Genomic DNA, 56,743 nt, shown 5'->3' on the forward strand with positions numbered 1-56,743 from the left:
AGATCAAAGAAATGGCAGAGGCTTTTGGCCTAGAGCCGATCCTGGTGCCGGATCCCGCGGGTTCCCTGGACGGACACTTGGGCACCGGCTTTAGGGCGACCCCAGACGGCGGCACCACCCTTGAGCAATTGCGCCAGCTCGGGCGTTCCGGCCTCACCATAGCTGTCGGCGAGAGCATGCGCCCTGCCGCTCAGATCCTGGCCCAGCGCTTTGGCACCCCCTATCGGGTTTTCCCCCACCTGACCGGTCTCAAGGCTGTGGATCCCTTTTTGGCAACCTTGGCCGATCACAGCCAGCAGCCGGTGCCCTCTCGCTACCGCCGCCAGCGCAGCCAGGTTCAAGATGCCCTCCTGGATTGCCACTTTTTCTTCGGCAACCAGCGGATTGCCTTGGCCCTAGAAGCCGATCTGCTCTGGGGGTGGGTGGACTGGCTGCTGGATATGGGCTGTCAGATCCAGGCGGCCATCAGTCCCACACCGGATCCCCACTTGACCACCCTTCCCATTGAGGCAGTGCGGGTGGGAGATCTGGGGGATCTGGAGGAGCTGGCACCCGGGGCCGACCTGCTGGTGGGCAACTCCCACGTGGCGCGCCTGGGCAAGCGGCTGGGGATCCCAGTGCATCGAATGGGGATCCCTATCTTCGACCGGCTGGGGGCCAACCACATCTGTCAGGTGGGCTATCGCGGCACCCTATCCCAACTGTTTGCCGTCGGCAACCTGCTGATGGAGCAGGAGGAAGCCCGTCACCCCAGCCCACCCCAGGTTTCTGGGCATGGATTCTAAGGGATCCAGAGCTTCGAGCTAGATCCCCCTAGCTCCCCTAAACCCTCAAGTTCACGGTTCTAAGGAGAACGCCTATGCAAGTGGCCTTTACAACCCGCGACGGCAAGCACGTCAATGCCCACTTTGGCTGGGCCAACCAGATCGACCTCTACGAAGTCACCCCCGAAGGCTACCGATTTTGTAAGACCCTCACCTTTGGGGGCAACTTGGAGGCAGATGGCAACGAGGACAAGCTGGTGCCCAAGCTGCAGGCTTTGGCCGATGTCACCCTCATCTACGTGGCTGCCATTGGCAGCAGTGCCGCCGCCCGCCTGATCAACCGCCGCATCACCCCCATCAAAGTGCAGTCGGAAGAAGAATCCATCGAGAGCTTGTTGCAGCGCCTGGTATCCACCCTGCACAACCCTCCCCCCTGGCTGCGCAAAGTGCTCTTGGCCGAGCGCGCCCGCAAAGCCGAAGCCCCAAATCCCTCTACTTCCCCTGCGGAGGTTTAGCCATGACGGTTACCCCTCTTTCCCCCTCGACCAGCCCCATCCTGCAGGAGATCGTCCGCCAGCTGCGGGCGGCGGATCCCTACGGCACCTACCGCGCCTGGAGTGATGAGTTGCTGCTCAAGCCCTTTGTCGTCACCAAAGCCCAAAAACGCCAGATATCCCTCGAAGGGGAGGTGGATCCCGGGGTGCGGAGCCGCATTCTCATCTACTACCGCGCCATTGCCGCCCTGATTGAAAAGGAAACGGGCCTCCTAGCTCAGGTGGTGCTGGATCTCAACAGCGAAGGCTTTGGTTGGGTGCTGGTCTTCTCAGGGCGGTTGTTGTTGGTGGTCAACACCCTGCGAGACGCCCATCGCTTCGGTTTCGAGTCTCTCGAACAGCTCACTGAAAAAGCTACTGCCCTTATCGACAAAGGGATCCAACTGGCCCGAACCTACCCTGAGGTGGGCCGACTGTAGCCGCTTGTCTCCGTCCCGGCAGCCATTTTTTCTTCTTTTTCTTCAGCAATTAGGAGTGCCTTGCCCATGTTGAATGAGAGTGACGTTGAGAATGTTGTGAACGGCCTGGATTTCGAGCCCTTTGAACACCTGTCTGCCGACCAGCTCCGCAGCGAGATCAAGCGCCTAAACAGCAAAGCAGGCCAACTGAAAATGGATCTGCACGATCTGGCCGAGGGGCTACCCGACGGGTTCGAGCGACTCCCCGACTTGGCAGCCCGCACCTATGCCCTGTTTGCCCGGCTGCACACCCTCAGACAACGCTTGAAAACCCTGGAGACCTGCCGATGAGTTGGAACCACAACCGCCGTTGGAAAGACTTCCAAGCCCTAGTCAATGCCGAGGATTATTTCGCTTTTTTCGAGCTCCCCTACGATCCGCGGGTGGTCAACGTGAATCGCCTGCATATCTTACGCAAATTCGCTCAGTATCTGGCTCCTCTGGAGCACTTCCAGGGCAGCGAAGAAGAGCGATTGGAGCAAGCTCGGCAAGCGCTGGAAAAAGCGTATCAAACCTTTCTCACTTCTACCCCGCAGCAGGAGAAGCTATTCCGAGTCTTTCAAGACTACGGTTGTCCGGATCCCGTTGGCGGCTGTGCCGGCTGCAGCTCTTTGGGAGAGCGGGGCGAATGCAGCCCTGGGATCCCTGCCTAAGCTCCCTTGTTTACCCCTCGTCAACTCTCTGGAGATCTCATCATGGCTACCTACACAGTTCACTTGGTTAACCCAAAACGACGGCTCGACACCTATATCTCAGTAGATGAAGATTCAACCATCCTAGAAGCGGCTGAGGATCAAGATGTGGACTTGCCCTCTTCCTGCCGCTCCGGTAGTTGTTCCTCTTGCGTGGCCAAAGTGGTAGAAGGAGAAGTCGATCAATCGGAGCAAACCTTTCTGGATGAGGAGCAAATAGCCAAAGGATTTGTGCTGCTCTGCGTGGCCAGACCTCGCTCCAATTGTACGATTCGCACTCACCAGGAAGCTTACTTGGTTTGATAGATCGCTGCTTCCAAGCTGCTCGCAAATGGACTCGGGCAAGGCTCAAATGGCCTCTTCTAAGATTAGGGATCCCTGTATGTTGGCACCGCCCACCGTCCCTAAGATCTCAATAACCATATCTCCTCTCCAACTCATGAAGGTTGGAGAAGAAGGTCGCATCTACCAACTGCGCGGATCCGAAGCTGCTTGCGCCCAATTGCAGCAAATGGGTCTCACTGTGAGCACCTATCTCCAGGTTATCCAACGTCACCCTGAGTGGATCCTACTCCTACCCAGTGGCCAACTTTCCCTTCCTGCTCATTTAGCTAAACCCATCTGGGTTTACATGGATCCCCGTTGCACCCTAGCGCCTCCCCAAGAACCGAATAAGAAAACAATCTTAAATTTGCCAAGAGCCTTCTAAAATGTAGTCTATTTACCCAATTTTTAACTTGCAATGAGAGACACTCAAGGTAAGCACATCTCTTCATAATCTATCTTGATTTGGGAGCAAAGCTATGAACACCTGTTTGCTACACCTGGGCTCCATCCTTAAAGCTGCTGAAGAGCTTAGCCTTGTGGAAAAGCCATTTCCCAAGTTGCAACACATTCAACTCTGCACAGGGCTCAGCCCAGAAGAAATCGTGCGGGCGCTGGAGCTAGAACCCAATCCCTTGGGTTGGCATCTGGAGCCAAGCCACAACCTTGCCGATGAATCGGCGTATTGGGTGGGCGGACGACCTTGTGTCGGCTTGGTTATTGAGCGTTTCGCCTGACACTTGTTGCAGTTCGGATCCCCAAAAGGCTCTCAAGGGGGAGGAATAGCCTGCAAAGCCATCTCAAAAGTTCACTGTAAACATTAGAAGTTAAGAGAAAACAAAGCTTTCCAGAAGGTTCACCCTAGACCAAATCTCCCTGGCCTGCCGGGGATCTTTTGAGGTATCGTTCAATCCAGTTCACGAATTGAGCTTAGGAAACAGACCTTAAACTAAGGTCTCTCGCCGGGCTGCCACGGCTTTGCGAGGAAGGTCTCCATGGCCGGGTTTAGGGTTTTGCAGATGCGATAGCAGGCGTGAACAAAGGAGAGCTACAGGGAAACGCTATGGAGTTCGAGGGCTATGGCTTATCAAATCTCAGGGAATTGTATCGGTTGCAACGCTTGCGTAGATAGCTGTCCTACAAAAGCTATTGTTGTCCAGGATGGGGAATACTGGATTAATCCTCTGTTGTGCAATGACTGCGAAGGTTTCTTCCCAGAACCTCAGTGCGTTAGCCTGTGTCCCGGTTCTGCCCCGCAGCCTTATGAAGCCATGAAGGGGCGCAACCGCACGGTCACGGCCCGCATTCGCAGCAGCCCACCTCTATTTTTGAACGGCCATAGCCAGGCTTTTGCTTCGTCAATTGTGGTCTGGGAAGCTTGCAATTTCCTATCTCAATTTCAATCTCTCAATCTGCAAAAGCAGGGAGATAACCAGGTTTGCTATCAGAAATCTGTTGGCCACAACCAGGGATCTCTGACCCTAACTCTATGTTTGGACGGGATCCCACAAAGTGCTCCGATCGATGTGCGAACTGCCTGTTTGCATCTTATTTTTGCTGCCTATGCTGCCGGGTTGAATAGCCCCTGGAAGGAATCCTTTGTTTTCACCGACTCACAATTGGAGTCCTATTTGGGCTGGGATAAACGTAAAGATCTGAGCAAGATGACCCGTCTCCACCTGTTCATGACCTGGATAGAGCAGCTCTGTCGGATTCAAGTCTCCATCGATTGGCCGGATCAGGGGCGGGTGAAGGGGTTTTCGGTACCGGCTGGCCCTCTGTGGAGGCTGCTCAAGATGCATCGCCACTTTCAAAAAGATGAGCAGGGCTGCAACCATCTGGTGGGCCTGACTTGGGCGATTCAGCCCGGCGAATGGACACGGTACTTTCTCAATCGACAAGGGTGCCGCCAGGGGCAAGCCTTTTATCAGTACAGCAGCCTGCCCCTATCCCTGCTGCAGGCCGTGATGAGCCATTGGCAACACCATGAAGGAGCCATGCGCCTGCTGCTGTGGCTGTTGTTCAAAGTGAGGATGGGGCGGCAACAGCGTCTGACGGTGCCCACCCTGATGCGAGTGGCCTACGGGGAAGAGCGACTGCAGGAAGCTTATCTCAATCTCCAAGAACGCAAACGGCTGGTGCGCACCTTTGAAAGCGATCTGGAGGTTCTCAACCACTACGGCCTCAAGCCGGAGTTCGATCCCCTCACCTATCCTTCTTCCATTCAACCCCTGTGGGCTCGCCTGGAAGCTGTGCCCGAGGATGCGGACGAGGCATTGAACTTTTGGATTGAAGATGCCAACAACGGTGGCTTGCTGACGGCTGCCGGGCCGCGGGGCAAGTGGGGACTCTTGATGCAGGCTCGCATTCAACGATTTCATCTGCCCTCCGACTGGCATCGTCAAGCAGTTCAAGAAGCCAGATCCCCGACCCGAGAATCGGGATCCCGGCAGCGGCGTAGGGCAAAGTCTGCGCCTGCTGCAACAGCCTCTGATCTCCCTTGCCATCCCGAAGACCCAAAAGATTTTTCCTCAGGCAAGGCTTTGCGTGGGGCAGATATCTCAGCGGCACGCCAGCAAAAGGGAATTAGCCAGCGGGAATTGGCCCAGAGGCTGGGGCGCAGCCAGAGCTGGGTGCGGGATGTAGAGAATGGGCGGCTTCAGATCAGCCTAAACGATCGCCAGCGCCTTATCAAAGCCCTGTATTTGGATCCCAGGCAACAGCAAGTCTAGGCCAGTCACTCAATTTGCTAATCCACCACTAATCCACGGCGATGACCACATCTGAGGCTTTAATGGCAGCATACGCTTCTTTTCCAACTGCTATACCCAACCGTTCGGCAGAGTGCTTAGAAATAATGGCTGTTATTTCTATGCCTGGTGCAACTTCCAGAACAATTTCGGCATTGACCATGCCCACCTGGAAGCTTTTTACAGTTCCTTTAAAAAAGTTGCGAGTGCTGATTTGCATGACTTCTCCTTTGTTGAACACTTAAAGCAACAGGGGTGTTGACCGAACTGAACAAGAGAGGAGCTTGCCGGATGGTCATTCAACACCGGTTTCAATACTATCAGATGCTTATCGTTGCCTCTGGGGAGGAAGGGCTGCCAATAGTCTAGATTATGTATCTTAAAGATACAAACTGCAACCTCTAATGGTCAAAGTACCGAGCGATTGGTGGATTTTCCTGTTCTGAAAGTCGTCACGGGTCAAAGAAGAATGGCTATGAAACGAAGAACTGCAATGTTATTCCTGGGGATCCTGGCCGCTCTGGCTTTGAGGTGGGGGTCGGCTCCCGGCTTGGCGCAATCTCAGCCCATTTTGGTGGGGGCTGCGGTGAGCTTGCAACCGGCTTTAACGGAAATCGACCGGTTGTTCACCGCCCGCTATCCCGACATCAAGGTTGAGTACAACTTCGCCAATTCCGGCTTTCTCCAGCAACAGGTGGAGCAGGGGGCGCCTCTGGACGTGGTATTTTTCGCAGCCGCCTCTTTTATGGACGCCCTTGCCAAGCAAAACCTGCTGGTGGAGGGATCCCGGCGAGATCTTCTCAGCAACCGCATGGCTTTAATTGTGCCTGCCAATGCCAGAACCAAGGTTCAGGATTTTGCCGACTTGGTGGCGGAAGAGATCCGGGTTCTGTCCATTGGGGATCTGCAGGCCATGCCCGCCGGACGCTATGCCCAGGAAATTCTCACCGAGGCGGGGGTGTTTGAGACGCTGCGGCCCAAGATGGTGTTTGCCAGCACGGTGCGGGAAATTTTGACGGCGGTGGAGCAGGGCAATGCCGACGCCGGGATCCTGTTTACCTCGGATGCTCAGCTTTCGGATCGGGTGCGGGTGGTGGCTACGGCGGATCCCATTACGCCAATTATCTACCCGGTGGCATTGGTGCGCGATACTCCCGCCGGACAGTCTTACTTGGAGTTTTTAACCTCAGAAGAAGCAGCAGAGGTGTTTGTGAAGTACGGCTTTATCCGCCTGTGAGGGATCCCTCTGCAATTGCCCAGATGAGCGACTACGACCTGTCTCCGCTGTGGATCTCGTTGCGGATTGCCAGCTTAGCCACAGCTATCACCTTTGGGGTGGGGACGCTGGCAGCTTATGGGATGTTGCACTACCGAGGTCGGTGGCGCTCTCTCCTCGAGGCCATCTTATTGGCGCCGCTGGTGTTGCCGCCCACCATGGTGGGGTTCCTATTGTTGCTGCTATTTGGTCGGCGAACCCTTCTGGGACAACTTTTGGCCTCGCTGAACTTGTCGGTCATCTTCACCTGGTATGCCGGGGTGATCACGGCAGTGGTGGTGGCCCTGCCCCTGATGTACCGCACGGCCTTGGGAGCTTTCCAGCAGATCGACCCGACGCTGGTGGCGGCAGCCCGCACGCTGGGGGCAAGCAGGGCCAAGATTTTTACGCAGGTGCTGATCCCTTTGGCCTTACCAGGGATCCTGGCGGGGATTACCCTCAGTTTTGCCCGCGCTCTGGGGGAGTTCGGCGCCACCTTGATGCTGGCAGGCAATATCCCGGGCCGCACGCAAACCCTGTCCATGGCCATCTTCTTTGCCGTTCAGGCGGGGGATATGCGGGGGGCGGCCATCAGCTCGGCCCTGGTCTTGGGGTTGTCCTTGGGGGTGATGACGGCAGTTAACCTTTGGTTTCAGCGACGGCCCTGGCAGCGACCTCCCTCTCGTCCTCTACAGGTTCTCACCAGAAGGGATCTGGATTTCTCAACTCCGGCCCCCCGCCTCTGGGTGGACATTGACAAGAAGCTGCCCCAATTTGAGCTGCAGGCGCAACTGAGCTGCGACGGGCGGCCATTAGGACTGCTGGGGGCCTCTGGATCCGGCAAAAGCCTACTTTTGCGCTGCATTGCCGGGATCGAAACCCCGGATGGTGGGCGCATTTTGCTCAACGAGCGGGCGTTGTTTGACGCCGAACAGGGGATCCGGCTGCCCCCCGCTCAGCGACGGGTAGGGGTGATCTTCCAGAACTACGCTCTGTTTCCCCATCTCACCGTCGCCCAGAACATCGCTTTTGGGATCCCTGCGGGCTTGAGCGAAGCGGAAAAACAAGAGCGGATCCAGGCCCAGCTGCGGTTGGTCAAGCTGAAGGGCTGGGAAAACCGCTATCCCACGGAGCTCTCTGGAGGACAGCAGCAGCGGGTGGCCCTGGCGCGAGCGTTGGCTTCTGAGCCGGAGATCTTGCTGCTAGATGAGCCTTTTTCTGCTTTGGATGCCCACCTGCGCAGCCATCTGGAGCAGGAGATGGGGGAGATCTTAGCCGACTACAAGGGAGTCACGCTTTTGGTAACCCACAACATTGAGGAAGCCTTCCGCCTCTGCGGGGATCTGGCTGTAATGGAGCAGGGGCGAATCATTGCCCAGGGGGACAAGCGTCAGCTATTTGAGGCTCCCCCCTGCCTTAGTGTGGCGCAACTGACGGGTTGCAAAAACATCTCGCGGGCCAAGCTCCTGGGCCCTCAACGGGTGCTGGCCTTGGATTGGGGCTGTGAGCTGCAGGTACAGGGATCCCCAGCGGGAGAATACATCGCCATCCGCGCCCACCACCTCACCTTCAGGCCCGACGGGAAGCTGCCCAACACGTTTCCGGCTTGGCTGGTGAAGTGGAGCGAGACCCCCCACCGACTGACTCTCTTCTTTAGGCTGGGCGGTCCTCCTGCCCACCGCCAGGACTATCACCTGCAAGCTGAGGTGTGGCGGGAGCGCTGGCGCGAGGTGGAGACTTGGGGATCCCCCTGGTGGCTACAGTTGGATCCCCGGCATCTGAGGGTGTTTTGAGTCTGGGCTTAACACCCGTCAAGTGGGTTCTTCGCCCAGGCAATAGCCCCGCGGGGTAATCAGCCGGTCCCCATGGCGAAAGGTCTGAGAGTTGCCGATAAGAACCAGGGTGAGCATGTCCACCTGCTCTGGATCCAGCTCCCCCAGGGTGGTAAGGCGGAGAGTTTCGCCAGGGCGGTAGAGGTTGCGGGCCAAAGCCACAGGGGTATGGGCGGGCCGGGCCTGCAAAAAGATCTGCAGAGCCTTGAGGAAGGGATCCACCCGCTGCCGGGAGCGGGGGTTGTAAAGGGCCACCACAAAATCGGCAGCTGCAGCCGCCTGCAGGCGTTTTGCAATCACTGGCCAGGGGGTAAGCAAATCCGAGAGGGAAATGGCGCAGAAGTCGTGCATCAGCGGAGCCCCCAGCCGGGCAGCAGCCGCCTGGAAGGCAGAGATCCCCGGCAGCACCTCCAGAGAAGGGCGGATCCCATCCCAGCCAGAGCGGACCAAGCACTCCAGCACCAAGCCCGCCATGCCGTAAATGCCGGCATCCCCCGAAGAAATCACCGCCACCTTCAGCCCCTGCTGCGCCCAAGCGATGGCCTGTTTGGCCCGCTGCAGCTCTTGGGTAATGGGAGAGGCCTCCCGAATTTGGCCGGGGTGCAAAAGGGGATCCACCAGATCCAGATAAAGCTGGTAGCCAACAACCACATCGGCCTGAGTTAAAGCCATACGGGCAGCCAAAGTCAATTGACCCAGATCCCCAGGACCAGTGCCGATGAGCCAGAGGTGGCCGCTGCGAGGGGAATACTCCTGCGCCGCGCGGGCAATGGCCAGGGTACAGGCCCCTTCGGTTTTCGAGGTGAAGACCTGCTTGGGGCAGAGGAGGGTTGCTCCCCCAAAGGGCTCTACCTTCTCCGCAACACAGGATGGCCTCTCAGGAACCTTGTCACCTCTTCCCCAAGTCTGACAAGTCTGAGCTGCCAAGAGGGCAGCCGCCTCGGCTACGGAGGGAGTGCCCACCGCCTGCCGCACCGCCTCCGAAGGGTGGGGCACTGGGATCCCAGCCAAAGCCTCTGCCGAGAAAAACTCAATGGGCCAGCCATAGGCTTGGGCCAGCTCCAGAAGACCCGGCTCGTTTTGCTTCAGCTCCAAGGTGGCCAAGCCGGCAATGGCCTCAAAAGCCAGCCCCTGGGCCTGCAACAGGCGGCGCAGGGATCCCTCTAGCCAAACGCGGGTAGTGCCCCGCTCGCAGCCCACCCCCACCCAGAGCACCCGCGGATGCCAGTGCACTGTCGGGATCCCCGTGGGAGGGGAGAGGTATTCCCCAATCCAGATCTGGGCAACGGGATGGGGAGGAGAGGAGGCCACTAGGGGATGATCTGCCGGCCAAGCTTGTCGCCAAAGCCGCGTGCCGCAGGTCTGGTGAACGGCCACCGGCTCTCCCCGCGTCAAGGCGGCTGCCACCCCGTTCCAATCTCCAGCGCCCCGCCGCCAGCCGTAGGGATCCCCCAGCAAATCCAAAGGCGGGATCCCCAGCCCCTCGGAAGCAGAGGTGAGAACCGGCTGGGCTCCCAAGGTAGCGGCCACCTGCCGCGCCAGGGCATCGGCCCCCCCCACATGTCCCCCGCACAGGCTAATAGCCCAGCGACCGGCTTCGTCCACCACCACCACCGCTGGATCCCGCTGCTTGTCCTGCAAGAGGGGGGCAATGAGCCGCACCACCGACCCTGCGGCCAAGATGAAGAGACAGCCCTGCACCTGGGGCCAGGTTTGGGCAACGGCTTCTGCCAGAGATCTGGGCGCTGTGGGATCCTTGGGATCCCCGTAAGCCTGCCAGGGGGAGGGCAGCCCCTGCGGGTCAGCTTTGCTCCAGCAGCTCACCTCCTTGCCCAAGAGCGGGATCAGAGAGTTGGCCAACCGGCGGGCGCGCGGGCTGGGGGCAAACAGAGCAAGCTTCATCGAGCGTGGGCCAAGGCTAGGATTCTCCCCGGATCCTATACTGGACATAGAGCCACCCGCGAAGGGACAAGTGCCGATGGTCATCCCACCTGGACTGATGCTGCCCCTAATCCCCCTGGAGGTTTTGCTCTCCACGAAGGGGCTGATGTTTTTGCTGCTATCGGCCTATGGGGGGGCCATGTGGACATTCTTAAGCGGCGCCCCCCGCGTCCACACCATCATCGTGCCGGACTTGGAGCAGGCCAGAGGGTTTTACGAGAAGGTGTTGAAACTGCCGGAAGCGGAGCTGCCCCTGCAGTACTACTACGGCTACGAGCAGAGCATGGTCGGCTACAGCCTAGGATCCCCCTCATCCAAGCCTACGCCCGCATCTACCCCACCCTGTTCAAGCCGCTAGAGGCCATGCCGGAGCCGTTGCGGCAGCACATCCGCTACCCCCAAGATCTCTTCCGGGTGCAGGTGCAGCAATTTGCCACTTACCACATGACGGATCCCCGTGTTTTCTACAACCGGGAAGACCAGTGGCAGATCCCCAACCAGTTCCGCAAGCGGCGGCGCCTGCCCATGCAGCCCCAGTACCTCATCCTCACCTTGCCAGAGGATCCCCAAAAGGGATCCCCAAACCAGCCCGAGTTTGTCTTGCTTTCTCCCTTCACCCCCCTCAACAAACAAAACATGGTGGCCTGGATGGCGGCCCGCTGCGATGGGGAAAACTACGGCAAGCTGCTGGTGTACGAGTTTTCCAAGCAGCGCCTCATCTACGGCCCAGAGCAAGTAGAGGCGCGGGTCAACCAGGATCCGGCCATTTCCGAGCAAATCGCCCTCTGGAACGAACACGGGTCGCGGGTGAACCTGGGCACCCTGCTGGTCATCCCCATCGAGACCTCGCTTCTCTACATCCAGCCCCTCTACCTGGAGGCAGAACAGGGCCGCCTGCCCCAGCTCACCCGGGTCATCGCTGCCTACGAAGACCGGGTGGTGATGGAGCCCACCCTCAGCCAGGCTCTGGAAGCCCTCTTCTCCCCCACCGGCAGCCGCCGCTCCAACCGCTGAGGCCGGGATCCCTTCTCAGATTTCTAAGGGTAGTTGACAGAACTTAACGGATGATTTAAGGTTAGGTTGTCAATCTTCGCGCTTCCTCAGGGAAGTTTGCCATCATGACCACTGTTATCCAACGTCGCTCAACCAGCAACGTGTGGGAGCAGTTTTGCGAGTGGGTCACCTCCACCGACAACCGCCTCTACATCGGTTGGTTCGGGGTGCTGATGATCCCCACCCTGCTGACTGCCACCACCTGCTTCATCATTGCCTTCATTGGGGCTCCGCCGGTGGACATTGACGGCATCCGCGAGCCAGTTTCGGGTTCGTTGCTGTATGGCAACAACATCATCACCGGCGCGGTGGTGCCTTCTTCGGCTGCGATTGGCCTGCACTTTTACCCGATTTGGGAAGCCGCTTCTTTGGACGAGTGGCTGTACAACGGCGGCCCCTACCAGCTGATTGTGCTGCACTTTTTGATTGGGGTGTTCTGCTACATGGGCCGGGAGTGGGAGCTGAGCTACCGCTTGGGGATGCGTCCCTGGATTGCGGTGGCTTACTCGGCGCCGGTGGCGGCGGCGACGGCCGTGTTTTTGATTTACCCGATTGGGCAAGGCTCGTTTTCGGACGGGATGCCGCTGGGGATTTCGGGGACGTTCAACTTCATGTTGGTGTTCCAAGCGGAGCACAACATTTTGATGCACCCGTTCCACCAGCTGGGCGTGGCCGGCGTGTTTGGGGGTGCGCTGTTTAGTGCGATGCACGGGTCGTTGGTGACCTCGAGCCTGATTCGTGAGACTTCGGAGGAGGAGTCGCAGAACTTGGGTTACAAGTTTGGGCAAGAGGAAGAGACCTACAACATCGTGGCGGCGCACGGGTATTTTGGCCGGTTGATTTTCCAATATGCGTCGTTCAACAACAGCCGGAGCCTGCACTTTTTCCTGGCGGCGTGGCCGGTGATTGGGATTTGGTTTACGGCGCTGGGGATCAGCATCATGGCGTTCAACCTGAACGGGTTCAACTTCAACCAGTCGATTGTGGACAGCAACGGTCGCGTGGTTGGGACGTGGGCGGATGTGCTCAACCGTGCCAACCTGGGGATGGAAGTGATGCACGAGCGGAATGCGCACAACTTCCCGCTGGACCTGGCGGCGGTGGAAGTGGCGCCGGCCATCCGCGGCTAATCCACTCCTGACCTAGTCGACCAGTCCTTCTTGAATCCCCTGGCAGACGCTGGGGGGTTTTTTCTTCTACCGCCCTCTCCGATCCAGGTGGGAGACCAAAATGGCAAACGGTTTCACCAGGATCTTTCCCCCAGTCAGTTAGAGTAGGGCTATCGCATCTGCGAGTAAAGGATATGGCGATCATTTCTTCTCGGGCTGCGGGGGCTGAGGATCCCGGGCAGCGGCAGCAAAAGAGTTCTGCTCGCAGAAGAGAGTCGAAATTGGCTTTTGCTAGGGCGGAAGGGCTACTGCAACCGCAGGCTCACCCCAGCGAAGCTCAAGAAGAATCCCTGCGCCCGCGCACCCTGGCAGAGTACATTGGCCAGACAGAGCTGAAGGAAGTGCTCTCCATCGCTATTGCAGCGGCCCGCGCCCGCGGGGAGCCTTTGGATCACCTGCTGTTCTACGGCCCGCCTGGCTTGGGCAAAACCACGGTGGCCGCGGTGCTGGCGGCGGAGATGGGATCCCGCTTCTACATGACCACGGCCCCGGCGCTGGAGAGCCCCCGTGACATTGCCGGCTACTTGGTGCGCCTGAAGCAGGGGGACGTGCTGTTTATCGACGAGATCCACCGTCTGCCCAAGGTAACCGAAGAGCTGCTCTATCCAGCAATGGAGGATTTTCGCCTCGACATCACTGTTGGCAAGGGACGCTCGGCCCGCATCACCTCCATACCCCTGGAGCGCTTTACCCTCATCGGGGCCACTACCCGCATTGGCGCTCTGACTTCGCCGCTGCGGGATCGCTTTGGCCAGGTGCAGCGGCTGCGCTTCTATGAGCCCCACGAACTGGCGGAAATTGTGTTGCGCAGCGCTCGCCTCTTGAACACCTCCATTGACCGAGCGGGAGCCGAGGAGATTGCCCGCCGATCCCGAGGCACACCGCGCATTGCCAACCGCCTCCTGAAGCGAGTGCGCGATTATGCCCAGGTGCGGGGGGATGGCCACATCAGCCGTGAGGTGGCAGCCGCTGCCCTGGAGCTGTTTCAGGTGGATCCCATGGGTTTGGACTGGACGGATCGCAAGCTGCTGACGGTACTGGTGGAGCAGTTTGGGGGAGGGCCCGTGGGCTTGGAGACCATGGCCGCAGTGACAGGTGAAGATCCCCAGACAATTGAGGAGGTGTACGAGCCCTACCTGCTGCAGATTGGCTACCTGCAGCGCACGCCAAGGGGTCGGGTGGTTACCCCCGCTGCCCTGCAGCACTTAGGCTACACAGCCCAGTCCCCTCTGCCTGTGTGGAGCTAATGGTTTTCCTCTCCCACCAGGGGAGAGGGGGGTTGAGCTAGCTGCGATCGTTGCTGCCAACAGGTCTGAAACTGGGCACCACGAGCTCCTTGTTTTGCTTGGTGAGGCGGCCATACAGCTCTTGGGTGTTGGGGAAGTTGGCCGCCGGCAAGGTGGGGAAGCGGCGGTAGGGCACCGTGTCCTCGCCGAAGAGATCGCGATACTCCTGGGTGTTGAGCAGGGCGCGCACGAAGGCCTTCAACCCCTGGGTGGCCAAGATCTGGTTGTACTTGCGGATCTCCTGCTGGTTTAGGGGTGCGCGGCCCAGGAAGTGCTTGGTGCCCAGCTCGATCACCTTGGTATTGGGATAGGGAGCGTAGAACTCGGAGCGGTACAGTTCCGAGCACCCCAGCGCCTCGACGAACTCCTTGACGGTGATCTCGCCATTGCGCAGCTTGGACTCGGCAGAGCTGAGCTCGGCGCTGATGTTGTAGATGTCCATGTCGCGCTCGAAGATCTGCCGGTAGGCGGCGCGGATGAGGTTGTTGACCTCGGCTTTGTTGGCCAGGCTGGTGAGCTTGAAGATGGGTACCTCCTGGCGCACCTTGGGCACCCCCTGCTGGACTCGCCGCTGGATCTCCAGCTCGCCGGAGGGCTTGTCCTGGGGCTGGCCCAGCTTGACAAAGAGGGGGATATCGTCGTCGGTGCGGATGGGCCTGGTGACCACGGCCATGTCGCTGGATCCGGGGCGCATGCGCCGCCGCGCTAGACCGGCAGGGGTGAGGTAGCGCTCGTAGGGCACGACGTCTTCCCCGAAGACCTGCTGGTACTCCTCGCTGTCGAGGATGGCGTCCACCACGGCGTAGAAGCCCTGCTTGGAGGCGATGTCAAACAGCCGGTTCATCTCCTGCCGGCCGTAGGTGGGCCGGCCCAGCAGCTTGCGGTGGATGAACTCGATGGCCTTGCAGACATAGAGACTAGACCAGTACTTGTTGCGGAACAGATCTGACTTGGCCAACTGGCGGACAAACTCTTTGACGGTAATCTCGCCCGACTCCAGCTTGATCTCCCAGCGGGTTAGCCGTTGGCCTTCATAGGGCACATAGCCGTACACCTGCTGGTAGCAGGCGCGGATCACCGCCTGGGTCGAGACTTCGCTGCCAACAACCCCGGCCCGCACCCCCAAACGCCGGCTGCGATCGCCAGGGGTTTGGGTAAGCTTGAAGACTTTGGGGCCAAGGCTGCCGGGATCCCCTGCCGCCTTGGGATTGGTGCGCTCGTTGGTGAGGGCAAAGCCGCGCCGAATAAGGATGCGCTTGACATCCTTGTTGAAGGGGGCGGGGCTGGCGTTGAGGGAGCGGGTTTCTTTGGGGAAGATGGCGCCAAATTGGATCTCCAGCGGGTCGTTGCCGACACCGTAGGCGTGCTGATCCGGCAGGGGGCGGTTGTAGCGGGCAAAGAGGGTAATGAATTGGGGCACCTTGCGGCGCGGAGCCGCGTAGTTGTAGAGGTCAAACTTGGGCCCCCAGTTGGCGCTGGTTTGGGCTTCCACCCCCAGCTTGCGCAGGTAGGGCACCGTCTCCTCGCCGAAGTAGTCGCCGTACTCGCGGCTGTCCACCAGCGCATCCACCAAGCCGGCCAGGCCCTTGCTGGAGACGATGGCAAAGTAGGTCTGCACCTCTTCACGGGTCTCTGGTGCCCGTCCCAGGAAGTGGCGGAAGGCCAGCTCCACAACGCGGCTGTTGATGTAGGGCTCGTAGAACTGCTTGCGGTAGAGTTCGGATTTGCCCAGGCGGCGGATAAACTCCTTCATGGAGATCTCGCCGTTTTTCACCTTCGACTCCAGGTCGGCCAGCTTAAGGCCATAGGCACGGCGGATATCCCGCTCGAACACCTGCCGGTAGGCGGCTTTGATGACCTCTTCTTTCTCAGCATTGGAAAGCCCCGGCTTCATGGCAAAGACGGGAACCTTTTCTGCGGCCAAGTTGTAAACCTGGGGTAGCTGTAGCCCTTGCAAGGGCAGGCCATCGGCGGTGCTGGCGTTGCGCTGCCGCAGCTTGTCGGAGGGAGCAGGGGCAATGAACTCGCTCAAGAGCACGTCGAAATACTGGTTGATGATGGCCACCGCCTCGCCATCTTTGCGGAAGTAGCTGGCTGAGGCCCGCTTCATCTCTTGGATGGCGACAATGGTGGCCTCGGCAGAGCAGGCGTTTTCGATGATCTCCCGCAGGCCCCGGGTGTTAACCACAAGGATGTTGGGATCCCCGGCCACCAGGGCGTAGGTGACATAGCGCAGGAACCAGCTTAGATCCCGCAGGGACTTGCGCATGTTGGCAGCCCCGTAGCGGGAGATGTTGATGGGGCGGAAGTTGGGCGGGATCTCCACGCCGCTGGCGCTGAAGAGATTGCGGATGGCCTCGAGGAAGCCACCCGTGGACTCCACATAGAAGGCGGTGCCCAGCTTAAAGGCTTCTTTCTCGTCTTGAGTGACTTCTGGCCGCTCCAGGTAGGCCATGGGGGAGCCGCCGGTGAAGATGCGGTTGGCAGCCCGGCTGACAATGATTTCGGAGTTGGCGGCGATGACCTCGGCAATCTGCAGCCGCTTCAGACCGCTGGAGAAAAAGTCGTCAAGGCGATCCAGCTCGGTGCGCGAGAGGTAGCGATCCTGCTGTTCTGCCTGGGAGATGGTGGAGAGGGGCACGGTTTGGTAAAGACGGGGGCTGGAGACGACTGCGCCGCCAGATGCGTTGATACCCATCGCTCTCTTAAACTCCGTTTATCGAAAAACTGCCGACAAGGCTCAGGGAGGATGCCCCGGGAAAGGGGCTGACCCATGGACTTAGCTAAACCGGCCCCCATCCCTCTCAGAGTTGGGGAGGAATGGACGCCGCGTCCCTGAGGGGGAAGCCAAGCCTAGAATACTAGGGGGATGCGCCCGGAGTGGGGAGGTTGTTGCAGTTTGTAACACTCCTGCTCAGCTCCCTTCTCAGCAAAAGCCATGGCCTCTACCCCTCTTGTCCAGGACCCTCTCCGGAGCCATTGGGAGCAGGGAGCATATGAATCGGTTGCCCAAGAGCTGTTGCAGCAGTTGGAGCAGGGATCCCAGCATCCCCTGCTCTACTGGTGGTTGGGAGCCGCCTACCTGCTCCTGGGGCGAGAGCTGGAAGCCCAGCTTACCTGGCAGGAAGGGGTGGCGCTGCTAATGGGAAAAGGCCTGGGCGAGCTAGAAGCTAGCCGCTGCTGGGCAAAAGGGCTGCAGGAGCTGGCAAAGGGGCTGTGGGAAAGAGGCCACTGGCCGCAGGCGGCGGCCTTGTATCGGCAACTGGTGGAGGGATCCCTTCCCGCCGACCTAGAACCTGTGCAGGCGCTGGCCGCCCATCGCCTTGGCCGAGTCCAGGAGCGCCGTCGGCTGTGGCTAGAAGCAGCAGCGTGGTTTGAGCAAGCCTGCCGCTGGGATCCAACAGCCGCGGAAAGCTTTTGGCGCTGGGGTCTGGCCCTGCTCAAGCTGGGCCGGTTGCGGGAGGCCCTCTCCCCTCTCCAAGAAGCGGCCAGGCTAAGGCCAGACTGGGGGGATCCCTGGGTGCAAATGGGCCTGGCTTGGCTGGATCTGGGGGAGCTGGAGCAGGCGGTGGCCTGCTTTCAGGAGGCAGCGGCGCGGGGCACCCAGACAGCGGAGCTCTACAGCTACTGGGCGGAGGCCCAGGTGCGGCGGGACAACTCCCAGGCAGCTTGGGAGAAGTTCCGGCAGGCGCTGGCGGCGGAGCGGGAGTGGCTACAGGCCTGGTGTGAGGGCAGCGGCAGAGACAGCCTCCTGCGGCTGGAGCTGGAGCAAGCCCTCCAGGGATCCCCGGGCAAGTTTTGGCAAGAGCGGTATCGCCTCTGGCGGCAGCGCTGGATCCCTGCGCAGGCAACCCTTCCTTCCCCAGCCTGCCAGAGCCCACCGCCCAGTGCTGGCAACCCCCTGCCAGTGCCCAGCCAGGGTTACCTTACCACCCGGCAGTGGCACCAGGCCACCGGCGAGGGCAGCTACCAGGTGGTGGATCCAGAAGGGGTTCTCTGTCTCCAAGCTCCTCCTACGGCTGACCCTGCCATTGGGCAAAAGCTGCGCTCGCAGCGGATCCCCTTGGCCGAGACCTTTGTGGCCCAGATTCCGCAGGGATCCGTGCACGTGGGCCACTATCCCCGCCACCTCTACGCCAGCTTTGCCAGCGCCGTGCTTACCCGTAGGGGTGAGTTGCTGGCCGATGTCTCCCCCAGCTTGCCGCCGCCGGAGTTTCTCGACTGGGACTGGAAGCCGGCTCACCTAGAACACCACCCCGTTTTGGACTTGCCCCACCTGCCGCCGCCAATTCCGCTGGATGGCCCTGTCGCCCTCTTGCCCCTGGGGGCAGTCAACTACTTCCATTGGATGGTGGACATCCTGCCCGCCCTCGATCTCCTACGCCGCGCCGGCTTCCTCGAAAAAGACCTTCCCATCTTGCTCCACGGCTACCAGGGCAAGCCCTTCCAAGTGCAGAGCTTAGCTGCCCTGGGGATCCCCACAGAACGCCTTCTAAGCTTCGAGCAGGTGGGGGGATCCCATCTGCAAGCGCAGAACCTCATTGTGCCCTCGCTGGCTGGGCCGGTGGGGTGTCTAACCCCCAGGGGCTGGAAGGTGCTGCAGCAACTGGTTCCTCTGGGGCAGGCGGCGGATCCCTTGTTGCCGCGGCGGGTTTACATTAGCCGTCGTGCTGCACGCTGGCGGCGGGTCATCAACGAGGCGGAGGTGCTGGAGGCCTTGCGCCCCTGGGGCTTTGTGCCTGTGCAACTGGAAGTCCTTTCCCTAGCCGAACAGATAGCCTTGATGCAAAAAGCAGAGGCAGTCATGGGGATCCACGGGGCGGGCCTGACCAACCTTGCCTTTTGTCAGCCTGGCACGGTTGCCATCGAGATCTTCCCCAGCAACGCCGTGCTCCCCTACTTCTGGAGCCTTGCCCAGGTGGTGGGGCTCAACTACTTTCCCCTAGTGGCCCCAACCTGCGACCCCGCCCTGGTGGCCCTGCTGGCTAGCCCAGAGCTAGACCGGGAGGATGCCTGGGTGCCGGTTCCGGCTCTACTGGCCTTGCTAGAGCAAACAGGGCTGCAGTAATGGGATCGGAGGGACTCGAACCCTCACGTTCTTGAGGAACAACGGATTTTAAGTCCGTAGCGTCTACCATTCCGCCACGATCCCTGGAGTAGCCGTACTACTCTACCAAAGGGTTTGCTGTGGGGGACTAGGAGGCTTCTATAGGGAGAGTATGGCATGCCAGCTTCTGGCAGACAGCCTGGCGCAGGAAATGAGCTAAGGCCGCCACGCAGTCTTGATCCTCAAGAAGCAGGTCGCGCCGCTCTTGGATTTGCTGAGCGATTTGCTGCCGAAATTGGGGATCCGTTCCCAGTTGTACGGCCAGCTCTTCGTAGCGCTGGAGGTCTGGGGCAATTAGAAGCTCAAGGCCCATTCTTTTGAGGATGGCGTAGGTGTGGCGGCCCCGCAGGAACCGGCCAGGGCAGGTGACCACCGGCAAGCCGGCAGCAATGGCTTCCAGGGTGGTGATCCCGCCCGACCAGCCGTAGGAGTCCAGCATGACGTCAGCGCAGCGATTGAGATCCAGGTAGTCTTGGTGGTCCAAGGCGGGCAGGATTCGACAGTGGTCTTCCACCGCAAGACCATAGCTGGAAAAGATGGAGGCAAGCCGCTGCCAGAAGCGCTGACCAATGGCAGCATTGGGCAAGGCCAGGAAGACAAATTGGGCCCTGGGCACTTGCCGAGCAATAGCTGGAAAAAGGTAGTCGTATTGCGGCAGGTACTTGCCCAAATACTGGCAGGTGAGATAGACAACGGCCTCTTGAGGCAGACCAAAGTCCTGGCGGTAACGTCTCTGGGGAGGCAAAACGGGCTTTTCAAAACAGGTACCCAGGTGGGGCAGCCGGACCAAGGTTTCGCTGTAGTGGGCCTGCCCATTTTCAGGCTCCATGAGGTCGCTGGAGAGAAAGTAGTCAATGGTCGACAGTCCCGAAGTAACGGGATGAGCCCAGGTGGAGCATTGGACTGGGGCTAGCCGCAGGGACGCCAGCTGCAACATAAGGGGAGAAAGGCCAATTTCCAGGTACACCAAAACATCCAGCTGATCCTGCAAAATTTGGCGGGCAGCCTCTTCAAAGCCAGTGGGAATGTGGCGAAAGACGTCGGCATGCTGACGATATTGCTCCGTCAGGAAATCAACTCTGGGATCCAAGTGATAGGCAAACACCTGGAAAGGCCACTTGGAGCTAGCCTTTAAGTACTTCACCCACCCCAAAGAAAGGCGGCTGTAAGAGCAAGCGCGCATGGAGGCCGAGACAAACCCAACGCGAATGGGATCCCCTGGCCGGGCTTGCCGGGGGAGATACTCCCAATCGGGGTAGGAGGCTTTCACAATGCGCTGCACCAACTGAGCGTATTTCTTCTGCAGCTCCAAGTCGTCGTAGCCCTGGTACTGCAGAAGGTGAGGCGTTCCCCAACTTGACCCTAAAAAGGCAAGCCGCCGCTGCTCTGGGGTGTCTAGAGGCGTCTCCTGAATGAGGCGATCCAGGTGTTCTACAAAGCGCAAGCGAAAGCGGTGTAGCTCCTGTTCATCCTGATAGATAGCCGGCAAATAGAGGTGGTAAAGCCAGCGGGCTTGCACCAAGTTAGGATCCAAAGTCCATGCCTTTTCCAGGTGATCCAGAGCCGCGCTGTGTTCCCCTTGCTCGCGATGGGCTATCCCCAGACAAAAATGCACCTCAGCCCAAGGGATCCCTGCTAGTGGATCTGGATTTTCTAACAGGGAGCCCAGCAAGGAGATTGCCTCTTCGTGGCGGCCTAGGTTAACAAGAATCTTGCCCGCTTGAAAGGCAGAAAGGTAAGCCTTGGGATTGAGGCTCAGGCTCTGCCGATGGCAAGATAGAGCCTTTTCCAGTTGCCCCAAGGACTCATAGACAACGCCCAGGTTGTGATGATAGAGGGCTACGTGGGGATTGAGCTCAATGGCCTCGGCAATCAAGGCAGCCGCCCATTCCCCCTCCCCCTTGGCCTGGGCCACCGTCCCCAGCAGGTGCAGGGCATCGGGTTGATCGGGAAACTCCGCCAGAATTTGCGAGTAAATGGCTTCCGCTGTTCGCAAGTCGCCAGCCTGCTGGGCCTGGATCCCGGCTAGAAGCTTCTCTGTAAGGGCGAGATCCGACATCGACAGCCACGGAAGCCGGAGAACTTCCCCCACTATAGGCGCTTCAGCTCTATCCAAAACCCTCCTCACCGCCCCCTGAGCCTCATGTTGCCAAAAACACAAGAAAACGGTATCCGCAGCTCTGCGAGCGATCCACCAAAACCCCAAAAGGCTGATTCTTTCGTCGGATCCCTCGACGCCTTGCGCCACAAGGCTTTCAGGCCCCAAAGCCCCCTCGCCAAAGCTCTTTTTGCCAACCTTTTTTCGGATCCCTCGCAAATGGGTCTTGCATCCCTTCATCCCTTGCCCTGCTTGGGTTTAATGGGGGTAGAGTTCCCCCTTCGTGGGGATCCCTAGAAATTGGAAACGACCTCCGAAACAACACATCACTGGGCAAAGCCCAGCATGAAAGTTCCCCCTTCGTGGGGATCCCTAGAAATTGGAAACAACCGCCAGGTGCTCCCAAACTTCACGCGCCTGTGCAGCAGCCACAATCGGGCAGTGCTGTACGCGCTAGAAGACTTCGGGCTCGAGTATGACGCCGTCCAGGCCCACAACCCTATCGAAAGCAGCATCAAAGCTTAGGCGGAGGATTGGGCCTCCCAGCGGTCAAAGATCTGCAGCAGCAACTGCACCCCATCGGTCAAGGCAGCCGGACCGGGCTGCAGAATCACCTCTGACGGCAGCTCGTAGACGTGTCCGCTCCAGACCGCCGGGATAGTCTCCCACCCAGGGCGGCTGTGAAGCCGCTCAGGCTTGAACCTCTTGCCACACCAGGACACCAGGATGATGTCTGGAGCGCGCCGCACGACCTCTGCCGGTTCAGCTATAATCCGGCGCCGTGCATCGGGATAGGCACTGAATTCGGAAAAGATGTCTTCAGCTCCACACAAACGAATGAGTTCGCTGATCCAGCCGATGCCTGTAATCAAGGGGTCGTCCCACTCCTCGAAGTAGACCCGTGGACGGCGGCGCCGTTGCTGTCCACGCTGCATAGCTCGGTGCAATCCCTCCCGCAAGGAGCGCACATATGCCCGTGCCTGAGCAGCTCGCCCTACCAGTGCCCCAAGGCGCAGGATCATGGAGAGGATCCCCTCAACCGTGCGCTGGTTGAAGCAGACAACCTCCACCCCCTGGCGAATGAGCTCAGCGCAAATGTTTGCCTGCAGATCCGACCATGCAAGCACAACATCGGGCTGCAGCGCCAAAATCCGTTCGATGTTGGCATCCAGAAGGGTGGACACCTTCGGCTTCTTCCGCGCCTCCGGCGGACGCACCGTAAATCCAGAAATGCCGACGACGAGATCCCCAGCCCCCAAGGCGTAGAGCGTCTCTGCCGTCTCCTCCGTCAAGCACACGATGCGCTCTGGCAATCGCGGTCGCGGAACATGTCTGCCAATCATCGGGATTTCTTCGAGCGAGTCTACGAACTGGTTTGCCAAATGGGCGCTCTAGGCTGCCCGCTTCGATGCCTCACCCCGACGCTCATGCAAGAGCTCTCGCAGTGGGAAGGGGTTCAATGCAAGACGACTGCGGGGGGTTCCTAGAAATTGGAGACAGCTTTAGGAGAAGTCCGCCGCTACCCGGTGGGCGCAGGCAAACCCAGAGAAAGCGACAGCGTTGAGTCCCTGGCCGGGGAAGGTGCTATCCCCCACGCAGTAGAGGTTGGGGATGGCGGTGCGGTTGAAGGGCATGCCCAAGAGTCCCCAGGGAGTGCCGCGAGGGATGGGGCCGTAGGTGCCGTCGACGCGGCCCAAGAAGCGGCGGTGGGTGCGGGGGGTGCCCACTTCCTGCAGTTCAATGTGGGATCCCAGACCAGGCCAGAGGGCCTCCAGGCGGCGGATGAGACGCTCGGCTGCCGCTTGTTTTTGCTGCCGGTACTGCTCTGGGCTCAAGCCCTGCCAAGTCTGCATCCAACTGGGGGTAAAGGCGTGGACAATGTGGCGGCCTGGTGGGGCCAGCTCCGGATCCAAAAGGGTGGGGATGGAGACGAAGATCGTGCCCTGCTCCGCCTCCAGGTCTTGCCAATCTTCTAGAAGAATGTGGTGGCAGTAGCGCTCGCCGGCCAGAGGCTCGGCCCGCACCCCCAAGTGCAGGCTTAAGAAACTGGGGGACTGTTGATAACGGCTTTGCCAGCGCCGCTCCGCTGCCGGAAAGGGTCCTGGCCAGAGGCGGCCAAAGGTATCCCAGCGGGTGGCATTGGAGATGATCTTGCGCGCAAAGAGCTTTTCCCCCGTGGAGAGCTCGACGCCCACGGCCCGGCCCCGTTCTGCCAAAATCCGCCGCACCGACGCTCGGTAGCGGATTTGCCCCCCGCAGGTCTCTAGCCCCTGGGCCAGCTTTTGAGCAATCTGCCCCACCCCTCCCTTGGGGTAGTTGACGCCACCGTAGTGGCGGTCGCAGAACACCATGCCGGCGTTGATCATGGGCGTGCGCTCCGCCGGCACCACCGACCAGCAGTAGCACTCCATATCCACAAAGCGCAGCAGCGCCGGATGGCGGAGGTGGCGCCGCGCCACCTGGCCCACATTGGCCGGCAAATAGCGGGCCAAAGTCAGGCAGGCGCGGGGGTTGCCGACAAAAGAGCGCCAGAGATAGCCCCACTCCTCCAAAGAGAGCAGCTCCATGGCGTTGAGGCTGTTGAAGATAGGCCAGAAGCTGTCGTAGAAACGGCGGATGCCGCCCGCTTCCTGAGGGAAATAGCTAGCTAGCTCCTGCAAAAACTCCTCGTAGTTCCGGTGTACGCGCGGGCTGAGCCCCTGGGGCAGGTGGTAGGCAATCTGCACCGGGTCGGGGATGGAGTCCAAAGACTGGCCCACGGCAGCCAAGGCGCGGGTAAGCAGGTTGGTGGTGCCCTGCCTGCCCAGGCCAAAGATCATGGAAGCCCCGACGTCGAAGCGGTAGATCCCGTTGCCGTTGGGATCCGGGCGCTCAAAGTAGCCGGCGCTGCCACCAGGGATGAGGTATTTTTCCAGCACCAACACCCGGTAGCCCTTGGCCGCCAACTGGGTGGCCGCCACCAGGCCGCCAATCCCAGCGCCAATGACAATGACATCCCAAACAGAAGGGGGGGAAGCAGGAGGTGCCGTAGCTTGAGGTCGAGAAAACAGCGTTTGGGTCAAGGGATCCCTCTAGCGCAACGCCAGTATCCTCAACCTACCAAAGCTTCAGGCAGCATCCGCCATCCAATCCCAGCCGTTTGCAGCGACTTAGATCAGATCTTCCAGGCCGCGGCTGCCGACGTAGCGGCTATAGGCGTAGATTAGCCCCAGGCTCAGCCCGGTAACCAGAAAGCTGAGGGCCGCTCCAAAAGGGTAGTCCAGGCTGGCGCCAAACTGCATCTGGATGACATTGCCAATCAACAAGGTTTTGCTGCCCCCCAACAAATCGGGCACCACAAACATGCCCAGCGCCGGAATTGCCACCAGGATCAGGCCCGCCGCCAGCCCCGGCAGCGTCTGGGGCAAAAGCACCCACAGGAAAACCTGCCAGCCGTTGGCGTAGAGATCCCTGGCTGCCTCTGCCAGGCGCCAGTCGATGCGCTCTATGGCCGTGTAGAGGGGCAGGACCATGTAGGGCAAGAAGGTGTAGACCATGCCCAGGTACACCGCCAGCCAACTGGGGTAGAGAGCTGTCTGGGGCGGGATCCAGCCCAGCCAGGCCGCCAGCCGTGCCGGCCACCCCTCCGGAGCCAGCACCACCATCCAGGCATAGGTGCGGATCACCAAGTTGGTCCAGAAGGGCACCACCACCAGCGTCAGCAACAGATCCCGCTGTCGGGGCGGGTGGGCGGCAATGAAGAAAGCCAGGGGATAGGCCAGGAGCACACAGAAGAAGGTGGTGACGGCCGCCACCAGCAGGCTGCGGCCCAAGATCTGCCAGTAGATGGGCGTCCAGCCCAGGGGGCTATAGCCGAGAATGCGCAGGTAGTTGGCCAACGTCAGGGGCAGGCCCACCTGGCCAAACTGGCCGCTGCTGAGAAAGCTGCAAACCAGCAGCAACAGCCCCGGCAGCACCAAAAACGTTACCACCCAGAGCACCCCCGGCCCGGCAAAGATGAGGCTGCGCAGCAGCTCCTGCCAAGGGGCGAGCAGCTCCCCTGAGCGCACCTGGAAACGCTGGATCCCTGGCTCTGCCGCTGCTGGCCGCTTCAGCATGGAGCCTCCTGTCGCCGGGGATCCGGCTGCAAGTGCACCAAGTTCTTGGGAGGGAGATGAGCCACTAGGGCCTCCCCGATGGCAAAATCCTGATCCTCGATGTCGGCGTTGAGGGTGAGGGCCTTGAGCTGCTGGCCGCTGGCCGTTTGCAAGAGGTACTGGTTTTCTGCCCCGGTGTAGATGAGGTTTTTTACCCACACCGGCACCTGGTTGGGCAGCAGATCCCAGCCGCTGCGGGAAAGCTGAATCTTTTCCGGGCGGATGGCCAACTGCACCGGCTCCAGGCTGGGTGGGATCCCGGGCACCTTGAGCTTGCCCAGGGGCGTATCGACGCAATCGGTGCCACAGGCGATCCCCTCGATGAGGTTGCTGGCCCCCAAAAAGTCCGCCACAAAGGCTGTTGCCGGCCGCTCGTACACCTCGTCGATGAGGCCAACCTGCTCGATGCGCCCGGCCCGCATCACCGCCACCCGGTCGCTGGTAACCAAGGCCTCCTCCTGGTCGTGGGTAACAAAGATAAACGTCATGCCCAGGCGGCGCTGGAGCTCGCACAACTGCACCTGAAGCTGCTTGCGCAACTTGGCATCCAGAGCCGAGAGCGGCTCATCCAACAGCAGCACCTCCGGCTCGTTGACCAAGGCGCGGGCCAGGGCCACCCGCTGCTGCTGCCCGCCGGAGAGCTCCTGCGGCTTGCGCTTGGCCAGATCCCCAATCTCCACCAATTCCAAAGCGGCGGCCACCCGCTTGCGCAGCGCCTCCCCTCGCACCCCCCGCATGCGCAGGCCAAAGGCGACGTTCTCTTCCACGGTCATAAAGGGAAAGAGGGCATAGCTCTGGAACACGGTGTTGACGTTGCGCTTGTGGGCAGGCAGATGGCCCACCGGCTGCCCCCGGATCACCACCTCTCCGCCATCGGCAACCTCCAGGCCAGCGATGATGCGCAGCAGGGTGGTCTTGCCGCAGCCGGAAGGGCCCAAAAGGCCAAAAAACTCGCCCCGCCGAATCTGCAAGTCAATGCCGTCGAGGGCCACAAAATCGCCAAAGCGCTTGCGGAGCCCCTTGAGCTCCACATCCCAGTCGGGATCCCTGGAAGTGCCGGCAATGACTCCTGCCACCACAGTTAGCAACCCTGCAATACTCTCTAACTCAGTATGCAGGTTTGGAGAGCGATTGGGGTCACCGAGATCCCGGCGGCTATAGCCATTCCGCCTCAGGCGTTTCCTCTAGTGGCTCCGCTTCCGGCCAAACCCAGTCCGTCAGGTTCTGGGAAGGGATCCCTGGCGGCATGAGCCCGTGGCAACGGGCGCAAAACAGGCAACTGGCACAGCGTTCGCCGTAGGGGAGGGCGGGAAAGGCCTGCGCCTCCAGTTGCCGCAGGCGGCCTAGGGTGGCTTTGAGGTGGGCCAGATCCCGCTCGTAGGCGGCGGCGCTGTAGCGCAACTGAAAAGGCTGCTGCGGGTGCTGCACATACCAAAAGGTAAGCTGCACCTGCTCCGGCTCAAAAGGGCCTGCCAGGGGCAGTTGAGCGGCCACCCCGCAGAGCAACAGCGGGTAAAGGCGCACCTGCCAGTCCTGGGCCAACTGTTCGTCGGGGGGGCGCTGCCGCTCCGTCTTCCAATCGACAATGTGCAGGGATCCCGGCGCAATCACCAGCCGATCCAGGCGAGCCATCAGCTTAAACCCCTCAATCCGTTGCCAGAGGGGCAGTTCCGCCAACACCCGCCCCTGCGGCTGGGCATGGGGACTGGCCAAGAACACCTGCCACCACTGGCGTACTGTCTCCTCCAAGGCCGACAAGCGCGGCTCCACCTGGAGCCCGCGGCTGTACGATTCCACCAGGCGGTGAAACTGGCGTCCCCGCTGCTGCTCCGCTTCGTGCTCAAAGGCATCCGCTGCCGGCCAAATCAGCCGCTCCAGGTACACGTAGCAAAACAAGCGGGGGCAGTAGTCCAACAGCGCCAGAGCCGAAGCTGAGAGGTTGACCTGCTCAAGCGTCAACCTCAGCGGGGAAAAAGCAGCAGGGATCCCAGGCATGGACCAAGAAGAGGAGTTCATGGCCATTCTAGTGCCGCTAGGACTGGAGAATGGCTTCTAGAGCCGCGCGCGGATCTAGACAAGATAAAATTAAGCTCAGGCTCGTGCTAGAGGTCTTGGTTTTTTGCCGCTAGTGTCTGAGCGTCTGCAAACTGTTTCGAGAGCGAGGAAAAGGTCGTGGAGCTAGCTGAGATCGAGGAGTTAATGAGCAAAGCGGTGCAGGCCACCCAGCGTTCCTTCAACACGGTGCGCACCGGGCGGGCTAACGCCAGCCTGCTGGATCGCGTTCAGGTGGAGTACTACGGCGTTCCCACTCCCCTGAAGGCGCTAGCCAGCATCACCACTCCAGATGCCAGCACTCTCTTGATCCAGCCTTTTGATCCCTCGACCCTGGCAGCAATTGAGCGGGCCATCGTCGCCTCCGACCTGGGCCTAACCCCCAGCAACGATGGCAAGGTGGTGCGCCTCAATATCCCTCCTCTAACCGAAGAGCGGCGCAAGGAGCTGAGCAAACAGGTGGCCAAGCTGGCCGAAGAGGGCCGGGTTTCCATTCGCAACATCCGCCGCGACGCCATCGACTCGGTGCGCAAGCGGGAGAAAAACGGCGAGATCTCCGAAGACGAGTCCAAAAGCTTGCAAGAAGAAATCCAGAAATTGACCGACCGCTATATCAAGAAGATCGACGATCTGCTGGCGGAGAAAGAAAAAGAACTGACCACGCTTTAGGGCTTTGTCCTTGAGCACGCCCGCCAACTGTTTTTGGCCCGCTGCAGCCAAGCAGCAGCTCCCTCCCCGGGGCTGGGATCCCGGCCTAGGCCAGCATGGACCTCATCTTGTGTCATCAGTCAGCAGATTTCGACACCCTAGGGGCGGCAGTGGGGGCAGCCCGACTCTACCCTAGCGCCCGCATTGCCTTGACTGGCGGATCCCTGCCGGGAGTGCAGGAGTTCTTGGCCCTCTACCGGGACGAGTTTCCCCTCATCGAGCTGCGTTCGGTGGATCCCCGCCAGGTCCAGCGCTGGATCCTGGTGGATTGTTACGACCCGGATCGCCTCGGTAAGGCTGCTGCCTGGCTGAGCGTTCCTGGGGCGAAGATCGAGATTTTCGACCACCACCTGCCGGCCACCCCGCTGGAAGAGCTGTGGCCGCAGCAGCAGGTCAGCGCTCACATTGAGGCGGTGGGCTCCACCTGTACCCTCCTGGTGGAGCGGCTGCAGGGGGCCGGGATCCGCCTCAGCCCTTTCGAGCGGCTGGCGCTGGCCTTGGGCCTCCACATGGACACGGGATCCCTGACCTTCCCGGAGACCACCGCCCGCGATGCCGCCGCCCTCACCTGGCTGATGCGTCAGGGAGTCAACCTGGTGGTGCTGCGGCGCTTTTTGGGCGATGGCCTCACCCCCCCGATGCAGGAACTGCTCAGCCAGGGACTGGCCCAGATGCAGGTGGAGGCGGTGGGGGAGTACCGCTTGGGAACGTGGCTGCTGGAGCTGCCGGAGTTTGTGCCCGGCTTGGCCGGCCTGGTGATGCGGCTAATGGATCTGACAGGGGTGGACGTGCTGCTCTTGGTGGCACGACAGGGGGAGCGGCTTAGCCTCATCGGGCGGGCGCGGCAGGAGTTTGCCCAACTGGGCCGAGTGATGGCCCGCTACGGTGGCGGCGGCCACGACTGTGCGGCAGCCGCTACCCTAAAAGCTTCTCCAGACCAGCCCCTGCCCGATCCCGCCCAGGTGCTGAGCGACCTCAGCCAGGCGGTTAAAGAGCGGATCCCGCCGCCTGTGACGGCCAAGGATTTGATGTCCTCGCCGGTGCGCACCATCCGACCGGAGGTTACTATCCAGGAGGCGCAGCGGGTGCTGCTGCGCTATGGCCACTCCGGCCTGGTGGTGGTGGATGGCCAGGGCCGCCTGGTGGGAGTGATCTCGCGGCGAGATATCGACATTGCCCTGCACCACGGCTTTGGCCATGCCCCCGTCAAGGGCTACATGACTACCGACGTCAAGACCCTCTCCCCCGACACGCCCCTGGCGGAGATCCAGCGGCTGATGGTGCAGTGGGACATTGGCCGTCTGCCAGTGCTCCAGGATGGCCAGTTGGTGGGGATCGTTACCCGCACCGATGTGTTGCGACACCTGCACCAGCTGCCGGCCCTCTCACCCCAGTTGGCTTCTCCTGCTCTCTCTTGTCCTTTGGATCTCACCTTTGCCGCTCTCTCGCCGCAGCACCGCCGGCTGCTAGAGGAAGCTGCCCGAATTGCCGATGAAAAGGGTCTGCGGCTGTATCTGGTGGGGGGGGCGGTGCGGGATCTGCTGCTGCACCGGTGGGGACGGCAGCCCTCCTCTTGCCTGGAACGGCTGGATTTGGATTTGGTGGTGGATGGGCCTTACCCCTCGACCCCCCAAGGGACGGATCCGCCGGGCTGGGGGTTGATCCTGGGAAAAGCCCTCAAGCAGCACTTCCCGGAGGCACGCCTGGAGATCCACGGCAAGTTTCAGACGGCAGCCCTGATCTGGCCAGGGGGCTTTTGTGTGGATATTGCCAGCGCCCGCACCGAGTTTTACCCCTACCCGGCCTCGCCCCCTGAAGTGGCCATGGGATCCATCCATCAGGATCTCTACCGGCGGGATTTTTCCATCAATGCGCTGGCTTTGCGCCTCAACGGCCCGCAGCGGGGGCAGTTGCTGGACTTTTTCGGCGGGCAAGCGGATCTGCAAAAGGGGATCATCCGCGCCCTCCACCCCAACAGCTTCATCGAGGATCCCACCCGCATCTACCGGGCCGTCCGCTTTGCCGTGCACCTGGGCTTTGCCCTGGATCCGACCACCGAAGAATGGATTCGCACGGCTGTAGCCAGCGGCCTCCACGATGCCGTTGGCGGGGAGCGCCTCAAGCAGGAGCTGGCCTACATCCTCCGCTCCCGCGACTGGCCCTTGGCTTTTGAGCGGCTGGCGGCATGGGGAGCCCTGCGCTGCATTCACCCCGCTTTGACCTGGGATCCCTCCCTGTACCGGCGGCTGCAGCGGGTGGGCCGCTGGGCCTATCACTTCCGCCGCCGCTACCCCGAGCTGGGATCCCAGGAGATCTGGCAACTGCGCCTGGAAGCCTTGCTCTTGCCCCTGCCCCAGGCACCCCAGGTAGCCAGCCAGCTCCACCTCACCCAAGCGGGCATCGAACGCCTCAGCCATTTCTCCCACTACCAAGCCCTCTTGGCCCAACTGGAGACCGGATCCCTGTCTCCGGCTCAGGTAGTACGGCTGCTGCAGGGGCTGCGCATCCCGGCGGTGATCCTGTTGGCAGGGCTGGCCGCCAAGCCAGCGCGGCGGCTGCTCTGGCGCTACTTGCAGGAGTGGCATTGGGTGAAGCCACCCCTCAACGGGCACGATTTGCGTTGCCTGGGCTACAAGCCGGGCCCTCTTTTTCAGGAGATCTTGGAGCGCCTGCGCTGCCTCACCCTCAACGGCGAGCTTACCACTCGCGCTGAGGCAGAAGCCTGGCTGCGGAAACACTTCCCCTTGCTGCAATCTCAGCCAAAGTAGCCAAAAGAGTAGAGGGGTTGCCCATTTCTGGTAGGACGATCCCATTGCCAGATCGCTAGCCTGAGAGAAGGTTGTCTTGGAGGGATCCAATGCGGGTATTGAAACCTCGCTCTGCTGTCGAGGCAATCCCGTCGGTGGGCCCCATCCCCCCCCAGCGGCGGAGTTGCCGCGTGGCCAAGCCGGTTGCCTTTGCTCTGCTGGCCATCCTTGCCGCCGGGATGGGATCCCCTGCCCAGGCCCAAGACCTGGTTCGGCTGCTGATCCACGGCCTGCAATGGCTGCAGGTGAGCCAGTTAAACGACGCCCAAGAGGTGAGCTTGGGCCGCCAGATCGACCAGCAACTGAAAGCCCGCGGACAGATTCGCGTCAGTTCAAATTTCTATTGGGTGGAGCGGGTGAACCGCATCGGCCAGCGGGTGGCCGCCCACAGCGAACGCCCTAACTTGCCCTATACCTTTCAGGTGGTGGAGGATCCAGACATCAACGCCTTTGCCACGATGGGTGGTTTTGTTTACATCACCACTGGCGCCCTGGAAGCTGCCGACAACGACGACCAAATTGCTGCTGTCTTGGGCCACGAAATCGCCCATATCAGCGAACGTCACGGCCTCCAGCAACTGCAGCAGGCTGCCGCCGCCCGCTTCGGCGCCCAATTGCTGGGACTCGATGACAACACCTTGGCCGCCCTAGCCCTGGAGCTGGGACTGCGCCGACCGCAAAGCCGCGAAAACGAGTTTGTTGCCGACGAAAAAGGTTTGTGGGCCGCCTATCGCGCTGGCTTCGATCCCAGGGGCATGTCGCAATTTTTGGCCAAGTTGCAATCCCGTCCATCCCTGCCGGACTTCTTGCGTACCCATCCCCCTGTCGCGGAGCGCATCGCCCGCCTCAACCAGCTTATCGCCGAGCACAGCATGGTCAGCCCTGCTGCCTATGGCTCCGGCGGCCCCACTTGGCCTTCGCAATCTCTCCCCCAAACCCAGCGCACCGAAGTTGAGATTCTGCCGGTGCTGCCGGTTTTGCCCTGAGTAGGCCGCTGGGATCCGTTTTCCCCGTAGGGTGCAGGTTCGCATCTGGGGGGAACGCTTCGCACCGCTGGCGCGAGCAGTAGGCGAGGGTAGCCTTGTAAGCTGAGAAAGGGTTTCCTACCTGCCCCGCTGCGCGGTTCACTTGCAGTGGGCCGTAGGACTGGGCAAGCCAGGAGGCATGGGAAGAACATCAAGCAACAGAACGTGCCACACAAAAGGATAGCTTGGTAGCCCCGCACTTGAGTGCAGGGCGGAAAAGCTCGCTAGCCACTTTAGTCGCTTACCCATGATGGGGGTCGTTGATATAGTTTCATAGCTCAAACAACCTCTTCCTGACTTCTCCTACCAAGACCTTTTTCCTTCTCTTTGGCCAAAAAATAAGATAAACAACCGCTAGCCCCACAGCATGGTTGTAGTGATTGTACCGTTGACTTTCCTCTCGCACTATCGCTTGCCCATGTTAGACTGCGGTTGTCATGCCGCTTGCCAACAATGATGGAGTACGGCTGTCAGCAGGTTCGAGTCAGGAACAGAGAGCTAGTCCCCCTATTAGAGTACTTGTGTCAACAGTCTAATAAGGTGTACAACTGTGCTTTGTACTATGCGAGACAAGTCTATTTCAAAACGAAGCGATGGGCAAGCTATGGTGAGCTTTGTGCTGAGATGGCGAGAACCCAAAACAAGCACTTCATCGCAATGTATGTCTCCGCCGCACAACAGACCTGTAAGTCTGTAGCTGAGGCACTCAGTAGCTTTAAGAAAAAGCTGAGGCTCTCCTGGCAAGAAGGAATGAGTTTAAGACCAAACCTGCCGCGGCCTTCAGGAACTGTCTAGAGGCGCTTTGACAACGCCGTTACGGGTTCTTTTGTGGACTGCGTAAGAATCCCCCGCCTTTAGGCGCTGGGAGTGTCAATGGATCCCATCTCTTCAACAGCAGCACCTATGGATCCCTGTCTGATCCCCGTCAAGCTTCCCCACGGCTCCTACGACATTCTCATCCAGTCCCCCGAAGGCTCCGGCGGCCACAGCCTTATCCAGTTGGGATCCCAACTGCAAGCCAGGGGACTTTCGGGCAAGGCGCTGGTGGTGAGCCACCCCGGCATTGCCAAGCATTTTGGCGAAAAGTTGATGCAAGGGTTGCAACAAGCGGGGTTTGCTGCCCGTCTTTTTCTGTTGCCCGCCGGCGAGCGCTACAAAACCCTGCGCTCGGTGGCCAAGATCTACGATGCTGCCTTGAGCTTTGGCCTGGAGCGCTCTTCCACCCTCGTGGCCCTGGGAGGGGGGGTCATTGGGGATATGGTGGGGTTTGCCGCCGCCACTTGGCTGCGCGGGATCCCGTTTGTCCAGGTGCCCACTTCGCTTTTGGCCATGGTGGATGCGGCCATCGGCGGCAAGACCGGCGTCAACCATCCTGGCGGGAAAAACCTCATCGGCGCCTTCTACCAGCCGCGCCTGGTGTGGATCGACCCAACGCTGTTGCAGACCCTGCCCCGGCGGGAATTTACCTCGGCCCTGGCGGAAGTCATCAAATACGGCGTCATCCAGGCTGCCGACCTATTTGAGTTTTTGCAAGACCGGCCCAGGCTGAGGCGCTACGCCGATTTTGCCCCTGCGGATCTGCACTATCTGCTGCGGCGCTGTGCCGAGTGCAAAGCCTGGGTGGTGCAACAGGACGAGCGGGAAGGGGGCCTGCGGGCCATCTTGAACTACGGCCATACCCTCGGCCATGCCCTGGAAACCGTTACCGGCTACCGCCGCTACCTGCACGGGGAGGCGGTGGCCATTGGCATGGTGGCTGCGGGAGAGATCGCCCGTCGCCTGGGGTGGTGGAGCGCGGCTGAGGCCGAGCGGCAGCGACGCCTTATCGAAAGGGCAGGGCTGCCCAGCCACTGGCCCGCCGGGATCCCTTGGGAGGCGGTGCTGCAGGCGCTGCAGGCGGACAAAAAAGTCAAGCAAGGGCGGATCCGCTTCGTTCTGCCCCGCCGCATCGGCCAAGCGGAGCTGACCGATCAAGTCGAGCTGGCAGAGGTGCAGGCTGCTTTGGCCTCGATTACAGCAACCTCTGGAACCCTAGAATTAGGAAAACCTAAGGACAAGAAAGCATGGCACGGCAACAACGGGTAGCCATCCTAGGGGCCACAGGAGCCGTAGGAGTGGAGCTGCTGAAGCTGCTGGAAGAGCGCCGCTTTCCGGTGGCAGAGCTGAAGCTGTTGGCCTCGCCCCGCTCGGCGGGCACCTACTTGACCTTCAAGGGAGAACGGATCCCGGTGGAACCAGTTTCAGAAGCGGCCTTCCGGGGCCTGGATCTGGTGCTGGCCTCTGCCGGAGCCGGTGTCTCCAAAACCTGGGCCAGAACCATCGTCGAGGCGGGGGCGGTGCTGATTGACAACTCCAGCGCCTTTCGCCTGGATCCCAATGTTCCGCTGGTGGTGCCGGAGGTCAACCCCCAGGAAGCCTTCCGTCACCAAGGGATCATTGCCAATCCCAACTGCACCACCATCCTAATGTGCGTGGCCATCTACCCCCTGCATCGCCACATCCCCCTGCGCCGCGTGGTGGCCGCCACCTATCAATCGGCCAGCGGGGCCGGGGCCCGCGCCATGGTGGAGCTAGAGGAGCAAACCCGCGCCTACCTCCAGGGGCAGCCGTTGCAGCCCCAGGTGTTCCCTTACTCCATTGCCTTCAACCTCTTCCTCCACAACAGCCCCCTGCAAGAAAACGGCTACTGTCAGGAAGAGATGAAGATGGTCAACGAATCCCGCAAGATTATGGGATCCCCCCACCTGCGGCTGACGGCTACCTGTGTGCGGGTGCCGGTGCTACGTACCCACGCCGAGGCCCTCAACCTGGAGTTTGAACAGCCCTTCCCGGTGGAGCAAGCTCGGCAAATCCTGGCCCAGGCCCCTGGGGTGGTGCTCATTGAAGATTGGCAGCAGAACCGCTTTCCCATGCCCATCGACGTGGCCGGCAGGGATGAAGTGGCGGTGGGCCGCATCCGCCAGGACATCTCCGAGCCCAAGGCCCTGGAGCTGTGGCTATGCGGGGATCAAATCCGCAAAGGTGCGGCCCTCAACGCCCTTCAAATTGCCGAGCTGCTTTTGAAGGACTAACCATCATCTGCCCTGCTCTTCAGCCTTCGGGCATTTGGTTGTCTTCGTCTTCTTCTTCATCGTCATCGCCCGGCTCTTCATCGTCATCGCCCGGCTGACCACCATCGCCCGGCTCATCTTCGACCGGCCCTTCATCGCCCGGCTAACCACCATCGCCCGGCGGAGGCAGCGTAGGTGTCGGAGGCGTCACTGTCGTCCCACCGCTTCCGCCGCAGCCGGTCAGTCCTAGACAGGCCGCCCCTAGACTCAAAGCCAAAAGGTTTGTAACTGCTTTTTTCTGCATCGCTTTTTCACTCCTCATCATCAGACTTGACTTTAGTTTTCTTTAGTTTTTGTCGACCCGCCTTACTAAAGTATAGCCATAGCCTGGTCAAATTGCTGCTTAGGATGCTTCTGCGCCCACGCAATCTACCACTGTTGGGAATAAACCTTGCCTCAGATGGCAAGCTCCAACTGGGGAATAGAGCCTTCAGACTTGCTCTTGTGTACCTTGCTTGTAAGCACAAAATCTGGCAACAGAAGCTAATTTTTAGAACCTCGCGTATGCCGCTTGGGCCAGCAATGTTCACACAGTGTTCGTAGACGGGATCCCGATCACCGAGGTCGGTCAAAGTACCCGCATCTCAGAGGTCGAAGCGTTGGCAGCCATTCAGGCTCAAACGGAAGATCTACTGCGCTGTCGAGAGCCTTTCAAAGCAACCCTAACTCCGGTGGTGGGCTAGCCATAGCAGGGGATCTGCCATTCCGGTTGGCCACAAACCGCACACAATGTCGCAAAAGGAGGAGAATTGAAAAGCATTCGGCCTTTGTGGAGATTGGCTTGTGCATCCAATTGGGACATCCAATTGGGATGGGATCCCTGGCTAGCTTTATCGCCGGCTTGGCGACGGGGCTGGGGGCTTTGCCGGCGCTGTTTCTTCCCTCGCTCTCGGAGAGGGTGCAAGGGATCCTGCTGGGGTTTGGGGGTGGGGTGATGTTGGCCGCCACCTCGTTTTCACTGGTGGTGCCGGGCACCGAGGCGGCGCTGGCGCTGGGATATTCCCAGTTCGGGGCGGCCGTGGTGATGGTGGCGGGCCTGTTGTTGGGGGCGATCTTTCTGGAGAGTGCCCACCAGCTTTTTCCCCACGAGCACTTTTTCAAAGGGGCTGAAGGGGAGAACCGCGCCCACCTAAAGCGGATCTGGCTCTTCATCATTGCCATTGCCCTGCACAACTTCCCGGAAGGCCTGGCGGTGGGGGTGGGATTTGCCACCGGCCAAGTCGGCGATGGGTTGGCGCTGGCCCTGGGGATCGGCCTGCAGAACATGCCGGAAGGGCTGGTGGTGGCCTTGTCGCTGGCCAGCCAGGGGTATTCGCGGCTGTTTGCTTTTGCCATTGCCCTGCTGACCGGGCTGGTAGAGCCCATCGGCGGCATCGTGGGAGCGACGGTGGTCACTTTGGCTCAGCCGCTGCTGCCCTGGGGCATGGCCTTTGCCGCTGGTGCGATGTTGTTTGTGATCTCGGATGAGATCATCCCCGAGTCGCACCGGCAGGGGTTGGAGCGGGAGGGCACCTTTGGCGTTCTCAGTGGGTTTGTGGTGATGCTGCTGCTGGATATTGCCCTGGGTTAAAAAGGGATCCCGTCCTGAGGTGAGGTTTTATGCTGAGCAACGAGCCTTTTCTGTGGCGGGGAAGAGGGGATCATGCTTGCCTGCTGCTGCACGGGTTGGGGGGTGGCGTCTACGAGTTGCAGTGGCTGGCGGAGCGGCTGTTGGCAGCCGGCCTGACGGTGCAGGGGTTTAACTATCCCGGCCACGACCGCCCGGCACCCCGCATGCCCCCTTCCCGCTGGACGGAGTGGTACGGGCGGGTTTTGGAACATTACCTGGCGCTGCAGCAGGAGTACCCGCGCCTTTCGCTGGTGGGGTTTTCCACCGGCTGCCTGTTGGCGCTGCACCTGGCCTTTGCCCACCCTGTCCACAAATTGGTCCTGCTGGCGCCGTTTTTTGCCATTCGCCACCGCTGGTACTATCTCTTTCGCCCGGAGCAGTACCTCAACAGCCTGGGCTGGCTCTTGGAAGAGGTTCCCCGCTTTCGCCTGCCGATTCGGGATGGCGATGTCCGCGCGTTGGCAGAAAGAGTGGCCTATTTGCGCAGCTTCAATCTAACGGCGGTGCGCAGCGCCCTTGAGCTCATCGAGCGGGTCAGGGGGGAAGTAGCCAGCATCCAAGTTCCCACCCTCATCCTGCAGCCGCGCCAAGATACAGTGGTGGATCCCGACCAGGCGGCGTGGCTCTACCGGGAGCTGGGATCCGCCGAGAAGACCCTGCATTGGCTGGAGCGCTCCGACCACGTTCTCACCTTGGACTGCGAGCGGGAGACGGTGTTTGCCCAGGTTTGCGCCTTCCTCAACCAGGATCCTTCTGCGCCCGGATCAGCGTAACCCCTTGCCAAGCACCGCGGGCATCGTAGTCCCGGATCAAACGCAAGAGACAATGGCAGTCTTCCGACTGCGGAAACCAGCTCAGGCTCACCGAAAAGCTGCGATCCCGGTGGGCGGTAGGGATGGGCAAGGGATCCGGCCCGCCCATCCACAGCCCCCCCGGCAAGGGATCCCAAGGGCTGGCCCACTCTGAGAGATCTACATGAGTTTCGCTGAGCAAGCTATCGGCAGCAGAAAAGCTCTGGGCGATCCCCCGCCATCTCCCCTGGAGGCAGGCTCTCAGCTGCTCTCTGCTCAGGGGTGAACAGTCTGCAACGGGATCCAAAGCTTGGCCGCGCCGCTCCAGGATCGCGGTTACCTCTACCAGACGACCTTGGGCATCCCACTGTTGCACCAGCCGCGCCTTGCGCTCTCCCCAAAGAAAGCCCTGCTCGACGGCAAAATCGCCAAACGGTGCCAGCTGCAGCCGCCCGTTGGAAAAGGAGCCATCGGGGAAAAAGCGCAAGCCGGGCGAGAAATCTTGATAGACCCAGCTCTGGCGGCTTGTTGGGGTAGGGGATCCCTCTAGGGGGTAGTAGGCATTGGTTTGGCGGATTGCGTCCCGATCCAAAGCCTCAAAGGTGATGAGGCTGCGCTTTTGGCCCACCAGCTCCCAGCCGTGGGCGGTGGGTCGATACTCGGAAAAGAGCCCGTGCCATTCTCCCAGGTGCAGGGCCAGGCATTCTCTCTGGGTTGTCATGAAGCACTGTGAAGTAACATTAGGGAGACGCAACGCGGAAGACAGAGCCGATGGGGAGGAAGTTCCGAGGTGGCATTTTACTGGTTTTGGGGTTTATGCTCTCGCCCTTTTCCTGGTGGAACGATTTGTTCTTCAACCTACCCATTGCCTATGGATTTGGCTACCTCTGCAGCTTGTGGCAGCCCCAGTGGCTTTTGGGAGGAACCCTTGCCGGGTACTGGCTTTCCAACTTGATTGGCCTTCTCCTGATGCAGTTTGGCGCTACTGATGTGGTTGAGCAAGGGGATAAACCCCGCAACCTAAAGCGCGATCTCGTTATTAGTTTGGCTTCTTCTACTGCCTACACTTTGGCGATCCTCGGGCTGGTGCAGCTTCACCTTGTCGATATCGGCGCCCTCTTCCCCACTTCTTAAGCTCATGCCCCTCCCTCTTTTCTGGACAACGCTGGCGGAAGGGATCCTCGCCTTTATTGCCACCCACATTGACGACTTTTTTGTGCTGGTTGTGTTGTTTGCCCAGGTGCAGATCCAACCTACTTGGAAGGGCTGGCAGGTTTAGCTGGGGGGCTACTTGGGCTTGGCAGGATTGATCTTGATCAGCCTTTTGGGGTACTTGGGGGGCCTGGTGCTGCCGCCATCTGCCATTGGCCTGCTGGGACTGATCCCGCTGGCGGTGGGCGGCTGGAAATTGTGGCGATCTGAAGCGGAAGAAGCCCTGTCGAAAGAGCTGGAAAAACTGCAAGATCGACCACCCGCAAAGACTGGGCTGCTCTTTTTGCCCTCGCCAGCTCTGCTGTCCATGCTCCTCACCTTTGCCAATGGCGGGGATAACATCAGCTTGTACGTTCCTTTGTTTGCCGGCAGCACCCCTCTCCAGTTGGCTCTCTTTTCTATAATTTTCTTTTTGATGAAAGGGCTGTGGTTTGCCATGGCTCAAAGGCTGACGGTGCAACCGGAAGTGGCCAAGATCTTGGCTGAACAGGGAGAGCGCTGGGTACCCTGGATTTTGATGAGATTAGGGGTGTGGATCCTGTTCAAAAACGAAACTTGGCGATGGCTGCTCGGGATCCCGTAGCGGGCGGAGTCCCTTCGAGTTTCAGTCGTTGTGCCGCTCTGAAGCCGGATCCTAGTTCAGATCTTCGTGGCGGTGTTCCCGTTCCCGCCAATCAAATAGCGGCGTTCTTCCGCGCTTGTGGGGGACTGATTGAGTTGTGCAATTAGTTGTGCAATTAAGCGACGTAAAGTAGCCGTGCCCTAACCATAAACTGACGCAAAATAATCAACGAGAATCCATCAAGGACTGGTGAGGACAGTTCAAGATCAGAACCATCCAATCATCAAAAAATGGGGTAGGCCAAATTAACTTATCAAAGGATCGTCAAAAGATCCCAGAATGCGCACTTCTGGCTCTAGGAATATCGACCATCGTTGATAAACCTTTTCTTGGGCCAAGCAAATCAGACGGTAGATGTCGTTGGCGCTGGCCTGACCACAATTGAGGATGAAGTTTGCATGGCGCTCGGAGATCTGGGCCCCGCCAATCCGGTAGCCCTTCAGACCGACCTGCTCAATTAGCCAGCCGGCAGGATGGGTTTCGGGGTTGCGAAAGACGCTGCCACAACTGGGCAGATGATAGGGCTGAGAGCTCAGGCGCTGGTTGAGGTGGCGCTGGGTTTGTCGCTGCACCTGAGCCGGATCCCGGCCTGGGAGTAACTGCAGCGTTGCCCCCGTCACCGTCCAAGGAGAGTCCTGTAGCCGCGAGCGGCGGTAGCCAAATTGCAGATCGACCGGTTCTAAGCGGCAGGGCTCCTGCTCTTCATCCAAAATCTGCACTTCCACCAACACGTCCGACATGGCGCGCCCGTGGGCGCCGGCATTCATCACCACCGCTCCCCCCAGCGTGCCCGGGATCCCGATGGCCCACTCCAAGCCACTCCAGCCCCGCTTGGCGGCTGCCCGCGCCAGGTTAACCAAAGGTTCTCCGGCAGCGGCCCAGATCCTCCCCCCCTCCAACAGTTGCATCCCGCGCAAACGCCGGGTGTGGATCACCAGCCCCGGCAGGCCGGCATCGCTGATGAGCAGGTTGCTGCCCGCCCCCAACAGTGTAACCGGGATCCCTTGCGCCCGCGCCCAGGCCAAACATTGCTGCAGCTCCAGATTGTTGTGCGGCTCGCAATACCACTCCGCTTTGCCGCCCACGCGAAAGGTGGTCAGAGGGGCCAAGGGGATCCCCGCTTGAATCCGTCCAGAGAGTCGGGCAACGCTTGAGGCATTGGGCACGCAGGGAGCTGTAGTCATGATGCCAATACCTCAGAAGCCCCCATCTCCCTGATCCCATCCTCCGCTTGCCCCGGCAATTTCCCTTCAAAGTTTGCCAGAGGCTGCTCCCCCAGCCGAGCCGCATAGGCCCGCATCGTAGCGGCTATCTGTTGATTGAGATCGCCTGCGCCCAAAAAAATTGCCAGATCTCCAGGTTGCAAGATAGACGGCAACACCTGCGGCAATTGCGGCAAAGAAGACACATAACGTACATGGGGATGGTGCTCCGCCACCGACACGGCCAGCCGCAAGCTGTCGGAGCCCTCAGGCGCTGCTTCTCCCGCCCCATAAGTGGGCACGATCACCACCACCTGCGCATCCGCAAAGCAGCAAGCAAAGTCCTGGAACAACTTGGCCAAGCGGCTGTGGCGATGGGGCTGGAACACCGCCACCACCCGCCGCTGCTGCAGCCGTGCCGCCCGCAGCGTAGCCCGAATCTCGCTGGGATGATGGGCATAGTCGTCGATAAAGGTGACCCCACCCACCTCGCCTTTGACTTCAAATCGCCGCTGCACCCCTCGAAACTCGGCCAGAGCCGAGGCAATCACCGCAAACTCCAAGCCCAACTGTCGCCCCACGGCAACCGCCGCCAGGGCATTGCTGAGGTTATGGGATCCCAGCACCTGCAGGCGGAGCTGGCCGAGGAGGGATCCCCTTTCCCAGATCTCGGCAGAGGTGCAATCGGCAGTGTAGAGGATCTGACGGGCCTGGTACTGGGCTTGGGGATGGCCGGCCAGGCTGTAGCCGATGTCCACCTTGAGGTGGGTGGCCACGTTGGGGCAGTCCAGACAGGCCACCAGGGTTTGGCTCTGCTGCCCATACTGCTGAAAGGCCCGGATCACCTGCTCCAGATTGGCGTAGTGATCCGGGTGGTCTAGCTCAATGTTGGTGATCACGCCAATTTGGGGATAGAGCCGCACCAGGGATCCATCCGACTCGTCCACCTCGGCTACCAGGTATTCCCCCTGGCCTAGACGGGCATTGCCATCCCAGGCGTCCATCTCCCCGCCGATGATCAAGGTGGGATCCCAGCCCGCCGCCAGTAACATGTAGCCAATCATGCTGCTAGTAGTGGTCTTGCCGTGGGTGCCCGCCACCCCAATGCTGGGACGATGGTTAAACAGGGCAGCCAGCAAATCGGCTCGATGCCAAACCTTTAGTCCCTTGTCCAGCGCCGCCGCTAATTCCGGGTTGGTGGGGCGAATGGCGCTGGAGTAGACCACCTGGGGATCCCCGGCCAAACCCTCCAGAGTGTGCCCCTGAATAAAGCGCACCCCCAAGGCTTCCAGGCGACGGGTGCGGCCATTGGCGGCAATATCCGACCCTGAAACCCGAAACCCCTGCTTGGCCAAAATGTAAGCCAGAGCCGACATCCCCACCCCGCCGATCCCGACAAAATGATAAGCCGGAAGTAGCGGGTTCAACGGATCCAAATTTTTCGCAGGCGGAGATGGAGAACGAGCTGGCGCCGGCGCAACGGCATCTTTCCCCCCAACTGTTTCCACCATCGCAACTCCACCTCACTCCTCGCACCACACCTAGAAATCGGCACCTGCAGAAAGGCCCCGGACACGGCAGATCATATCAGGAATCCCTTGGGTTAGGTAGCCGACGAAGGTCGACAACCGAAGACAAGCCGGAGAAAAACGAATACCCGAAAAATAAACACATGAGAAAAACCTGGACATCCTTGCCCCATAAACTTTACACTTATTAAAAAATTGCAACTGTAACGACCGACCTCAACCGCAAAACTCAACGAGTAGGGAACGATGAATCAGCGGCTACTCTGGTCTATTGCGGGAGCTGGATTGCTGGCCGGAACTGGGCTGGCCTGGCTGGGCCTGAGCCAGCAGGCGGCCACCCAATCCGTATCAGAGAATGCAACGGAGGAGACGCGGCTACCTCCCCGCGTTGGCGCCCTGGGTCGCCTGGAGCCGGAAGGAGAGGTGGTGCGGGTGGCCGGCCCTCCGGGAGAGCGACTGGGAGAGCTGCTAGTGGCCGAAGGGGAGCGGGTGAGGGCGGGGCAAGTGTTGGCACGTCTGGAAAGCTATCGAGAGCGCCTGGCCGAGCGGGAGTATGCTGCTGCCCAACTCCAAGAAGCCCGCGCCCGGCTGGAGGCCGAGACCCGCTTTGGCCAAGCTCAAGTGGAAGAGGCGCGCACCCGCCTCAGCCGCCTAGACGAACCGCAACAGATGCAGATCCGATCCCAGGAAGCGGTGGTGGAGCGCCTTCGGGCGGAGCTGGCCGATGCCGAGGCCAACCTGGCTCGCTTCCAGGCCCTGTGGCAGGAGGGGGCTATCTCCCAGCAGGAGCTAGACCAGAAAGCTCTGCTGGTGCGGCAACGGCAGGAGGACTTGCGGGCTGCCGAGGCCACTCTGGATCAACTGCGCCTGGCCCGCGAGCGGGATCTGCGCAACGCCCAAGCCCAGGTGCAAGCTGCTGAAGCGGGGCTGAGGCGGGCGCAAGCGCAAGTGCAACTGGGATCCCTGGCCCGCAACCTGGAGCTGGCGGAGGCCCGTCTGGAGCGCACCCTCATCCGCGCCCCCCGGGCCGGCCAGGTGCTCAAGATCCGCACGCGGCCTGGGGAAGTTATCGCTGCCGACACAGGGATCCTCGAGCTGGGCAACACCGACCAGATGATGGTGGTGGCGGAGGTCTACGAAACCGACATCCTGCGGGTGCGGCCCGGACAACGGGCCACCATCAGCAACCGCGCGCTGCCAGAAACGCTGCAGGGCCGGGTGGAGCGGGTGGGCCTGCAGATCGGCAAAAAAGACGTGCTCAACACCGACCCCGCCGCCGATGTGGATGCCCGCGTGGTGGAGGTGTACATCCGCCTGGATCCGGAAAGCAGCGCCCGCGTGGCCGGCCTGACCAACCTGCAGGTGGATGTGGCCATCGAGGTCGAGGGGTAGGAGGGGGGAATGTCCGGCCTGTTCAGCGTAGCGTTTATCGGGCGGCGCATCCCCTTGGCCTGGCTGCAGTTGACGCGGGAGAAGATCCGCCTGCTGGTGGCCCTGGCGGGCATTGCCTTTGCTTGCATCTTGATGTTCATGCAGTTGGGCTTCCAAGACAGTCTGCTGGAAAGCGCCATCCGCTTCCACGTCGCCCTCAAAGGGGAGATCTTCCTGGTCAGCCCCCAGTCCAACGCCCTCATTGCCATGAACACCTTTTCCCAGCGGCGGCTCTACCAGGCGTTGGGCTTTGAGGGGGTACGGGCCATCTCGCCCGTCTATGTGGGCTTTGCCCTCTGGAAAAACCCCCAGACCCGCCGCACCCGCAGCATCTTTGTGGTGGGGGTGGATCCCTCTGCCGACCTGCTGGAGTTGCCGGAGCTGACCCCCGACAAGTTGGAGGAGATCAAGAAAGCAGACGTGGTGCTCTTCGACCGCCGCTCCCGCAGCGAGTTTGGCCCCATCCCGGAGTGGTTTGAGGCCGGTCGAGAAGTTTTTACTGAAGTAGGCAACCGCCGCGTCCAGGTGGGGGGCCTGTTCAAGATGGGGGCCACCTTTGGCGCCGATGGCACCATCCTCACCAGCGACCTCAACTTCCTGCGCATCTTTCCTCAGCGGGAGCGCGGCCTGGTGGATATCGGCGTAGTGCAGCTGCAGCCGGGAGTGGATCCCCAGCCGTTGGTGCAGCAGATGCGGGCCTTGCTGCCGGAAGATGTGCGGGTGCTGTCGCGGGCAGAGTTTATCGATATGGAGCAAAGCTACTGGGAGGAGGGCACGGCCATCGGCTTTATTTTCGGCCTGGGGGTGGCCATGGGCTTCATCGTCGGCATTGTGATTGTCTATCAGATCCTCTACACCGATGTATCCGATCACCTGGCGGAATATGCCACCCTCAAGGCCATGGGCTACACGGATACTTACCTGTTGGGGGTGGTGTTTCAAGAAGCTATTTTGCTGGCCGGCTTGGGGTATATTCCAGCTTTTGCCCTGGCAGTTTTGCTCTACGATTTGACGGCCAATGCTACGTTGCTGCCGATCGCCATGACCTTCAACCGGGCGGTGTTGGTGCTGCTGCTGGCAGTGAGCATGTGCTTTATCTCGGGGGCCATTGCCGTGCGGCGGCTGCGGGCAGCCGATCCCGCCGACATTTTCTAAGTTTTGGCAAGAATGGAGGAGGCAGATGGATTGTTGAATAGCTTGATCAACTGCCCAAAGACTTCTGGGATCCCTTCAATAGGCTTCTGGATGGTTCAATCGCGGCGGTTCCGATGATGGCCCAAGCGGTTACTGAATTGAATTGTCAACCCAAGTTGTTTGAGATTTTGAGCTCCCTATGCTGCCTTCCCTTCTCGATCAAGCTGCCCTCGCTTCCACCCAACATGCCGTTGAGCCGGTGGTCAAAGCCGAAGGGGTGAACCACTACTTTGGCGAGGGATCCCTGCGCAAGCAAGTGCTTTTTGACATCAACTTCGTTTTGCAGCCGGGGGAGATCGTGTTGTTGACCGGCCCCTCTGGCTCCGGCAAGACCACGCTGCTCACGCTCCTGGGAGCTTTGCGCTCGGTGCAAGAGGGCAGCCTGCGGGTGTTGGGGCAGGAGCTGCGGGGCGCTAAGCCCAACACCCTCATCCAGATCCGCCGCCAGGTGGGGTACATCTTCCAGGCCCACAACCTGCTGCGCTCCCTGACGGCGGCCCAAAATGTGCGCATGGCCCTGGAGCTGCACAACGGCCTTTCTCCTCAACAGGTGCAGCAGCAGGCAGAAGCGATGCTGGCGGCGGTGGGTTTGGGGGATCGCGTCCACTACTACCCGGAGCAGCTTTCGGGAGGGCAGAAGCAGCGGGTAGCCATCGCGCGGGCCCTGGTCAGCCACCCCAAGTTGGTGCTGGCCGACGAGCCGACCGCAGCCCTGGACAGCAAGTCGGGCCGCGAGGTGGTGACCCTGATGGAGAAGTTGGCGCGAGAGCAGGGCTGCACCATCCTCATGGTGACCCACGACAACCGCATCCTCGACATTGCCGACCGGGTGTTGCACATGGAGGATGGCCGCCTGGAGAGCCAGGTTGTTGCCTAGTTTGCCGGGGCGTGGCGGCGGTACCACTCGATGGTGCGCTGCAGCCCCTCCCGCAGGCTCACCTTGGCCACAAAACCTATCCTCTCGCGGGCTTTGGAGACGTCCAAGCAGCGGCGCGGCTGGCCGTTGGGCCTGTCGGTTTGCCAGCGGATCTCGCCCCGAAACTCCATCAGCTCGCAGATGAGGGCGATGAGATCCCGAATGGAGATCTCCTCGCCGGTGCCCAAATTGAGTGGCTCAGGGCTGTTGTAGAGCTGGGTGGCCAGGAGAATTCCCCGAGCCGCATCTTCGGCGTAGAAAAACTCGCGGGTGGGGCTGCCATCTCCCCACACCTCGACGTAGTTCTGGCCCCGCTGCTGGGCTTCATGCACCTTGCGGATCAAGGCCGGGATCACGTGGGAGCTTTCCGGATCGAAGTTGTCCATGGGGCCGTAGAGGTTTACCGGCAGGAGGTAGATGCCGTTGAAGCCGTACTGCTGCCGGTAGGCCTGCAGTTGCACCAGCAGGGCTTTCTTGGCGATGCCGTAGGGGGCGTTGGTCTCCTCCGGGTAGCCGTTCCAGAGATCTTCTTCCTTGAAGGGGACGGGGGTGAACTTGGGATAGGCGCAGATGGTGCCCACGCAGACAAACTTCTCCACCCCCGCCAGGTAGGCGGCGTGGATGAGCTGGGATCCCATGATCAGGTTGTCGTAGAAGAGCTCCGCCGGCTTGGCCTGGTTGAGGCCGATGCCGCCCACATGGGCCGCCAAATGGATGACGACATCTTGTCCCTGCACCACCTCTTGGCAGACCTCCCAGCGGCGCAGGTCGTGGGTGCGGGAGCGTGGGATCCGCACCTGCTCCGGCTTGACCCCCAGGAGTTGCAACTGCTGCAGGACGTGTTTGCCCAAAAAGCCGCTCCCTCCGGTAAGCAAGATGCGCTTTTGGCTGAGATCGATGGCACTGGACAAGCTGTTGGGCGTCATGGCTGGCGCGGAAAATCCCCGGCTTTCATTATGGGGTAAGGCGGCAGCTTCTAACTGCCCAAGCCTGAAGACAGCTCTGCCTGTAGCCGCTCCTGGGCCACCTGCAGGGCTTGGGCCAGTTTCTCTGGCTGTTTGCCGCCGGCCTGGGCCAGGTTGGGCCGCCCACCGCCACCGCCGCCTGTCAGCTTGGCGATCTCGCCGATAAAGGAGCCCGCTTTGAGACCAAGTTTCTGCACCGCCGGGCTAAAAGCCGCAACCAGGCTGACCTTGCCAGCTTCCGGCACCGATCCCAGCACCACTGCCCCTTCTCCCAGTTTGTGGAGCAGATGTTCGGCAGCAGTTTTCAGCGCCTCGGGGGGAGTGGATCCCAGTTCCGCCGCCAAGATCTGCAGATTGCCAACAGCTACAGCCTGGGGCAGGAGCCGCTCTGCCTGCAGCAAGGCCAATTGGCTGCGCGCCTCCTCGAGCGCCCTCTGGGCGGCCTTCAGCTCCGCCTGCAAAGCCGCCACCCGCTCCGGGATCTCCTGGGGCTTGGCCTTGAATTGGGCGCTCAGCTCCCGCACGACGCTATCCCGCTCGTTTAGGTATTCCAGCACCGCCGGCCCAGCTACCGCCTCGATGCGGCGGATCCCGGCCGCTACGCCACTCTCGGAGATGATCTTGAACAGGCCGATCTCGGCAGTGTTGCTGACGTGGGTGCCGCCACAGAGCTCCATTGACACCCCCGGAAAGTCAACCACCCGTACCTCGGCCCCGTATTTTTCCCCAAACATGGCGATTGCCCCTCTGGCTTTGGCCTCGGCCAGGGGCATGATGGAGACTTGCGCAGGATGGGCCTCGGCAATCCAGGTGTTGACCAGATCCTCAACCTGCTGCAGCTCTTCGGGGGTGAGGGGACGCGAGAGGGTAAAGTCGAAACGCAGCCGGTCAAAAGCCACTAGAGATCCCGCCTGGCTAATAGAGGGATCGACAACCTTTTTCAGGGCTGCCTGCAGCAGGTGGGTGGCTGTGTGGTGGGCCTGGGCGCGCCGCCGGCAGGCCAGGTCAATCTGGGCCTGCACCGGATCCCCCACCCGCAGGATCCCCCGTTCTACCCAGCCAAAGTGGACAAACAGATCCCCCCGCTTCTGCACATCCTCCACCCGCACCAACACTCCGTCGCCGGCCAGGTAGCCGCGATCCCCGATTTGGCCCCCGGACTCCGCATAAAAAGGCGTGCGATCCAAAACCACCTGCACCGACTGCCCGGCCTCTACCTGGGGCACCGACTTCCCTTCCACCAGCAGGGCCTCCACCACGCCGCGGGCAGAAGACTGGCTGTAGCCCAAAAACTCCGTCTCGATTAAAAACTCGGCCAGCTCGTCCAGGGATCCCTGGGCCGTGACGTCGAGGGTTTGGTGGGCGGCGCGGGCCCGCTGCCGCTGTTTTTCCATCTCTTGCTCGAAGCCCTGCACATCCACGCTAAAGCCGCGCTCCTGGGCAATTTCCTGGGTCAGCTCCAACGGGAAGCCGTAGGTGTCGAAGAGCTTGAAGGCGTCGGCACCCGAGATCTGCTTGGGCGCGCCACTGGCCGTGACGTTGGCAAACAGATCAAACAGCAGCCGTTCCCCCCGCTCCAGGGTCTTGAGAAACTGCTCCTCTTCCCGCTGCAGCTCGGCCTTGATCACCGCCTCCCGCTCCCGCACCTCCGGATAGGCGGCCTCCGCCAACTGGATGGCCGTCTCCACCACCGGCAGGGTAAAGGGCTCGCCGATCCCCAAGAGGCGCCCGTGGCGCACCATCCGCCGGATCAGCCGCCGCAGCACATAGCCCCGGTCCACGTTGGAGGGGATCACCCCATCGGCAATGAGATGCATCACCGCCCGCGCGTGATCCCCAATTACCTTGAGGGAGACTTTCTGCTCGGGGCTGGCCTGGAAGTAGTCCACCCGGGCAATCTCGGCCGCCTTCTGCACAATAGGGAAGATCAAATCGGTCTCATAGTTGTTGGGGACTCCCTGCAGCACCTGAGCCAGCCGCTCCAGTCCCAGGCCGGTGTCGATGTTTTGCCTGGCCAAGGGAGTGAGGCGGCCCTCGCTGTCCCGGTTCAGCTCCATGAACACCAGGTTGTAGATCTCCAAAAAGCGAGAGTCGTCCCCTAGGTCGATCTGCTCATCCCCCAGCTCCGGCTTGAAGTCGTAGTAGATCTCCGAGCAAGGGCCACAGGGGCCGGTGGGGCCGGCAGCCCAGAAGTTGTCCTCCTCCCCCATGCGCCGGATGCGGTGGGGTGGGATCCCGATCGCATCGCGCCAGAGGGCAAAGGCCTCCTCATCTTCTCGAAAGACGCTCACCACCAGGCGCTCCGGCGGCAGGCCAAACACCTCTGTCACCAGCTCCCAGGCCCAGGTGATGGCTTCTTTTTTGAAGTAGTCGCCAAAGCTGAAGTTGCCCAGCATCTCAAAAAACGTGTGGTGGCGGGCCGTCCGTCCCACGTTCTCGATGTCGTTGGTGCGCACGCATTTCTGGGCAGTCGTGACCCGTGGGTACTGTGGATCCTGATGGCCGAGGAAAATCGGCTTGAAGGGCAGCATGCCGGCGATGGTCAGCAGCACCGTCGGATCCTCCGGCACCAAGGAGGCGCTGGGCAATACCTGATGGCCCCGCTGGGCGTAGAAATCCAGAAAAGCCTGCCGGATGGCGGCACCGGAGAAGGATGGAGACATGGCCAAGGCAAAGGGTAACTGTATTGATCAATTCTAGGTTTTTTGGCTCTGGGGCAGTTGAACTCCCGCTCTCGGATGGGGCCAGTGTCGCTCCCCAAAGCGACACAATCTAAGCGATTTCTCTGATTGAGCCCAAGTGGGCAAACGCTAGGATCAGCCTGTTCGAGGCGGATGCGCAAGATTTTTCTCTCCTTGGTCTAGGCTAGATGTATCTCTGGCAACTTGCTTGCCCGCCCATCGGCCCCGTCTCGGTTACCTAGACGTCAGCCGGTAGCGCTTGAATGATATGCCCAACTGCTACTGCCTCAATCCGGACTGTCTGCGGCCGGAAAATCCCCCGGCTGCCTCCACCTGTGCCTTCTGCGGGCAGCCGCTGCTGCTGCGCAATCGCTATCGCGCCTTCAAGCGTCTGGGGCAGGGGGGATTTGGCGCCACCTTCTTGGCCCGCGATGAGGACATGCCCTCCAAGCCCTGGCGGGTGATCAAGCAGTTGCGCCCGGCTGAAAATTCGCCCCAACTGGCCAGGCTGGCGGAGGAACTGTTTAACCGCGAGGCCGAGGTGTTGGAGCGCCTGGGGGAGCACTCGCAAATCCCCAAGCTCTACGCCCACTTCCAAGAAGGCGGCAAATTCTACTTGGTGCAGGAGTTTATTGAGGGGATCACGCTTGCCCAGGAGATGCGGCGCAACGGGCCTTTTTCCGAAGAACAGGCTCGGCAGGTGATGCAGGAGGTGCTGCTCATCCTCAGCTATGTCCACAGCCACAACACCGTCCACCGCGACATCAAGCCGGCCAACCTGATTCGCCGCAAAGAAGATGGCCGCCTGGTGCTAATCGACTTTGGGGCGGTGAAGCAGCTTGGGCCAGGCCACACGTTGTCGGAGGAGGGAACGGCCATTCGCTCCCTGGGCTTTTCTCCGCCGGAGCAGATGGCCGGCCAGGCGGTAGGCCCCGCCAGCGATCTCTACGCGCTGGCCGCCACCTGCCTCAACTTGATGACCCTGGAGTCGCCGGCCAAGTTTTACGACCACAACACGGGCCAATGGGATTGGTCGGATCGCCTGCAGCTCAGCCCCGAGTTCGACGCCATTTTGCGCCGCATGCTGCACCCGGTTATCAGCCAGCGCTTTGCCACGGCTACCGAGGCGTTGCGGGCTCTGCAAGGGATCCCGGTGCAGGAGGGCCCGCCTTCCTCGCCGGTCATCTTGCCCCCTTCTCCCTTGACTGCCGGCTCCAGCCCGTTGCTGATCTCCGACCATTGGACCAGACGCCGTTCAACCTCTCCCCCCCCTGCCCGAACAGATGGGTTCTCGCCTACGCCGCTCCCTCGGCCCGGCGCGGGAGACATGCTGCCCCTGGGATCGGTTCCCACCGGCTGGGGGAGCACCACCGGTTTTACCCAACTGGGCCAAGCCAGCCGCATCACCGGCGGCGGGCAGATCAAGCCAGCCACCCCGCCGCGCATCCCGTCTTTGGCGGGGGCGGATCTGCGGGGCAAGTCTTTTGCCAACCAGAACTTAGCCGGTTACGACTTGCGCTGCGCCGACCTGCGGGGGGCCGATTTTTCGGGGGCCAACCTGCAGGGAGCCGATCTGCGCGGGATCCGCTTCAACACACCGCAACCCCGCTGGCTGCGCTTTTTGAGCCGGCTCCTCGGCTCGGCCAAAACCTTGGGCGAGATCCTAGCAGGCCTGGGAGGGCTCTTGGGAGCCGGGAGCCTGGCGTTTTTGCTCGTCCATCTCGCCACGCGCAATGTGGTTTATGCCTTGGGGGCGGCTGGGATGGCTTTGGTGGTAGCCGGGTCGGTGCTCTGGTCTGCAGGCGGCAGAACTTCCCTGCCACGCCAAGCCGAAGAAAAGGGCAAGCGCTTCACCAGCTTTTACAAAGCGGATCTGCGAGGGGCACAGATGGATAGGAAGCTGCGGGAGTTCGCCCGCCGCCAGGGTGCCATCTTGAGCTAGAGCAGATCCGTTCCCGCCTTAGGCTATGGGAGGAAGGCCTCTGCGGAGGGCCTGGCTCACCTGCTCCGCCAGAGGTCGGCAGGCCACGGCTTTCCCTTGCCGCCGATCCCCTGCCTGGTCGTAAAAGACGATGCCTTCGGCGCGGGAAAGGCCCAGGGCCAAAAACAGCAGCTCCAAAACCCCAAAGGAGGTGGCCTCTAAGTCCGGCGCTTGCTGCCGAAGTTCCGCCAGCGTGGCTTGGGCATCTTCCAGGTGGCCAAAGGCCGGGATCCACAGATGGCCGGGGGGCTCGGGTTCTGGGGGGGAGTCCGCCCCGGCGGAGCTTTCCACCACCCGCACCGTCAGCCAGCCACCATCGGGGTAGCGCAAGGTGGTGTACTGCAGGTGATCCAGGTGTTGGGCCACCTGGGTGAGCACCTCCGCCACCTGCTGCATCGCCGCTGTCGGGATCCCGTTCTGCGGGGCCTCCTCTACCAGCGTTGCTGCCTGGGCCGCCAGACTAGATACCATGATTGACAACCATCCTCATCTAAGTTCAGAATAGGTATTCGCAGCTCCTGGGGCTGTAGTTCAATTGGTTAGAGCACCGCCCTGTCACGGCGGAAGTTGCGGGTTCGAGCCCCGTCAGCCCCGTACCTGTTAGGAACACTGTAGCCTACATCGGCAAGCGGGTCAGCCCTGCTATTATAGGTACCTTGCTCCGTTAGGGTAGGGAGATGTGTGCCTTGCGGTATCTGCGCCCGGATTTGCTTCACCTCAAGCCCTATGATGCCGTGCCGCCCCAAGCTGCCGACAAGTTGGATGCAAACGAGTTTCCCTGGGATTGGCCGGTGGGCTTCAAGCAGAAACTCTCCCTCCTCTGGGAAAAAGGGATCCCCAGCAACCGCTACCCCGATGCTCATCACCAGGGCCTCAAGCAGGCCATCGCCGCCTATGCCGGGGCAGATCCGGCCCAGATTAGCCTGGGCAACGGTTCCGACGAGCTAATCCGCTCCCTGCTCATCGCCACCTGTGTGGGCGAGCGGGGCAGCGTTTTGGTTGCAGAGCCCACCTTTTCCATGTACGCCATCCTAGCCCAGAGCCTGGGGATCCCGGTGGTGCGGGTGCCCCGCCATCCCGAGACGTTTGCTCTGGATCTGGGGCGGTGTCAACAGGCCGTAGCGGAGCAGCGGGTGCGGGTGGTGTGCTTGGTAGATCCCAATTCGCCCACCGGCAATGGCCTGAGCACCGCTGAGTGGGAGTGGGTTGAAGGGTTGCCCGCCGAGATTTTGGTGATCCTCGATGAGGCCTATTTTGAGTTCAGCCAGCACACGGCCCTGCCCAAGCTGGCGGAGCACCCCAACTGGGTTATCTTGCGCACCTTCTCCAAAGCCTTTCGCCTGGCAGCTCACCGGGTGGGCTATGCCATCGGCCATCCGCAGCTTATCCAGGTGCTGGACTCCATCCGCCTGCCCTACAATCTCTCGGCCATCTCCCAGTGGGCCGTTCAGATCGCCCTGGAACATGCCGAGGAGTTTTTGGCCGACCTACCCCTCATCCGTCAGGAACGAGATGCCCTCTACCAAGCCCTGCAGGAACTGCCGGGGGTGCGGGTGTGGCCCAGCCAGGCCAATTTTCTCTACTTCCGGGTGGCAGGATGGGATCCCCAGGATCTGCAGCGGGCCTGGCAAGAGCTGGGAACTTGTGTGCGCTGTACCGGCGGCGGGCTGCGCCTAACGGTGGGCACCCCTGAAGAAAACCAACGCGCCCTGGAGCGGCTGCGGCAGATCTTGCGGTAGTTGGCTCTACTTCCAACTCCTTCTCAACCTGGGCCGAGCAATCGCTGAATCAGGCTATGAACTTGCTGGAGCTGCCTCTCGTTGAGCCGCTTCAGTTCCTCGCGGATTGCCACTTGCAGTCTCTGAGCTTCAGTTTGCTCCCGCTGCAGCAGCCAACTTTGAACAGGGCTGGGGTGCTCCACGAAGTCATGTGGCCAGGGATCCCATTCCTCCAGCTCGGGCTCTGCCTGGGGCAGTTGCTCACGCCAGCGCTCTTGAGCGCGGCTAAACTCCTCCGCCAAAAGATCGGTCGGTCGTCCCTCCGCCTGCAGAGAATCTCTGTACTTCTTGTGAACCAAAAGCCAGCGCTGCCGAATCTGAGAGCGTTGCCATCTTGGGATTCTACCGATTCTGTTTTCAGCAAAGCGCTCATAAAACCTGAGCGCATCTCGGTAGCAGCCCAGTCGCTCGTAGGCTAGGCCCACCTCCAGCGGCTGCAGCCACCAAGCGTGCTCCCCGCGCACACTGCTTACCACTTCCTGCAGAAAATCCCGCAGTCCAGGGAGCTTCCACCTCAGCTCATCCCAGTTGGTTTCCATGTCTCGAGCCATGCTGGCCACCAACTCGTAGTCATGTCCGCGCTGCCACGCCTGTGGGTGGGCCTGAACCACTTCCCAAAGCCTGCACCACTCGCGGCGCCGGATCAGGATTCGCAGCAGCAGCGGCCACTCTTTCAAGCGCTCCAGGCTGAGAATGACGTCGTTGATGTACTCCTCCCACTCGCCCGCGAGGGGACGTCCCGCCTCCTGCCATTTGCTGACCACTGCTGCGTCCTGCCGGTCTTTGGATAGCCACCTCACCTGGCCAGGCGGCTTCTCCAATTGGATCTTGGCTCGGTAGTAGCGGGAATGCTCCGTTTGGCCACCTTGATCCCAAATGGCAACTGCCTCCTCAAGTTTTTGTTGCTGGAAATAACAGATGCCGAGAATCTTGTGATATTGCCCTGCGAACGGCTGCCGCTGGCCAAGAAAGGCCAAACGCTCCCTCAAAGCCTCAAGAGTCTCTTGCCAAAAAAGTTCACGATCCTCCGGCTTAGGACAAAAAGTCCCTAGGTTATCGAAAACTTCCTCCAGCTCCGCCAAAAACTTCTCCACACAAACCTTCCAAGTCAGATCCGAATGCTTCGGGCTGACCTCAACGCTCAACCAATCTCGCACTCGAACTATCTGTCGAAAGCGCTCCATGGACTTGGCAGAGCTGCTTTGGGTTACCACCATCAAATCCACCAGAGGACCGTAGTTAGGGATCTCGGAGCACCTGGCAAAGTGAGTAGAACGATGCTGCTGCAACTCTGACCAAGCTTTTGCCTTCCAAAAGCACTCCCAGGCTTCTCGGATGAGATTTCTATTGGGTAGGGCGGATCTTTCCAAGCTTAAAAACTGACGGCCTGCAGAAACGTAATCCCTCTGCAGCTTGAGGATCCAAGCTTGGCATTCCTGTTCTAATTTCTGGTTGCCTGCCTGCCGAGCAAAGGCGCGCGCATCTTCCAAGAGCTCAGGATTTCCCTCCTCTACCCCTTGCCTAAGAAACCCAAGAGCCAAGTCCAGCACATCCTGTAAGTTTTTATCCGTCCAGTATTGGATGCCAGTGCCTTGAGCGAAGCCGGCCAGTACAGGCGGATGCGTTTGCCATTGGGATCGATCGGGCTGCAAATGAGAGTGATTGAGCCAAAAGTCAATCTCCAAGGCAGGATCCCAGAATTCCCGCCAGCCGGCTGCAGTATCCACAACAGCTAAGGCTTCGATGGGGCGGGTAATACCAACGTATAGCTGGTTGAGAAAATAATGTAGTTGCAGGGATACCTTCTCTGCAGCTTCTTGAGCGTAGTGGTTAAGCCTTCGGCTAAAGTTTTGTCGATAGCAGTCGCCAAACTTGTAGAGAATGATCTTTTTGAACTCCATGCCCTTGACAGCGGTAACAGTCTGCAGCAGCGCCGGCTTGAGATTTTGCTCCAGCTCTTCGGCAAAAACCCTCTGGAGGTCGGGATCTTGGCGCACGTAGTCCAGCTCCTCTCCTATAGAACAAGGCAGGATGCAAACTGTACCCGTGCTGTTCCTGAGCATACTCCTCAGCTCATGTTGAGTTAAGTTCTTGTCTTGGCCATCCAGTACAAACTTTTGAGCTGGCCTCCCCGGTTCCTGAAAACGCCAAGGCTGCTGTGGGCAAATCCCCCGATCATTGCTAAGAACTCGCCGCCACAAGTTGATAAGGTTGCTAAAACAAGTAATCTGAGGGCTACAGCGGTAATTATTTTTTAACTCCCGGGGACTTGGAATCTCGAGAGAATGGCCGGGCAACAAGTAAGCATGGATATGCTCGTAGAGATACCTCCTCAGGGCACCCCAACGAAATCCTGTAGGATTGATAGTTTGCAGAGGATCCCCAGCAAAAGCATAAGGTAAACGCTCGATAGCCCAATCCAACTTATATTTTCCCCAGGGGGACAAGCAGAAAACAATATTCAGTTCAAGCTGGGTAAAGTCTTGAACCTCATCACAGAAAATGACTGGGTGAATTGATCTAAGAAAACCATTCTGTAACACATCCCTAGCCAAATCTTGATCGTCCCAGTAGCTTCCGTAGGTAGTTCGTTCTTGATAACCCGGCCAAACTTGCTCGTATATTCGATCAAAGACTTCTACATTTACAGTGCGGTCGGCTTGAGGCAATTCCCGATAGCAATCTGGATCCAAGTAGTCGCTTACTCCATAGCCCTTGATCAGAGTACGAATCGTATGCCAAGCTAATTCTACATCACTGCGGCCGCGGTACCAGCTCCGGAATCGATAAAAATTGACATATCGCTCCGGTTGATAGCGTTCTTGTCTCTCTGGTGGAAGGCAGCTTAACAGGTAGTCCTGGAAGGTGCTAAAGAAAGCTTGACATCGCTCAATTTCCCCTTCTGAGAAGTCACTGCCTCTCTCTCGGTAACGATGGTTGACCCGCAAAATTGTACTTACCTTGCTGCGGGCTTGCTGTACTAGACTCGGGCTATAGGTTAAAAAGAGAGGACGGTACTGAAAGCTTCCTTTGCTTGAATCCTTCAGGTAATGGCTGCAGTAATCAGCAAAACGGTAATACAACATCAGAGATTTGCCGCTCCCAGCTCGCCCGTTGATTAGTAGAGGCATAGAGGTGCTTTGGAGAATTTCTTCTTCCTCCATCGACAAAGCTAAGTTCCCCTCTGTAGTCTCCTGGATTTCCAGCCAGACGTTTTCATCTGCAACCATGGAGTCGGGGTAGGCGCGGCGGGCATATCGCTTCCAAATCTCTAAAGATTGTGGGTGTTGGAGAATATCCGGCTGATCGGCCCCCCTCCCAAATAGGCAAGTTCGGCGCCCCAGGTCAAACCGCTCTCTCTGCTCCGGAGCGTGGTCGTAAACTCCAATTAAAAATGGAGATAAGACTTTTTCCTGCTCACATACCTGCACCAGGCTGATAGCCAGATGTATCGAGCCTTCCCGCCAGCACCTAACCTCAGTTTCTGGATAAAACAGTGGTAGTTTCCAGTAGAGATTCCCTTTCTCATCGCCAATGATGAATTGCTCTACCGCCCGATACACTTGGCGCCGCTGTTCTAGAGAAAGGGCTTGCACTTGCCGAACCCATTCCCCGCTTTCCAACACAAGCCGCTCCTGGCGGTTGGGAGTATTTAAAAACTGTGTCCAATCGTACAGTTCGTTGGGCGGAGGGAGGAGCTGGTTTTGCCGC

Annotated in this window: 49 protein-coding genes, 2 tRNA genes and 1 pseudogene (2 of these 52 only partly in view); 33 read left to right on the forward strand and 19 right to left on the reverse strand. The window is 60.3% G+C overall.

Features of this window, described 5'->3' with window-relative positions; translation table 11 throughout:
• The 9 genes from nifN to CYA_RS08685 all read left to right on the forward strand — a co-directional run.
• Positions 1-785, forward strand: partial view of a nitrogenase iron-molybdenum cofactor biosynthesis protein NifN gene (nifN, locus tag CYA_RS08650; RefSeq protein ID WP_011430662.1) — the 3' portion only. 553 nt of this gene lie to the left of the window's left edge; only the last 785 of its 1,338 coding nucleotides appear in the window; the start codon falls outside the window, past its left edge; the stop codon is at positions 783-785.
• Positions 786-859: 74 nt separating this feature from the next.
• On the forward strand, positions 860-1,279 hold the full coding sequence (gene nifX / locus CYA_RS08655; protein WP_011430663.1) for a nitrogen fixation protein NifX: 420 nt from the start codon (positions 860-862) through the stop codon (positions 1,277-1,279).
• Positions 1,280-1,281: 2 nt separating this feature from the next.
• On the forward strand, positions 1,282-1,737 hold the full coding sequence (locus CYA_RS08660; RefSeq protein WP_011430664.1) for a NifX-associated nitrogen fixation protein: 456 nt from the start codon (positions 1,282-1,284) through the stop codon (positions 1,735-1,737).
• 66 nt (positions 1,738-1,803) lie between these two features.
• A complete protein-coding gene (locus CYA_RS08665; protein ID WP_011430665.1) occupies positions 1,804-2,067 on the forward strand; it encodes a CCE_0567 family metalloprotein in 264 nt (87 codons plus the stop codon).
• Positions 2,064-2,429 carry a nitrogenase-stabilizing/protective protein NifW gene (gene nifW / locus CYA_RS08670; protein WP_011430666.1) on the forward strand — a complete coding sequence of 122 codons (366 nt, stop codon included), beginning with the start codon at positions 2,064-2,066 and terminating at the stop codon, positions 2,427-2,429. Before CYA_RS08665 ends, nifW begins: the two co-directional genes overlap by 4 nt.
• Before the next feature lie 42 nt (positions 2,430-2,471).
• Entirely contained in the window at positions 2,472-2,771 is a 300-nt protein-coding gene (locus CYA_RS08675; RefSeq protein ID WP_011430667.1) for a 2Fe-2S iron-sulfur cluster-binding protein, read from the forward strand.
• 136 nt (positions 2,772-2,907) lie between these two features.
• Positions 2,908-3,177: a ferrous iron transport protein A gene (locus CYA_RS14160; RefSeq protein WP_228375247.1), complete on the forward strand. Its 270-nt coding sequence runs from the start codon at positions 2,908-2,910 to the stop codon at positions 3,175-3,177.
• 94 nt (positions 3,178-3,271) lie between these two features.
• Positions 3,272-3,529: a hypothetical protein gene (locus CYA_RS08680; protein ID WP_011430669.1), complete on the forward strand. Its 258-nt coding sequence runs from the start codon at positions 3,272-3,274 to the stop codon at positions 3,527-3,529.
• A 342-nt stretch (positions 3,530-3,871) separates the two neighbouring features.
• Positions 3,872-5,524, forward strand: coding sequence for a helix-turn-helix domain-containing protein (locus CYA_RS08685; RefSeq protein ID WP_011430670.1), 1,653 nt, complete (start codon positions 3,872-3,874; stop codon positions 5,522-5,524).
• Between the two features lie 28 nt (positions 5,525-5,552).
• Here CYA_RS08685 and CYA_RS08690 read toward each other — a convergent pair whose 3' ends face one another.
• Positions 5,553-5,762, reverse strand: coding sequence for a TOBE domain-containing protein (locus CYA_RS08690; protein WP_011430671.1), 210 nt, complete (start codon positions 5,760-5,762; stop codon positions 5,553-5,555).
• A gap of 273 nt (positions 5,763-6,035) precedes the next feature.
• Between CYA_RS08690 and modA the strand changes: the two genes are divergently transcribed.
• Positions 6,036-6,779: a molybdate ABC transporter substrate-binding protein gene (gene modA / locus CYA_RS08695; protein WP_049749762.1), complete on the forward strand. Its 744-nt coding sequence runs from the start codon at positions 6,036-6,038 to the stop codon at positions 6,777-6,779.
• Complete coding sequence (modB, locus tag CYA_RS08700; protein WP_228375249.1) at positions 6,776-8,590, forward strand: molybdate ABC transporter permease subunit; 1,815 nt, start codon at positions 6,776-6,778, stop codon at positions 8,588-8,590. Before modA ends, modB begins: the two co-directional genes overlap by 4 nt.
• 18 nt (positions 8,591-8,608) lie before the next feature.
• Here modB and cobJ read toward each other — a convergent pair whose 3' ends face one another.
• The gene (gene cobJ / locus CYA_RS08705; RefSeq protein ID WP_049749763.1) at positions 8,609-10,531 is read right to left on the reverse strand and encodes a precorrin-3B C(17)-methyltransferase; all 1,923 of its coding nucleotides are present in this window, start codon (positions 10,529-10,531) and stop codon (positions 8,609-8,611) included.
• A gap of 76 nt (positions 10,532-10,607) precedes the next feature.
• Here cobJ and CYA_RS14760 point away from each other — a divergent pair, with 76 nt between their 5' ends.
• From CYA_RS14760 to ruvB, 4 genes are all read left to right on the forward strand, one after another.
• Positions 10,608-10,928 carry a VOC family protein gene (locus tag CYA_RS14760; protein WP_346426182.1) on the forward strand — a complete coding sequence of 107 codons (321 nt, stop codon included), beginning with the start codon at positions 10,608-10,610 and terminating at the stop codon, positions 10,926-10,928.
• 5 nt (positions 10,929-10,933) lie between these two features.
• Positions 10,934-11,584 (forward strand): UPF0182 family protein, encoded by a 651-nt coding sequence (locus tag CYA_RS14765; RefSeq protein WP_041438421.1) that lies wholly within the window; start codon positions 10,934-10,936, stop codon positions 11,582-11,584.
• 104 nt (positions 11,585-11,688) lie between these two features.
• Positions 11,689-12,753 carry a photosystem II q(b) protein gene (gene psbA / locus CYA_RS08720; protein WP_011430136.1) on the forward strand — a complete coding sequence of 355 codons (1,065 nt, stop codon included), beginning with the start codon at positions 11,689-11,691 and terminating at the stop codon, positions 12,751-12,753.
• A 173-nt stretch (positions 12,754-12,926) separates the two neighbouring features.
• Complete coding sequence (gene ruvB / locus CYA_RS08725) at positions 12,927-14,039, forward strand: Holliday junction branch migration DNA helicase RuvB (protein WP_011430676.1); 1,113 nt, start codon at positions 12,927-12,929, stop codon at positions 14,037-14,039.
• A gap of 37 nt (positions 14,040-14,076) precedes the next feature.
• Here ruvB and CYA_RS08730 read toward each other — a convergent pair whose 3' ends face one another.
• The gene (locus CYA_RS08730; protein ID WP_011430677.1) at positions 14,077-16,776 is read right to left on the reverse strand and encodes a phycobilisome rod-core linker polypeptide; all 2,700 of its coding nucleotides are present in this window, start codon (positions 16,774-16,776) and stop codon (positions 14,077-14,079) included.
• 321 nt (positions 16,777-17,097) lie between these two features.
• On the opposite strand from CYA_RS08730, the gene CYA_RS08735 reads away from it, so the two are divergent.
• Positions 17,098-19,146: a glycosyltransferase family 61 protein gene (locus CYA_RS08735; RefSeq protein WP_228375251.1), complete on the forward strand. Its 2,049-nt coding sequence runs from the start codon at positions 17,098-17,100 to the stop codon at positions 19,144-19,146.
• Here CYA_RS08735 and CYA_RS08740 read toward each other — a convergent pair.
• Together CYA_RS08740 and CYA_RS08745 are read right to left on the reverse strand one after the other, a co-directional pair.
• Positions 19,147-19,230 (reverse strand) — tRNA-Leu (locus CYA_RS08740).
• A 43-nt stretch (positions 19,231-19,273) separates the two neighbouring features.
• Positions 19,274-21,244, reverse strand: a complete 1,971-nt coding sequence (locus CYA_RS08745; protein WP_148203195.1) for a tetratricopeptide repeat protein — start codon at positions 21,242-21,244, stop codon at positions 19,274-19,276.
• 384 nt (positions 21,245-21,628) lie between these two features.
• Between CYA_RS08745 and CYA_RS08750 the strand changes: the two genes are divergently transcribed.
• The gene (locus CYA_RS08750) at positions 21,629-21,808 is read left to right on the forward strand and encodes a hypothetical protein (protein ID WP_041438423.1); all 180 of its coding nucleotides are present in this window, start codon (positions 21,629-21,631) and stop codon (positions 21,806-21,808) included.
• Here CYA_RS08750 and CYA_RS08755 read toward each other — a convergent pair.
• The 5 genes from CYA_RS08755 to CYA_RS08775 all read right to left on the reverse strand — a co-directional run bounded on the left by CYA_RS08755 (position 21,805) and on the right by CYA_RS08775 (position 27,435).
• Positions 21,805-22,596, reverse strand: a complete 792-nt coding sequence (locus CYA_RS08755) for a cobalamin-binding protein (protein ID WP_206337017.1) — start codon at positions 22,594-22,596, stop codon at positions 21,805-21,807. The genes CYA_RS08750 and CYA_RS08755 overlap by 4 nt on opposite strands.
• Before the next feature lie 189 nt (positions 22,597-22,785).
• Positions 22,786-24,333 (reverse strand): carotenoid isomerase, encoded by a 1,548-nt coding sequence (gene crtH / locus CYA_RS08760; protein WP_041439091.1) that lies wholly within the window; start codon positions 24,331-24,333, stop codon positions 22,786-22,788.
• A 99-nt stretch (positions 24,334-24,432) separates the two neighbouring features.
• Positions 24,433-25,380, reverse strand: a complete 948-nt coding sequence (locus CYA_RS08765; RefSeq protein ID WP_011430683.1) for an ABC transporter permease — start codon at positions 25,378-25,380, stop codon at positions 24,433-24,435.
• Positions 25,374-26,495, reverse strand: a complete 1,122-nt coding sequence (locus CYA_RS08770; RefSeq protein ID WP_228375253.1) for an ABC transporter ATP-binding protein — start codon at positions 26,493-26,495, stop codon at positions 25,374-25,376. Before CYA_RS08770 ends, CYA_RS08765 begins: the two co-directional genes overlap by 7 nt.
• Positions 26,496-26,574: 79 nt before the next feature.
• Positions 26,575-27,435 carry a PD-(D/E)XK nuclease family protein gene (locus CYA_RS08775; protein WP_049749827.1) on the reverse strand — a complete coding sequence of 287 codons (861 nt, stop codon included), beginning with the start codon at positions 27,433-27,435 and terminating at the stop codon, positions 26,575-26,577.
• Positions 27,436-27,591: 156 nt separating this feature from the next.
• Between CYA_RS08775 and frr the strand changes: the two genes are divergently transcribed.
• The 3 genes from frr (at position 27,592) to CYA_RS08790 (ending at position 31,972) form a co-directional block, all read left to right on the forward strand.
• The gene (frr, locus tag CYA_RS08780; RefSeq protein WP_011430687.1) at positions 27,592-28,140 is read left to right on the forward strand and encodes a ribosome recycling factor; all 549 of its coding nucleotides are present in this window, start codon (positions 27,592-27,594) and stop codon (positions 28,138-28,140) included.
• Positions 28,141-28,235: 95 nt separating this feature from the next.
• A complete protein-coding gene (locus CYA_RS08785) occupies positions 28,236-30,947 on the forward strand; it encodes a CBS domain-containing protein (RefSeq protein WP_011430688.1) in 2,712 nt (903 codons plus the stop codon).
• Between the two features lie 89 nt (positions 30,948-31,036).
• On the forward strand, positions 31,037-31,972 hold the full coding sequence (locus tag CYA_RS08790; protein ID WP_011430689.1) for a M48 family metallopeptidase: 936 nt from the start codon (positions 31,037-31,039) through the stop codon (positions 31,970-31,972).
• A 313-nt stretch (positions 31,973-32,285) separates the two neighbouring features.
• On the opposite strand, the pseudogene CYA_RS14770 reads toward CYA_RS08790, so the two are convergent.
• Positions 32,286-32,417, reverse strand: a pseudogene (locus tag CYA_RS14770) (IS200/IS605 family transposase); the annotation flags it as partial.
• Between the two features lie 497 nt (positions 32,418-32,914).
• Here CYA_RS14770 and aroB point away from each other — a divergent pair.
• The gene (gene aroB, locus CYA_RS08795; RefSeq protein WP_228375515.1) at positions 32,915-34,096 is read left to right on the forward strand and encodes a 3-dehydroquinate synthase; all 1,182 of its coding nucleotides are present in this window, start codon (positions 32,915-32,917) and stop codon (positions 34,094-34,096) included.
• Positions 34,075-35,082 (forward strand): aspartate-semialdehyde dehydrogenase, encoded by a 1,008-nt coding sequence (locus tag CYA_RS08800; protein WP_011430691.1) that lies wholly within the window; start codon positions 34,075-34,077, stop codon positions 35,080-35,082. The genes aroB and CYA_RS08800 overlap by 22 nt, the downstream gene beginning before the upstream one ends.
• A gap of 3 nt (positions 35,083-35,085) precedes the next feature.
• Here the strand turns inward: CYA_RS08800 and CYA_RS15090 are convergent, their stop codons facing one another.
• The gene (locus CYA_RS15090; protein WP_187147155.1) at positions 35,086-35,235 is read right to left on the reverse strand and encodes a hypothetical protein; all 150 of its coding nucleotides are present in this window, start codon (positions 35,233-35,235) and stop codon (positions 35,086-35,088) included.
• Between the two features lie 697 nt (positions 35,236-35,932).
• On the opposite strand from CYA_RS15090, the gene CYA_RS08805 reads away from it, so the two are divergent.
• Together CYA_RS08805 and CYA_RS08810 are read left to right on the forward strand one after the other, a co-directional pair.
• The gene (locus CYA_RS08805; RefSeq protein WP_041439095.1) at positions 35,933-36,691 is read left to right on the forward strand and encodes a ZIP family metal transporter; all 759 of its coding nucleotides are present in this window, start codon (positions 35,933-35,935) and stop codon (positions 36,689-36,691) included.
• Positions 36,692-36,720: 29 nt separating this feature from the next.
• Positions 36,721-37,503, forward strand: coding sequence for an alpha/beta hydrolase (locus CYA_RS08810; protein WP_011430694.1), 783 nt, complete (start codon positions 36,721-36,723; stop codon positions 37,501-37,503).
• On the opposite strand, the gene CYA_RS08815 is transcribed toward CYA_RS08810, so the two are convergent.
• Positions 37,469-38,242, reverse strand: coding sequence for a DUF3598 family protein (locus tag CYA_RS08815; RefSeq protein WP_011430695.1), 774 nt, complete (start codon positions 38,240-38,242; stop codon positions 37,469-37,471). The two genes, CYA_RS08810 and CYA_RS08815, sit on opposite strands and share 35 nt — an antisense overlap.
• A 50-nt stretch (positions 38,243-38,292) precedes the next feature.
• Between CYA_RS08815 and CYA_RS08820 the strand changes: the two genes are divergently transcribed.
• The 3 genes from CYA_RS08820 to CYA_RS08825 are packed head-to-tail and all read left to right on the forward strand — an operon-like array spanning position 38,293 to position 39,316.
• Positions 38,293-38,655, forward strand: a complete 363-nt coding sequence (locus tag CYA_RS08820) for a hypothetical protein (protein WP_071813522.1) — start codon at positions 38,293-38,295, stop codon at positions 38,653-38,655.
• 4 nt (positions 38,656-38,659) lie between these two features.
• Positions 38,660-38,800, forward strand: a complete 141-nt coding sequence (locus tag CYA_RS15095; protein ID WP_011430697.1) for a hypothetical protein — start codon at positions 38,660-38,662, stop codon at positions 38,798-38,800.
• Between the two features lie 12 nt (positions 38,801-38,812).
• Positions 38,813-39,316 carry a cadmium resistance transporter gene (locus CYA_RS08825; RefSeq protein ID WP_049749765.1) on the forward strand — a complete coding sequence of 168 codons (504 nt, stop codon included), beginning with the start codon at positions 38,813-38,815 and terminating at the stop codon, positions 39,314-39,316.
• A gap of 284 nt (positions 39,317-39,600) precedes the next feature.
• Here CYA_RS08825 and murB read toward each other — a convergent pair whose 3' ends face one another.
• Together murB and murC are read right to left on the reverse strand one after the other, a co-directional pair.
• A complete protein-coding gene (gene murB, locus CYA_RS08830) occupies positions 39,601-40,539 on the reverse strand; it encodes a UDP-N-acetylmuramate dehydrogenase (RefSeq protein ID WP_011430698.1) in 939 nt (312 codons plus the stop codon).
• Positions 40,536-42,068: a UDP-N-acetylmuramate--L-alanine ligase gene (murC, locus tag CYA_RS08835; RefSeq protein ID WP_011430699.1), complete on the reverse strand. Its 1,533-nt coding sequence runs from the start codon at positions 42,066-42,068 to the stop codon at positions 40,536-40,538. The genes murB and murC overlap by 4 nt, the downstream gene beginning before the upstream one ends.
• A gap of 264 nt (positions 42,069-42,332) precedes the next feature.
• Here murC and CYA_RS08840 point away from each other — a divergent pair, with 264 nt between their 5' ends.
• From CYA_RS08840 to CYA_RS08850, 3 genes are all read left to right on the forward strand, one after another.
• The gene (locus tag CYA_RS08840; RefSeq protein ID WP_011430700.1) at positions 42,333-43,478 is read left to right on the forward strand and encodes an ABC exporter membrane fusion protein; all 1,146 of its coding nucleotides are present in this window, start codon (positions 42,333-42,335) and stop codon (positions 43,476-43,478) included.
• A gap of 9 nt (positions 43,479-43,487) precedes the next feature.
• Positions 43,488-44,672, forward strand: a complete 1,185-nt coding sequence (gene devC, locus CYA_RS08845; protein ID WP_011430701.1) for an ABC transporter permease DevC — start codon at positions 43,488-43,490, stop codon at positions 44,670-44,672.
• Positions 44,673-44,850: 178 nt separating this feature from the next.
• The gene (locus tag CYA_RS08850; protein WP_011430702.1) at positions 44,851-45,588 is read left to right on the forward strand and encodes a DevA family ABC transporter ATP-binding protein; all 738 of its coding nucleotides are present in this window, start codon (positions 44,851-44,853) and stop codon (positions 45,586-45,588) included.
• On the opposite strand, the gene CYA_RS08855 is transcribed toward CYA_RS08850, so the two are convergent.
• Entirely contained in the window at positions 45,585-46,553 is a 969-nt protein-coding gene (locus CYA_RS08855) for a GDP-L-fucose synthase family protein (protein WP_041438425.1), read from the reverse strand. The genes CYA_RS08850 and CYA_RS08855 overlap by 4 nt on opposite strands.
• Positions 46,554-46,603: 50 nt before the next feature.
• Positions 46,604-49,255 carry an alanine--tRNA ligase gene (gene alaS / locus CYA_RS08860; protein ID WP_011430704.1) on the reverse strand — a complete coding sequence of 884 codons (2,652 nt, stop codon included), beginning with the start codon at positions 49,253-49,255 and terminating at the stop codon, positions 46,604-46,606.
• A gap of 286 nt (positions 49,256-49,541) precedes the next feature.
• On the opposite strand from alaS, the gene CYA_RS08865 reads away from it, so the two are divergent.
• A complete protein-coding gene (locus CYA_RS08865; protein ID WP_011430705.1) occupies positions 49,542-51,215 on the forward strand; it encodes a serine/threonine-protein kinase in 1,674 nt (557 codons plus the stop codon).
• An 18-nt stretch (positions 51,216-51,233) separates the two neighbouring features.
• Here the strand turns inward: CYA_RS08865 and CYA_RS08870 are convergent, their stop codons facing one another.
• The gene (locus CYA_RS08870; protein ID WP_011430706.1) at positions 51,234-51,725 is read right to left on the reverse strand and encodes a hypothetical protein; all 492 of its coding nucleotides are present in this window, start codon (positions 51,723-51,725) and stop codon (positions 51,234-51,236) included.
• A gap of 49 nt (positions 51,726-51,774) precedes the next feature.
• Between CYA_RS08870 and CYA_RS08875 the strand changes: the two genes are divergently transcribed.
• Together CYA_RS08875 and CYA_RS08880 are read left to right on the forward strand one after the other, a co-directional pair.
• Positions 51,775-51,848, forward strand: a tRNA-Asp gene (locus CYA_RS08875).
• 83 nt (positions 51,849-51,931) lie between these two features.
• A complete protein-coding gene (locus CYA_RS08880; protein ID WP_011430707.1) occupies positions 51,932-52,993 on the forward strand; it encodes a histidinol-phosphate transaminase in 1,062 nt (353 codons plus the stop codon).
• 23 nt (positions 52,994-53,016) lie between these two features.
• Here CYA_RS08880 and CYA_RS08885 read toward each other — a convergent pair whose 3' ends face one another.
• Positions 53,017-56,743 carry the 3' portion of a hypothetical protein gene (locus tag CYA_RS08885; protein ID WP_228375254.1) on the reverse strand. Its footprint extends 401 nt past the window's final position, so the window shows 3,727 of its 4,128 coding nt (coding positions 402-4,128); the start codon falls outside the window, past its right edge — the gene reads right to left on this strand; it ends in the stop codon at positions 53,017-53,019.

The sequence above is a fragment of the Synechococcus sp. JA-3-3Ab genome (assembly GCF_000013205.1).
Lineage (GTDB): Bacteria > Cyanobacteriota > Cyanobacteriia > Thermostichales > Thermostichaceae > Thermostichus.

Bases quoted from the DNA above. Each gene is read 5' to 3' on its own strand.
- nifX (WP_011430663.1), top strand. From the start codon at position 860: ATGCAAGTGGCCTTTACAACCCGCGACGGCAAGCACGTCAATGCCCAC.
- CYA_RS08660 (WP_011430664.1), top strand. From the start codon at position 1,282: ATGACGGTTACCCCTCTTTCCCCCTCGACCAGCCCCATCCTGCAGGAG.
- CYA_RS08665 (WP_011430665.1), top strand. From the start codon at position 1,804: ATGTTGAATGAGAGTGACGTTGAGAATGTTGTGAACGGCCTGGATTTC.
- nifW (WP_011430666.1), top strand. From the start codon at position 2,064: ATGAGTTGGAACCACAACCGCCGTTGGAAAGACTTCCAAGCCCTAGTC.
- CYA_RS08675 (WP_011430667.1), top strand. From the start codon at position 2,472: ATGGCTACCTACACAGTTCACTTGGTTAACCCAAAACGACGGCTCGAC.
- CYA_RS14160 (WP_228375247.1), top strand. From the start codon at position 2,908: ATGAAGGTTGGAGAAGAAGGTCGCATCTACCAACTGCGCGGATCCGAA.
- CYA_RS08680 (WP_011430669.1), top strand. From the start codon at position 3,272: ATGAACACCTGTTTGCTACACCTGGGCTCCATCCTTAAAGCTGCTGAA.
- CYA_RS08685 (WP_011430670.1), top strand. From the start codon at position 3,872: ATGGCTTATCAAATCTCAGGGAATTGTATCGGTTGCAACGCTTGCGTA.
- CYA_RS08690 (WP_011430671.1), bottom strand. From the start codon at position 5,762: ATGCAAATCAGCACTCGCAACTTTTTTAAAGGAACTGTAAAAAGCTTC.
- modA (WP_049749762.1), top strand. From the start codon at position 6,036: ATGTTATTCCTGGGGATCCTGGCCGCTCTGGCTTTGAGGTGGGGGTCG.
- cobJ (WP_049749763.1), bottom strand. From the start codon at position 10,531: ATGAAGCTTGCTCTGTTTGCCCCCAGCCCGCGCGCCCGCCGGTTGGCC.
- CYA_RS14760 (WP_346426182.1), top strand. From the start codon at position 10,608: ATGGTCATCCCACCTGGACTGATGCTGCCCCTAATCCCCCTGGAGGTT.
- CYA_RS14765 (WP_041438421.1), top strand. From the start codon at position 10,934: ATGCCGGAGCCGTTGCGGCAGCACATCCGCTACCCCCAAGATCTCTTC.
- psbA (WP_011430136.1), top strand. From the start codon at position 11,689: ATGACCACTGTTATCCAACGTCGCTCAACCAGCAACGTGTGGGAGCAG.
- ruvB (WP_011430676.1), top strand. From the start codon at position 12,927: ATGGCGATCATTTCTTCTCGGGCTGCGGGGGCTGAGGATCCCGGGCAG.
- CYA_RS08730 (WP_011430677.1), bottom strand. From the start codon at position 16,776: ATGGGTATCAACGCATCTGGCGGCGCAGTCGTCTCCAGCCCCCGTCTT.
- CYA_RS08745 (WP_148203195.1), bottom strand. From the start codon at position 21,244: ATGTCGGATCTCGCCCTTACAGAGAAGCTTCTAGCCGGGATCCAGGCC.
- CYA_RS08750 (WP_041438423.1), top strand. From the start codon at position 21,629: ATGAAAGTTCCCCCTTCGTGGGGATCCCTAGAAATTGGAAACAACCGC.
- CYA_RS08765 (WP_011430683.1), bottom strand. From the start codon at position 25,380: ATGCTGAAGCGGCCAGCAGCGGCAGAGCCAGGGATCCAGCGTTTCCAG.
- CYA_RS08775 (WP_049749827.1), bottom strand. From the start codon at position 27,435: ATGAACTCCTCTTCTTGGTCCATGCCTGGGATCCCTGCTGCTTTTTCC.
- CYA_RS08785 (WP_011430688.1), top strand. From the start codon at position 28,236: ATGGACCTCATCTTGTGTCATCAGTCAGCAGATTTCGACACCCTAGGG.
- CYA_RS08790 (WP_011430689.1), top strand. From the start codon at position 31,037: ATGCGGGTATTGAAACCTCGCTCTGCTGTCGAGGCAATCCCGTCGGTG.
- aroB (WP_228375515.1), top strand. From the start codon at position 32,915: ATGGATCCCTGTCTGATCCCCGTCAAGCTTCCCCACGGCTCCTACGAC.
- CYA_RS08800 (WP_011430691.1), top strand. From the start codon at position 34,075: ATGGCACGGCAACAACGGGTAGCCATCCTAGGGGCCACAGGAGCCGTA.
- CYA_RS15090 (WP_187147155.1), bottom strand. From the start codon at position 35,235: ATGGTGGTTAGCCGGGCGATGAAGGGCCGGTCGAAGATGAGCCGGGCG.
- CYA_RS08805 (WP_041439095.1), top strand. From the start codon at position 35,933: ATGGGATCCCTGGCTAGCTTTATCGCCGGCTTGGCGACGGGGCTGGGG.
- CYA_RS08810 (WP_011430694.1), top strand. From the start codon at position 36,721: ATGCTGAGCAACGAGCCTTTTCTGTGGCGGGGAAGAGGGGATCATGCT.
- CYA_RS08815 (WP_011430695.1), bottom strand. From the start codon at position 38,242: ATGACAACCCAGAGAGAATGCCTGGCCCTGCACCTGGGAGAATGGCAC.
- CYA_RS08820 (WP_071813522.1), top strand. From the start codon at position 38,293: ATGGGGAGGAAGTTCCGAGGTGGCATTTTACTGGTTTTGGGGTTTATG.
- CYA_RS15095 (WP_011430697.1), top strand. From the start codon at position 38,660: ATGCCCCTCCCTCTTTTCTGGACAACGCTGGCGGAAGGGATCCTCGCC.
- murB (WP_011430698.1), bottom strand. From the start codon at position 40,539: ATGACTACAGCTCCCTGCGTGCCCAATGCCTCAAGCGTTGCCCGACTC.
- murC (WP_011430699.1), bottom strand. From the start codon at position 42,068: ATGGTGGAAACAGTTGGGGGGAAAGATGCCGTTGCGCCGGCGCCAGCT.
- CYA_RS08840 (WP_011430700.1), top strand. From the start codon at position 42,333: ATGAATCAGCGGCTACTCTGGTCTATTGCGGGAGCTGGATTGCTGGCC.
- devC (WP_011430701.1), top strand. From the start codon at position 43,488: ATGTCCGGCCTGTTCAGCGTAGCGTTTATCGGGCGGCGCATCCCCTTG.
- CYA_RS08850 (WP_011430702.1), top strand. From the start codon at position 44,851: ATGCTGCCTTCCCTTCTCGATCAAGCTGCCCTCGCTTCCACCCAACAT.
- CYA_RS08855 (WP_041438425.1), bottom strand. From the start codon at position 46,553: ATGACGCCCAACAGCTTGTCCAGTGCCATCGATCTCAGCCAAAAGCGC.
- alaS (WP_011430704.1), bottom strand. From the start codon at position 49,255: ATGTCTCCATCCTTCTCCGGTGCCGCCATCCGGCAGGCTTTTCTGGAT.
- CYA_RS08865 (WP_011430705.1), top strand. From the start codon at position 49,542: ATGCCCAACTGCTACTGCCTCAATCCGGACTGTCTGCGGCCGGAAAAT.
- CYA_RS08870 (WP_011430706.1), bottom strand. From the start codon at position 51,725: ATGGTATCTAGTCTGGCGGCCCAGGCAGCAACGCTGGTAGAGGAGGCC.
- CYA_RS08880 (WP_011430707.1), top strand. From the start codon at position 51,932: ATGTGTGCCTTGCGGTATCTGCGCCCGGATTTGCTTCACCTCAAGCCC.